This is a genomic window from Microbulbifer sp. THAF38 (assembly GCF_009363535.1).
GTDB lineage: Bacteria > Pseudomonadota > Gammaproteobacteria > Pseudomonadales > Cellvibrionaceae > Microbulbifer.
Window position 1 is genome coordinate 2,239,106 of record NZ_CP045369.1, and the last position, 57,671, is coordinate 2,296,776.

The following is a 57,671-nucleotide window of genomic DNA, read 5'->3' on the forward strand; positions in this document are numbered from 1 at the left end:
TATAAAAAGAGAGCAGAAATGGGTTTGGTTGTGGAATAGAATTTTTCAGTTAAAACTTACACTATGGGTTCATTTGATCTATCTCATCCTGTAATTTCTCTAGCTCTTCCAAAATACTTAGAAATTTTTCACCAAATTTTGTAACTTTGTATTCCACCCTGGGCGGAATCTCGTTATAGCTCACACGCTCCAAGATACCAAATTCAACATTTTTACGAAGGCATTCATTAAGCACTTTTGCGCTCAACCCCTCTACACTACTCACCATCTCTCCCGGACGATTTATTTCCAGCGCAAGCAAACCGTAGACTGTTAGCGACCATTTACAGCCATAGATGGTCTCCACCATCCGGGCACTTTGTTTAGGTGGTGCCTTTCTTAGGACTTTCTTCCCGCTTGGTTCCATAAATACTTACCAAAAAGTAACTAACATACCGAATTGTACCTACTTTTCATCGGGGCTTTGCTTTGCCTAGACTACTTACACAACATCTACAATACCTGATCGAGGAAGAGTTGTGAACGAGACTACAGTTGAAGTAAAAGACAAAAAGACTAGCGAACTGGCACTTATTGTGGGAGGGTCAAGTGGAATTGGTCTGGCTACTGCGGAGCAGCTGATAAAGCAAGGAATAACGCCCATAATCGTTGGTAGTAAGGAAGCAAAGCTAAAAAAGGCAGAGGATTATCTATCTGTTTATGGTGAAGTGAAAACTCTTCAAGCAGATCTCTACCAAGAAAAAGATGTCAGTGCCCTCACAGAGCTTATCGAGAAAGATGAGGCCCATTATCGATACTTGGTAAATGCTGCGGGTTATTTCAATCCCAAGCCATTTCTAGAGCATGAAAAGGATGACTATGACAGATATCTAGAAATTAATCGTTCGTTATTTTTTATTACCCAAGCCGTTGCGCAGAATATGATAAAGCATGGCTCTGGTAGTGTAGTGAATATTGGTTCTATGTGGGCTCAGCAAGCTATTAAGGCCACTCCATCATCCGCCTACTCAATGGCAAAGGCCGGACTCCATGCACTAACTCAGCATTTGGCCATGGAGCTAGCCGAGCACAATATAAGAGTTAATGCAGTCTCTCCAGCTGTCGTTAAAACGCCAATTTATGAGAATTTCATTGACCCTAGTGAAATAGATGAAGCACTATCTGGATTTGATTCTTTTCATCCAATTGGAAGAATTGGTACACCAGGTGATGTTGCTAATGTAGTGAATTTTCTTCTAGGTGAATGCTCTAGCTGGGTTACTGGTGCAATTTGGGATGTAGATGGTGGTGTAATTGCTGGAAGAAATTAATAGATATCTATTAGCTTGTTAAGCATAAACAAATAAAGCTTAACTATATCCAAGTGGGGATTGTGGCTGAGCCAACTAATTGGCTTGGTCACTTTCTAAATGGAGCGGATAAAACAATAATGCCAGCTCCCATAAAGGCCATTGCGATGGGTACGGTTATCACGATTCTTGCAAGTGGGTCGAGCCATTACTTACTGTGTATTCATATCAATAATTAGTCAAACAGTAGTCACCCATCTAAAATCATCAATTTGTACCCATTGAAAGTTTTACATATGAATATGTGAAACTTTCGGCAATATCATCAATCAATACTTTTCACAAACTTGATCGTTTTTTGGGTTAATTTTGGATTGGGTACAGCAATAGCATGCTCATATGTCTGACTGATTTCTAAACAGGTACTAATCGCCATGGATCGACGTGATTTTTCAAAACTTTTTTTGGGGTTTGCCGCTGCTTATGCCCTACCCCAGCCAGTCGTTGCGTTAGGCGCTTTATCAAATAATACAGGGAATGATGAAGATGCGCTCCAACGCTTTGTGCGTCACCGTATTCTTAAACAGCAAAGGGCATATGCAGCGGTCACAGGCACCCTGAAGTCCTCTGAGCGTCGCATCATTACCGTTCGGGCCCCTGAAGCCAAGGATGACTACCAGCTAGATGGTGATACTATTTTTGAAGTTGCGTCACTGACTAAGATTTTTACAGCCCTGCTATTGGCCGTTGAAGTCGTACACAAGAGGGTACGACTCGACGACCCGCTTCAAGATTACGTACCGAGCGGAGTAAAGGCTCCCACTTTTGAGGGGCGACAAATCACCCTCGCCGACTTGGCTACACATGGCGCTTCATTGCCACTTAGACCCAACAACCTTGCAGCATCGGCACCCGATGCGCCGAATAAATATGCAGGTTACTCCCTTGAGCAGCTGTATGGCGGCTTACCCAATTACCATCTGCAAGCCTGTCCAGGTTCTCAATTCAATTATTCAAACTTGGCTTTTGGGCTCTTAGGTCAAGGAATCGCTTTGAAGGAAGGCCGCTCTTTTGCAGAGATACTGCGAGAGCGTGTGACAGGGCCTCTGGGATTAAGGGATACCTCTTTAGAGGATGATCCAAGAAAGTCAGCACGACGCGCTCAAGGCCATGACTTCTACCTCAGCCCGATTGGCCCAACTAGCGATGGTGTGCTCGCACCGGCTGGCGGCTTGCGCTCGACCGCTAATGACCTCCTCACGCTACTCGATCTGTTTATCAGCGGTCGCGGCCCAAAGGATTTGGTGGCTGCCTCACGCTTGATGTTGTCGATCGATAGACCGGGAGGCAGTGATATCACTCGAATGGCTCTGGGTTGGCGCAAGACGACTACCCATGGAGAAACCTACTATTGGTCTAACGGCAGCAGCGATGGATCACGTACATTTATGGGCTTTAACCCAGCACGGAAAGCCGGAGTTGTCGCTCTGGCAGATGCTGCCAGTGGCGAAGGGTTGGATGATATAGGCCATCACTTCTTGAATCCCCAGCAATCGGTATCTACTAAGGTCATTCCCACCCCAGATTTCATCACTTTACCAGAGAAAGTGCTTTTAAGGGGTATCGGTCGTTACGAGCAGGCAAAGGACGATATCATCGAGATCAGTCGTGGCTATACGGGCCTCATTGTTTCAGCGGGATACGGAGAGTTCGTCATTCGGCCACAATCGCCTACAACGTATGCATCTAAGATGGTACCAGGGCTGACTATCGAATTTGAAGGAGCTGATATGGGCCCTGCCCTTACGCTGACTCTTCGACAAGATGACAAAACCTATATCTACAAGCGTATACCTTAACTTGGGGGGCCAGAGAAGAGCTTAAGCTCTTCTCCCCACTCTTTTTATATAAAAGGCGGCCCTTACCCTCCCAACACACAGTAAAAATGCACGGATTTATACTTCGTGATTGAGCTGGCATTAATAAGGACAGCTAACATAGCGGCCGGCGATTACCAATTACCAACATACTCTAAAATAAGAAAAAGACAGCTCAAGTGGCCCATAAGATTACGGGACGTATCACCCCCTTCGTCCTCATTAGTGTATGAGGAGTCTCAGGAAGAAGTCCTGAAAGCAACACTAGAAAAGTTATATTCAAAATAAATTGAGAATTAATTTTGCTTCAGGGTCATTTCTAAAAACCTAATGTACTGTCATAAGAATCAATATTACAATGCTGATCTTCTTTCCCTCAGCGTTGGTCCTACAACAATAATCTCTATCGCTGGAACATTAGGAAATCACAGGAAGGTAATTATGACAAAAATAATCAGTCGCAGCATCAATCAGGGTGTTGGATTTTCCGTGTTGGTAGAGGACACAGCACCGGTACTCTTTCAAACGAAAGTGAAAAAATCACTTGAAAGTTGGCTGGATGAAGCACAAACCATTCTGTCCCGGGCGGAGGCAATGTGTACCACCGCCCTTGTGTCCCCCAAAAAGGTTTCTGGCAAATTTAATAATTTACTTTCTTACTACTTCGGACTTCCTGCGAATTGTCCAAGCGACAGATACCGAAGTTGTCTAAACGCGATACTCAAGCGGTTAACTAAGACTCAGAGGGGACTGAGCAGTGGGGTGGAGTGTGCGGACGTGAGCATGATGCCTACCCTTGCAAAAATTCAAACTTCTGCCATGTCAGCAGTGGGTCTGGGGAACCCCACAAAAAAAATGGCGGGTTTTGTGTGGGTGGACATCTTTGAAAGTGTGCCCAGGTATCTTTCAAATAACTATAAGCTGACGACGGTAGGTGGAGGGTACCTCAATGGGGGGAGCTTTAAGACAGATTACAAGCATCCCATCTGCTTGAACTTCGAAGAAATTTGGAAAAGAGGTGAAAATTTCTGCATTGTTACTTTGATACACGAGGGAACACACAAATACGCGCAAACAGTGGATCTGGACCCCGGGTACTTCAAGGATGGAGGCATTGTAGATAAGTTAGATCAGGCAATTAGTGAGGGTGGTATGTATATGAAAATTTATATGGAAGGACAAGGTCTCACCCATGATCAAGCTTTTGAGCGCGTTGTAGAACAGGCATTAAACCAGTTACGTGGGCAAGATTCAGCGGCATCACATATGGCAAAGCTTGCTGAGGTAAAAGCGGTAGATAATGCAGATTCACTGGCATGGTTCGCCCATGATGTGGCACAACTCCCCTCTGAAGTAGAAGTTGGGAAGGTTGTGGGAGGCATTTTGGGTAATCGAAAAATACACCCAAGCCTGCTTAACCATTAAATAAAATCCGGGGTAGTTCATTTAATTGGGAATCATTGAATATTTCCCTATTGCTACAATAGATATTTAACTTCGGATTTAATGAACTGCCCGCATAATTCCAACAAGTCTGCTGGTGCTAAAAATTCTATCAATGAATTACCATCTGTAATTGACAAGACTAATTGTGGTGAGGGTTTAAAGCAGGTTGCGTAAAATTTAACCAGGAGTTTATGGGATTCCATATTTCTCTGCTAGGCGATCAATATCCGCTTGAGACCTGGAACTAGTGGGGCATTTGGCTCTAAACCAGGGGTTCAGATCGCTATTACTGCCAGCCGGTAAATCTTTCAGGTCAAAGCATTTATCATCGAGTTGAACAAAAGTGCCTGTCGCTGTTGTATAGAGGGCATCTTTTGTTTGAAGCTGGCGAACTTTGTTGTTCTCTCGATCCAAAGCTCTCTTTAACCTCGGATCAAAAACCACCGCTTTGTTTTTTGCTCCAGATTCAGCGGGAACCGTTAAAGTAGTGGCTTTTTGAGGCGATAAGTTTTCGGGCTGAGTAGTAACTGCTGTGCTGCTTTGTTCATTGATTGTTTCTCTATTTGGGGCATCACGTTTTTGCCGGATTCCGGGAGAGCTAGGTTTTTCAGCTGCTGTAGCAGCAGGCAATACTTCAGCCTGCCCTTTTACTTTCGGTTTCGTAATGTTTGCTGATTTTTCGAGCTTGTCGGCACTGGCCGGGCTATCGGAGTTGTTAATTGGCGAGCTGGCAGTCGGATCTTTATATTGTAAGACAAGCTTAATTGTCGATTGATTGTTCACCTGCTTACCTGATGGCAGAACAACTGGAATAATCAATAAAGCCATGTGTAGGCCAAGCGCGATCGCCAGGGAAATCCAAAGGCGCCACGAAATTGATGTTTCGCTATCTTTATGAACTAAGGGTGGAGGCTGGAGGTCCATCTGATGTAAATATCACTTCCGTATAATGCCCCGACAAGATTCCGAAAAGAGAAGACCTATTGGCTTGCGAGGTTGCAGGTTTGACTGGGTGTCAGCCAAAAAGTTCTTTGAAATGAAGCCCCCGGTTTCTATGGGGCGAAGTCTAATCTATGCATTAAATATGAACGAGCTAGACTTTCCTCTAAATAGAGCAACTTGCCGAACCCATAAGGTGTCTTTCAATGCGTATTCCCCCCATTGCTCCCGGTGACCTCAGCCAAGAACAAAAGCCACTGTACGAAGACATGTGTACTGAGATGAAAAGCTACTTCTCAGGGTTTATTAAGAGTCGCAAAGATGGGGCTTTGCTAGGGCCTTGGGCGCCGGCAATTCGCTATCCAAAATTTGGCAAGCCCTGGTGGGATTATGTGAAGGCGATAGCGGATAACCCTTCGCTGCCAAAGACTGTTCGGGAAGTTGCGATTTTGGCTACGGGAGCGCATTTTAAAGCGGGCTATGAACTCTATGCGCATTCGGCTATTGGTGAAAAGCTGCATTTGGAAGCGGATAAAATAGCGACGATCGCCGCAGGTGAGCGTCCTTCTGATTTAAGCCGAGAAGAAGGCATTGCCTACAGCGTTGCAGTTTCTTTGGCGGCTGGTGGCCGCCTACCCAGGGCTACCTGGAAAATGGCTGTTGAGGTTTTTGGTGAGGATTCCGCCGCGGAATTGATTTTCCTGGTCGCCGGGTACCATCAGGTCTCAGCCATTTTAAATGGCTTTGATGTTTGTATTCCGAGCGAAGATGATCAAGAGCCGGATACGCCCTCAACATAAGATGCCCTGCCCGGCTAATACCGCTGTTACTACAAAGGTTACACCTCTATTAGCCGGGAGCCGGTGATGTAGTCTTGAACATCAGAGATACCTTGTGCTCCTGGCCATCATCCTTAAGAGGGATTTTCCCCGAGGAGATGTGTTCACCGTCCAGAGTCAGTGACTCTATTTCTCTCGGACAGCCACCGCAATTGCTTACGGCGATCTCATAGCGGCTGCTGCCAAAGCGCAGTGACAGGTGATAGTTGTGCCAGGTTTGCGGTAGACAGGGCTCGATCACCAAGTGATCGCCATCAAGAACTTTTGCCCCAAGCAATGCCTCCAATGCACTGCGATACAACCAGCCGGAGGCGCCGGAATACCAAGTCCAACCGCCGCGTCCAACGTGGGGCGGCACGCCGTAAACGTCGCCGGCTAATACATAAGGTTCGGTGCGGTAGCGCTGCACGCCTTCGGCAGTATTCGTGTGGGTGACGGGGTTTAATAGATTGAAGTAATGCCAGGCCCTCTCACTTTGATTCAGCCCGGCGGCGGCCCAAACTGCCCATGTGGCGGCGTGAGTGTACTGGCCACCGTTTTCGCGGATACCTGGCGGATAGCCTTTGATATAGCCGGGGTCCTTCTTGGTTTTATTAAAAGGTGGCTTGAGCAAAAGTATCTGCCGAGCGAGCTCGTTTACCAGATGCCGGTTAGCTGACTCCATTGCCTTGTGGGCGCGTTCAGTGGGTTCTTCTTGGGAGAGCACCGACCAGGTCTGCGCGATCAGATCAATTTTGCACTCATCACTCTCTTTAGAGCCAATCGGAGTGCCGTCATCGTAGTAAGCGCGCCGATACCAGGCACCGTCCCAACCACTGTCTTCCACTTGCTGACGAAAGTTTTCTCCCAGCAGGCGGTAGTGTTCTGCCAGGGCCGAGTCGCCAATGTAGTCACACAGTGGGGCCATATCCCGGCAAACCCGCAGCAAAAACCAGCCCATCCACACACTTTCACCGCGACCAGTAGTACTGATTCGGCTGAAGCCATCGTTCCAGTCGCCATTGCCAATTACCGGCAATCCATGGGGCCCTACGGCACCGGCACGCTCGATGGCTCGGCAGCAGTGCTCGTAAAGGGACCCGGATTCGTCACTGCTTTCAAATTCGGCATAGCGCTCGTGTTCATCCTTCCCCAGTGGTGCCCCTGCAAGGTAGCTGACGGGTTCATTCAGGATTTCATAGTCGCCGGTGGTACGAATGTACTGAGCCGTGACAAACGGTAGCCATAGCAAGTCGTCGGAGCAGCGGGTGCGCACACCGCGTAAAGGATTTTCGTGCCACCAGTGCAATACATCTCCGTCCTGGAACTGACGGGAGGCCGTGCGCAATATATGTTGGCGGGTCCAATCGGGATGGGTCCACAGCAAGGCCTGTACATCTTGCAGCTGGTCCCGAAAACCAAAGGCGCCACTGGATTGATAGAAACCGCTGCGTCCCCAGAGGCGGCAGGCCAGCGTCTGGTAGGGCAGCCAGCGATTTACCATCAGTTCGGTGGCTTTGTCGGGCACTTGCACCTGCACCGAGCCCAGATAATCCTCCCAGAACTGTTCGAACTCAGCCTGGGAGTTTGCGGCTCTTTGTGGGTCCCGAAATTCTCCAGCCAAGTCCAGGGCCTGAGCCCGATCTATCCCCTCCCCCATCACGAAATAAATATGCTGGGTTTCACCAATAGCCAGATCGATATGCACCTGATAGGCGGCGCAGGGGTCACCACCAGACTGAACTCTGCCAGAGAGGCCGATACGAAACAGTGCCTCTGGTGCTTGCGGGCCCCCGGCGCTGCCTAAAAATTCGTGGCGGTCTGTGGTTAAACCGTGGGGTGGCAGGCTGGCAGTCAGGAAGGCGACACCGGGCTTGGCATCTGGAACAAAAGCGTTGCGGGCCAACAGCGTATGGCTCTCCGGAACGAACTCATTGATCAAGTGTGTCCAGTTGCTGCGGGTCAGCCCCAGTACCCATTCCACATAGTAGGTAGCCGTTAACCGACGTGGCCTGTTCCAGCCATTTTTCAATGTCAGGCGGCCAATCTTCACCGGTGCTGATCGGTCGACAGTTATACGCCAGGACTGTTCTAGGCCGTGACTGTTGTGGCGGTACTCTGTATAGCCCGCCCCGTGATGTATCTGGTAGCTGGCCTCGGCGGGCCGCGGGGCCGGAGTCGGACACCAGACCTCGGCGCTCTCCTCGTCGCGAAGGTAGAGCATTTCGCCACTGGGGTCGCGTACGGGGTCATTGTTCCAGGCCGTCAGCCGGTGCTCGCCGCTATTGCCGCTCCAGGTGCAACAGGAACCGCCCTCAGAAACCAGGCAACCAAAGTCGGGATTGGCGATGACATTTACCCAGGGTGCCGGGGGGCGCTCTCCCGGTTCTTCCAGCTTGCCGGACTTCAGATGCAGGATGTACTCGCGGCCATCTGCAGAGAAGCCGCCGAGGCCGTTATCGAATAAAAGGTTGTCGGGGCGCTGTAATTCTGCAGTTGGCAATTCGGTATAGCCTGCAGGCTGCACCGGCACGAACGGCGGCAGCGGCTGCATTTGAGCCTGCAACGTTGTGGCGCTGTTCTCTAACTGTGTGGCCACAGAGCCCGCGGAGGAATCGAGCAGTACTCGCGCCGCGGCCAGCAGGCCAATACGGTCAGACTCCGGCAGTTCCTGGCCAGGTACTATCACCACCGAGCCATTCAGTTTGCGCAGGGTGCGGCCGCGGATATCAGCAATCATTTCCTGAAGTCTGTCGCGGGTCTGCTGGGAATAGCCGGCGGAATCTTCATCGACGATAACCAGGTCTATGGCCAGACCGCGACCACTCCATAGGGTGTGCGCCTGCAAAATAGGCTCGGCGAAGTCGATCCCCTGCTCACTGCGCACCTGCACCAGGAGTATCGGATTGTCCCCGGATATGCCGCGGCTCCACAAGCAGCGTTGAATATGGTGACTGCGGGCCAACACTCTGGAGGGTGCGCGTAGACCTCCCGAAGGCGCCAATACCGCGGTTAGCAAATCCACCATCCAATAGACATCAGCTGCGGGGATACGAAGGTTATGCAATTCCTGCTCCGACTGCATTCGCGCTAAATCGTATACCCAACGTGCCTTGGGACGAGAGCGATAGGAGCGGAGCACCGAGAGCAATTCTCGACGGGACTTGCTCGCCCCGGTCAGATAGATAACTTCAACTTCAGATTGGGGCGGAATGGATATTTCCTGGGCCGAGGCGATTACCGGGTCCAGCACGGGCCCCGTGGTGCCGGTAAAACCTGCCAAACCTTTTTGCAAAGCCAGGGGCCGGGCTGGTGATCCGCCGCGCCCGAGGAATAGCATCCGGTCGGTTTCCCAGGCCAGCTGGTGGTTTATCCCGGAGGATACCAATACACAGTGTGCCATGTAGATCGGCTTTTCATCACTGCTGCGGGGCCGCCGACGATAGAGCATCACCTGCTCTTCAGGCAGGTACTGGCTTTCCACGAATAGCTTGGCAAACGCGGGATGGCGTTGGTAATCGCGCTCGGGTGCCAGCACTACCTCCGTATAATCCGCCAACAGTAAATGGCGGCTGCGATTGCTCTCATTTTTGATTACCAGCCGGCGTGCTTCCAGGTCATGCTGGGAGCTGAGCGCTACGTGTAGACGACAGAAGAGTTCCGCTTCACGGCGCTGGAACTCTGCACCTTGCGGGGAGAAGTTCGCCATACAGTGGCCGGCGTCCCCACCGCAGGGAGCCAGGCCGACCGAGAAGAGTTCGCCGCTATCCAGGTCGCGGATATAGTTCCAATGGCCACCCTGGTGCCGGGTCGGGTCCGGCTGCCAGCGTGTCAGGGCAATATTGTGCCAGTAGCTGCCACCGGCGCCATCAGCGCCGAGTAACAGAGTGTGGTGGCCGTTGGACAACACGTTGTACTGCGGATAGGGGCGCCCGGGCAGTGCCGACCAGCTCTGTAGGGCCCCTTCGGCGTGGAAGCTGCGCTGTAGCCCCGGTTGCTGCCAGGGCCTTAAGGCTGGTCGCGCGGTGGGCAGGCGCTCATGCAGCAGCGGGGTTAAGCCGGCAATCCGCACGTCGCTATGAAAGCGCTGCTGCATGATGTCTTCATGCAGGTAATTATTGATGGAGAGCAGAATCATGCCCTGGTGGTGGCTCATATAAGAGCGCACGGTGCGCGCACGGCGCGGTATCGGTTTGGCGGTGCGGCCATAGTCGATGGCTTCATAGAGACCAAACTGACCATAGCCCCCCTCCGCGCGCAGCTGACGCACGTTCTCCATGACCGCACCGGCATCGAATGGCAATGCCATCATGGAGGCATAAGGCGCGATCACCAAACGTTCACCCAGGTCGCGGCGAAAACCGATACCGGGGACTCCAAACGCCCGGTATTGATAGTGCAACTGGCTATCCAGCTCGTAGTAACCGGATTCGGCAATGCCCCAGGGCAATTCATAGCGGCCGGTAAATTTGCGGTGCACTTCAATGGCGTTGCGACAGGCGCGCCCTATTAAGCTGTGCTCCGGAGTTTCCATAAACAGCCGGGGCATTAGGTATTCGAATAGCGTCGCGCTCCAGGACATCAGCACCACTCGGCGATGTAAATGCCGGAATGGCCGTTCAAGGTGGCGCCAATGGCGTGCCGGCACATCGCCTTTGGCTATAGCGAGAAAACCGGTCAGGCGGGATTCCGAAGCCAGAAGGTCGTAATGGTTGGCGTCCAAGGCGGCATCGGTGACGTTGTAACCGATATGAAATAGGTGCTGGTCGCGATCGTAGAGGAAGGCGAAATCCATTTCCTCCACCCAATTGCGTGCCCTTGTGGCCAAGCTGGTAATATCGCGGCAATAACTGGCCGCGTTTTCCCTGGCTCTTTCCAGAGCGTTATACAGTTTTTCACACCAAGCAGTGACTTCATCGCGCGGTTGCGGTGATTCGGAAGAGGTGTGTTTTTGCAGCTGCTGCAGTTGATCTTTTGCCGCCTCACAGAAAGACGGCATGGACGACAGTGAAACTGGGTTATTCAAAGCGGCCGCTAGAGCGTGGAAACCTTCTTTGATTGGGTCCCTACCTTCCCGGCAAACCTTGGGTGGCGCTTGCATCAGTCGCAACCAGGGTTCCAAGGCCTCCTGGTAGCGCCGTGCGGCTACCGCGTGGCGGTGCAGTTCATCGAGCCACTGCCGCAGCCGTCCTAGGTCCTCGGCACTGAAGTTCTTTTCGTCTCCTTCGATAAGAGTCAGCATCCGCTCCTGCAGCCAGGGCACGTCCCGCTCGTAGATATCATCAATGGTTTGCCACCAGCGATTATGTTCCGCCCCAGCTTGCAGGCGTTGGCGAAACTGCGCTATCTGTGCGTTGATCTCGCGGATTTCGTTATGGGTGGAATCCGAGTCGACAGGTTGTAGGGTTTCCGCCATGGCATCGAGGGTATCAGTGATTCCCAGTACCAGTTGTCGGCCGCTTAGCGGTTCCGTTTTTAGAGCCTCTAAACCGGAGGCCAGTGTCAGCAAGCTGCCAGCCAGGTTGCCGCTGTCCACGGTAGAGACATAACGGGGGTTGAGGGGGTGCAGTTCGCGGGTTTCATACCAGTTAAGAAAGTGCCCGCGATAGCGCTCCAGCCCGCGCATCCTGTCGAAGCTGTTGTTAAGACGCGCTAAAAGCAGACTGAGATCAACATAGCCAAAGTCGTAGGCGCTGAGAATCGAGAGCAGTCCCAGCCCGATATTGGTAGGAGAGGTGCGCCGGGCCAAGACGGCCAGCGGCTCTTCCTGATAATTATCGGGTGGCAGCCAATGGTCATCCGGGCCCATAAAATGTTCGAAGAACAACCAAGTTCTCCGGCTTAACAAGCGCAGCTCTCGCTTATCTTCTTCGGATAGAACTGAGGGCTCCAATAGCCGTGGCAGATTGATATGGTGTACCAGCTGCGGCGCCAACAGCCAGGCCAATAAAAACGGCGCGGCGGGCAGCAGGCTGGCGGGAGCCCAAAAAATCAGGCCTGCCGTTACCAACAATGCAATCGCGGGGGAAACCCACATTTCCCGCCAGCTGCCTGTAGTAGTAAGGGCGTTTCTGACGGAGCGATTGACATGTGCCGCCGAGGTCCACTGCAGTAAATGGCGGCGGGAAACGCGCAGCCGGTAGAGAGTGCGCACTATCGCATCCAGCGCATTGACTGCCTGTACCGGGAGTAGAGCCAGAGACAAAAGCCAGTGCAAAAAGCGTTGCTGCAGAACTGCTGGGCCTCCCCGCAGATGGAGGTGAGCACGACTGGGGTCGGCTATGCTCCGCCAAATCATCGATAGCAATTCCTGCCATACCGAGGCGGATGACAGTACTAGAAGTAGCAAGGTCCAGGCCCAGGATTGGCCCGGCAGCCAGCCGCTCCAGGCCAGCAAAAATAAAGCCAAAAGAGAGGGAGATTCCAAACTGCGACGCAAGTTATCGGCGATCTGCCAGCGCTGGATGGGCGGTAGAGGGTTGCTGACTTTCTCACCATTTTCGATCGGCACACGCTTGCCCAACCAGGAAAGCAATTGCCAGTCACCACGAATCCAACGGTGTGAGCGACGCAACATGGCGAAAATATTGGGTGGGTATTGCTCGTAGAATACGGCATCCGATAAAAGCCCTACTCCACCGATGGCGCCTTCTAGAAGATCGTGGCTGAGAATGGCGTTTTCCGGTAGGTGGCCCACCAGGGTTTGGGAGAAAACCTCCGGATCATAAATACCCTTGCCTGTGAATATTGCCTCACCGAACAGATCCTGGTAGGCATCGGATACCGCGTGAGTGTAGAGATCTACGGTGCGATCGCCGGAGAAAATCTGGCTGAAGATAGTCCCATCGGAACTGGCAGGGTCGGTTTCCACACGGGGCTGCAAAAATCCGTAACCAGCCACCACCCGCTGTAGGTCGTCGTTGACTACCGCGCGATTGAGCGGGTGTGCCATGGCGCCGACGAGGCGTCGCGCGGTATCTGGTGGCATCTGGCTGTCGGCATCTAGCGTGATGACATAGCGGATGCCCTGGAGCTGTTCGCGATCGCCAAAGCAGCTGGTGAAGCTGTGATCCTCACGGCCCGAAAGCAGGTGGTTGAACTCGATCAGTTTGCCGCGTTTACGCTCCCAGCCCATCCAGCAATTCTCTAGCGAATTCCAACGGCGCTCGCGGTGTAACAAAAGAAAAGGCGACCTGTCCTCATTGGCCCTGTGGCGTTCATTTAAGGATTCGATGGAGGCCCTGGCGATCTCCAGAAGTTCATTGTCCCCCTTGGCACTTTGCTCATCCGCGTCAGCAAAATCGCTAAGAACGGCGTAAACCAGATTCTCGTCACCATTGTTGAGGAAATTGATTTCCAGGCATTCGAGAATCCTCTGCATATCCTCCGCATCGGCAAACAGTACCGGCATCACCACCACGGTGCGGCATTCTTTCGAAATACCTTTATCGAAATCCATCTTGGCCAGCAGACGCGGCGGCAGGCAGTGAGTTATTAAGCCGTTGACCAAAGCCAAGGCCATGCCGAACAGCGGTATCGCGGCAACCACCAGTACCAGTAAGGTCAAAATAATTGAAGCGCCGCCCCAGAGCAGAAATATGGCTAAGGCGAGCAGTAGCGGAATAGAGAAAAGCGCCAGCCCAGAGAAGAAAACCTTGGAGGCTTTATGCAGCAACCGCCAATGAATTCGCTGCAGAAAGCCCGGGCGATAGTCCAGCCCCGCTTCCAGTTGTGGTCGCCCCTCGTCTATCAGGTAATACCCCACATGCTGAGTCCGACTGCCGGGCTCCTGTTCACTGCTCAGCTTTATCAGCTTTTGAGCTACATGCTGTTCGCTTGCGCCACTGCCCCGAGCCAGCTTTTCAATCACATCCCGGTATCTGTCGCGGGTTTCAAAATCCATTCGGCGGTAGGCGTCTGCAGGGTCGGTGTGCAGAATGCGTTCTACACGGCTGAGGGATTCAACAAAATCCCGCCAATTACAACTGCGCAATTCTCGCAGGCTAATAATGCCACTGGCGATGCCGACACTGAGTTCTTCCTCGGTGCCGGTATTTCCACCCAGGGCCTCCTCCGCGAGTTGCGCCAAGTGCTCTAACAGGCAAAGGCGCAACAGCGCGGGCAGTGCCCAAAGTTCGCCCGTGGTGAGTACGGCATCCTCCTGGTAGTGGTCTACCAGTAAGTGAATAGATTGGACATCCACTGGTTGGGAGAAATCGGTGATCAGGGCATTGGCAAGGAGATGTAAACGCAGGTCGATACTGCCATCTTCCGCAGTGACTTGCGGTAACTGCTTCAAGTAGTTTCTGGGGAGAGACTCGCAGACCAATTGCAGGGCTTCCTGAACTACATGGCGGTTATCCAGAAGCCATTCTTCACTGCGCGTGCTTTTTTCGCCAGATTCCACCCGCGCGGCGAGGTGCCGATAGATTTTCTCGAAGTGCTTTTCCAGCTTGCCCAAATGCGACCTAAGACGGTAGCCGCCACCTGCCCCGACAGGGTTTGAATGCCGCTTAGCCAGCGTGGCTATGTCTTCAAGACGCTGCTGTTCATTGTCCCGGTTATTGTTCCGGCCCGAATTGTTGCCACCTGCCGGTAGAGTAGCCGCCACCTGGGGAGCTACTTGTCCTGGTTTTGAGCGTGAAAAGAACTTGTACTTGTGGCTGGCGCCCTGCTTTTTCCAAAACCGCAATTTCATCGATGGGCTTCATTTCTAACCGGTAGAGTGGAATGGCGAATTTGACAGGCGTCAGTGCCAGCGCGCAGGGCCTGTAATTGGGATTCCTGCAGGTCTTGAAAGATTAATACCGGCAGATTGCTGTGGGACATTACCGTGTGGCATACGGTACCGGTTACGTGATGCTCGCCAGTCTGCCAGTCGTGTGCGCTCATGGCGATCAGATCGACATCCTCTTCAGCGGCTGTGGCATAAATACATTCGGCGACATTTTGCGCAACTAACAACATGGGTCGCACTTTAATGCCGTTTTCCAATTGGCGGGCCATCTCTTCCAGGTAGACCTCGCCAGCGCGGCGATTACATTCGACAAACTTCTCTCGAGTGGCATGCTCCTCTCGGGTGATGGGCATTTTGCGTGGCATCTCTGGCACCGCAATCACTTGCAGCAAGATCATTTCCATCTCTTGCCCGCGCATCATTGAAGCCGCCTGACAGGCCACCCACTCTGAATGCGAGGAGCCATCCATGGATACCAGAATGCGGCGGTAGGCCATATTATCCTGGGCTGGCGGTTTTAAGCCTGGCCGAACGATGATGAATGAACGCCCGGAGCCACTGAAAATCTTTTGGGCGGTACTACCGAAGTCGAAACGACTGACGCCTCCTTTGCCGTAGGCAGTGAATACGATTAAATCGATATCCACCTCTTCGCAGTATTCGACAATTTGTTCCGCCGGACGCCCCTCCACCACAGATTGGGCCACATTGATCCCCTGTTCAGAGATACGTTCAGCGAGGCGATTGAGGTAGCTTCGCAATTCCACCCTACGCAACCTCCAGTCCACCGGGTCGATGCCTTGCTCGTCAGAGTTTTGCACATGCAGTAGATGAATTTTTGCGCCGCTGTTTTGTGCAAGCATCACCGCGTGGGCGATGGCCTCCTCGGCGATGGAGGAGCCATCAAGGGGCAGTAGGATGTGTTTAAACGGCATATCATTACTCCCAGCCGGAGCCCGGCGATGGATATTCAGTCAGCGTTAAAGAGTTTTACGACAGAAAATTTTTGCTTATTCGGTTTGAGGCTGCTCCCGGTTTTAACCTTGCAAGAAACAGTCCCAACACCAAGCTTTTAGCAATGTTAGGGAAACTCCGAAATGCCCATTAGCGTGGTTAAGGTCAAGAGTATTTCAAAGTCTCATCCATGGTGTTGTCTTTGCTGCCAACATGAAAAACTGTGCTCCATATCACTGAAAACGCCAGCTTTAATAGATTCGTAACGGCTTTGCTTAGGTATTTAGATAAAAAGGAAGCTTGTAAAGAGTGCGTTCTAAGCCCTTTAACGTTGAATAATAGGGGCTCAATAGAAAGTAAGTCGGTGGAGAGTGGCTGGGACCAGGATAAGGGTTTTCAAAAGCAGTTACGCTTTCTTCCCAATTATAAAGTCAGGTGTTTGTCTTGAGAGTCGTATACGCAACTGTTTTTCAATTTCGACAATGGTAAATAGCGCCACGCCTATAGCAACAATCAATACTCCATCGGCGAATGTCACAGCTTCGGTTGCGAAGATTTTCTGCAGTGTGGGAATATAGGTAATTGCGAACTGCCCCGCGCTAACGACAAGTACCGCCAGCCATACAACCTTTGTGCCGCGTACGGCCTTCCAAGTGAGAGAGGTGCCATACATATTGCGGATAAAGAACAGGTGGAAAATTTCCATCACCACCAATGTATTCATGGCCATGGTGCGTGCAAGCTCCAGGGAGTAGTTTTGCTCAATGGCGTAGGTATATATCCCGAATACGCCACATAGAAATAACGTACTTACCAATGCGATATGCCATACCAGCACGCTGGTGAGCAATGGCTGTCCACGCAAGCGGGGGGGACGGCGCATGGTATTTTCTTCGGTGGGCTCAAAAGCGAGCGCTATTCCGAGCGTAACGGCGGTAATCAGGTTTACCCAAAGTATCTGAATCGGTGTTATCGGCAGCACCATGCCAAAGAGCAGTGCCACAATAATGGTTGAGGCCTCCCCTGCGTTGGTGGGTAGTGTCCAGCTGATCACTTTCTTTATATTGTCATAAACCGTACGCCCCTCACGTACGGCGGCACCAATAGAGGCGAAATTGTCATCCGCTAGAACCAGTTCGGAAGCCTCTTTGGCGGCCTCAGTTCCACCTTTTCCCATGGCAATGCCGACATCGGCGCGTTTCAATGCGGGGGCATCGTTAACGCCATCGCCAGTCATTGCCACAGTCATATCGTGGGCCTGAAGTGCGGTTACCAGTCGCAATTTATGCTCTGGCCTGGTGCGGGCGAAGATATCCACCTTCAGGACTTCTGCCGCCAATGCCGCGTCATCCAGGTTGTCGATGTCCACTCCCGTTAAGGCTTTGTCCGGCCCCTGTAAACCTATCTGCTGACCGATGGCTTTTGCGGTCGCGATATGATCGCCGGTGATCATTTTCACCCGAATACCCGCGCCCCTGCACTCCGCAACGGAGGTTATAGCCTCCTGACGGGGTGGATCGATTAATCCCACCAAGCCGAGAAGGGTTAAAGTGCCCTTCACGTCTGAGTGCTCCAGTACCGTGTGCTCTGGCTTTACTTCTTTTGAGGCGAGCGCCAAGACACGCTGCCCCAATGCCGCCACCTCGTCGGCCTGTTGTCGCCAGTAAGTTTCTACCAATGGTTCGCAGCCTCCATCCTCGCTGCGATAGGTTTTGCACATTGCCAAAACCTGCTCCGGCGCACCTTTAACGGCGATCAGTGCATGATTCTCATGGTTGTGGTTCAGGCTGGCCATGAACTTATGCTGGGCATCAAAGGGGATAATATCGGTACGGGTCCACTGCTTGCGTACCTCCCCGTCATTCATTCCCGCTTTTGCGGCAAACGCCAGCAAGGCCCCCTCCATGGGGTCGCCCTCCACGAGCCAGTTGTCATCCTCTTTTCTTAGCTCGGCGTCATTACAAAGAACCGCAACACGGGCCAATTCCTCCAGGGGGTGCGGGGCCGGCATCGTTACCGGCTCGCCGCAGAGCATGACTTCACCCCGCGGTTCATAGCCCTCGCCCTTTACTTCAAAGTGCTGTGTGCCTTTAACTACAGTGGCGACGCACATCTCGTTTCGTGTGAGTGTCCCGGTTTTATCGGTACAGATTACCGATACTGATCCCAGGGTTTCGATAGCCGGCAGGCGCCGGACAATGGCGTTGCGCCGTGCCATCGCCTGGACCCCAACCGCTAATGTGATGGTTAGAACTGCCGGTAAGCCCTCAGGGATAGCCGCTACCGAAAGCCCAACAATGGCCATAAACAGCTCGGTAAAGTTGTGCTGCAATACAAACAGCCCAAAGGCGAAGATGAGCGCGGCCACGGTCAGAATAAAAAGTGCCAGCCATTTGGCGAAAATGCCCATCTGTTCAACCAGCGGAGTGGTTAAAGTTTCAACACTGGCGAGCATGCCACTGATATGGCCGATCTCTGTCTCTGCTGCGGTGGCCACTACTACCCCCACTCCCTGCCCACTGGTAACACTGGTACCGCTATAGGCTAAGCAACTGCGGTCCCCCAAGGGGGTATCAGTGTTAACCGGGGCGGTGTGTTTTTCTACTGCGAGCGATTCCCCAGTGAGGATGGCCTCTTGTATCTGCAGGCTGTGCGTTTTTAATAACCGCAGATCGGCAGGCACTTTGTCACCGGCCTCAATGAGCACAATATCTCCGGGTACCAGCTTCTCTCCCTCTACAGTGAGCCGCTGGTTGTTGCGGAGGACCGCGGCACGTGGTGCCAGCATATGGCGGATAGCATCCATGGCCTTTTCCGCCTTACCCTCCTGCGCAAAGCCGATAATCGCATTGACGATAACCACCGCCAGGATGACTCCGGTGTCTATCCAGTGCTGCAGTAGGCCTGTGATAAGCGCCGCACCCAGCAAGACGTAGATCAGGATATTGTTAAAGTGGGAGAAGAAGCGTCGCAGTAATCCTTTGCGAGGCGGTGCCGGCAGGCAGTTGGGTCCGTAAGTTTGCAGTCTTAGCGCCGCTTCATCCTCACTGATTCCCGCCATACCACTCTCCAGCTCGGAGAGCACCGTCTCTGGGGGCATTGAGTGCCAGTTTTTCTCAGACCGCGTCTGAAGCACGCTTCACCTTTGCCGGGTTATCTTTTTCTATTTTCGACTGAGCTTAGCAATAAATATTAATTATTCGAAAGGTTCTAGATACTGAAAACAATCAGGGATGAAAAGGCTTAGAGGTATCAAGTAGGCACAACTAAGCCCTTATTCACAAGAAGTAGCCATCATTAATAATATGAGATGTAAATTATATTATACCTTGTCAGCTTTCTCAGAAAGTGAAGTTGGATCCATCCACATTGCCTCCCAAATATGGCCATCGGGATCTGCTAATGCCCTGCCATACATAAAACCATGATCTTGTGGAGGGTTGGTATCGGCGGTGCCGCCATTGGCAGCCGCTGCATTGTTTATCACATCAACTGCCTCACGGCTGTCCATAGATAAAGCCAGCATAACCTCGCTGCTGCTTGAAGGGGGGATCGGGCGAGATGTGAAGTGACGCCACTTCTCATGGGTAAGCAACATGGCACTTATATTTTCACTCCAAACCATGCAGGCTGCGGTCTCATCGGTAAAATGTGGGTTGTTCTCAAATCCTAGGGATTTGTAAAACTCCATTGAGGCCTTAAGGTCATTAACGGGCAGGTTCACAAAAATCATACGTTTCATAATTATGGATTCTCTGTTAAAAGTAGTTAATTGTGATGCTATCTATTAGTTGCTCAGATACTTATAGATAGCTTAAAGAGTTTTCAGTATCAACATACTACTGTTCTTGTGGTCCTTTGCCAGACATAATTTTTGATCGAAATTTAGCTATATATGCAGCTCGAGTTTCGGATTTTTTTGCTGAATTGAGTTTGATAATATAACTCTTCTGTCGCCCAGGTGTTAAATTATAAAAAGCTTGCGCAAGCTCTGCATCAGTGCTTAGTGCTTCCGCTAATTCAACAGGTAAACATTGTTTCTCTCTTTTCTTTGAGGGTCTTATACCTTCGGCGGCATATCTTATTGACTCTAAGAGATAAGATTGAATGATATATGCTTTATCATCTACTTGTTTGGCGTTTGTAAAACGCATCATATCTGGACTTTGTGTGTTCTCACCTTGACGCTCTAAAATGCCGTATGGATCCTTCATTAAACTAGCGTTAAAAAAAATAAGTCGGAAATCGTTTCGTACTGCGCCAATCATAACAATGTTACGATTAGCGTGCATGTAACATGGGTGTGCCCATTTAACCACTTCAACAAGTTCATTTTCTAGGCAAATTCTCCGAAGTTTATGGATACCATCTCTCCAAATAAATGAGGAACAGCTTGAAGTATTAAATCGATCACAACGTCCGCACCCTTTATTAAAGAAATCTTCTATAACGGTAATCATCATGATATCGTTTACTCCTCACAAGTGTTTCTACAGAGAAAAACATAGGGAAAATTAAGCAAACCTAAGATTATAAGAATAAATTAAACCTATACCTTGAGGCTGTTTTAGTTGAGTTGAGAATAAATGAATTATAATCAATCAATAAAAACAACCGAGCAGTATCGGTAGAAATAGCAAGTTATGAATTTCATGGACATCCAGATCTAAATGAATTTGCCAATAACCCTGCTGATTTTTATATCTCATTCTCGTTTCTGGCTATTAACAATAGGAGCTATTTAAATACTACTCCATTTGCCTCTAACATATTTAAAGTTAATCGACGTCGATTCCGAATATCTTCCGGTGCACCTATATCGAGATTAAAGGCAAAAACGATATCTCCGCCCATTGAACCCTCTTGTTCAATCCAGCCAACATACCAGCCAATACGATCAACTTTCTCTAAACGAGAGATAACGGTATCGGAATTGGTTATATCTCCCGTATCTGGATCAATCGGTAAGACAAGTCCACTTTTTGCATGGATTTCACTTGTATTATTCTCAACTTGAGTCCGCATCATTTCCGCTACTATTATCTGGTTCTCATCTCTTGCTGGTAGTGAACGCCGCTTTAACATACTCAAAAACTCGACTTGGCCCAGTGCGCTAACTCTCAGAGAACCATCCAGCCAAAAATGTGTGAGTTCCCGAGAAAGGCCGATATCAGTATTACCATAACCAAGTTTTTTTACCCAGCGGGACATATTTTCATAGCCAATCTTTTTAGCTGTTTCCTGGTAATACCAAACGGTAGAGTTGGCCATCCCTGTGGCGAGTGTAGTATCCCTGTTCCAGGCTGGTACTGCTCTCTCTCTTCCATCCCACTTCATGTATTGGTTTTGCCCTTGGATAATTTCTAGCTCTAATGCAATCAATGCGTGCGCTACTTTAAAAGTTGATGCAGGCAGGAAAGGTTTATGAGCGCGTTCAGCATTGCATACCCTGAGACGACCGGTATCAATATTGAACATTACAAAAGTAGCACCCGTAGTTTTTTGATTAAGAATCTCGCACCCCTTAGCTTCCTCTATGGGTAGGCCAGTGATATCTGAGGATAATCCTATTGACTTGCCACTCTTAGAACAACTTGTCGATATGGAAATGCTGATGATTATGAAAAGATAAGCTTTACATTTTAGGTGTCGATTAATCATTTGTAAGCCAAAGCACTTAAGGTTTTATCTATTGAAATTGCAATATTAATTCAATTACTGAATTGGGGTGAAAGTCCTTATTGTTTTATTAGGTGGTTTAGAGTGGCTTCACTAGTCTGCACATTTAACAGTTTAAACATCCATATCACCCAGGATCGTTATGAGAAGCTCATTAATTAAATGCTGGTTTGAGAAAAATGAACCATCATTCGATGAAAAGGTAATAACTAAATCTCTACTGGGAAAGAGGCCGACATATGAATACCAATATGTATTGGAGCCATTGTGCCAAATATGAGTTTCGTCGCCAAAAGTAGATTGAACCCAACCAAAACTGTATGAATTTAAAGCTGGAGTATGGATTAGCTGGTAAGTTTCTTTATTGAGTAGTGACCCATTCCCCTTTATTCCCTGCAGGTGCTCAAAGGCATATTGGCTTAGATCTTGTAGTGACATATGCACTGACCCAGCCGGCCCCATTATTGGGCTGTTATCCGCCTCATTGCCGATACCAACGGAATATTTACCTTCAGGTAATTCAATATGCCCTCTAGGTTGAGATATAACATTAACTCTATTCCTCTCTCCTGGAGGGCCAAATCCAGCGGACTCAGTCCCCAGCGGTTTAAATACTTCCTGTTCGATAAGCTCTTCCCAAGACTGGCCAGTGACTGTCTCCGCAATAACGCCAGCGACAGTGTACCCAACATTTGAGTAGGAAAAAGATTCACCGGGATTTGAATTCAATGGCAAATTGAGTATTTCCACAACCCAGTTATATCGATGTTGTATCCTTTGTTTACCTTTTTTGGGGTGTTCAGCTTGGATATCTGCAGAAAAGTTGGTTGGCGCACCTGAGGTATGCGTCAATAATTGCCTCAAGGTCACTTTTTGCCACTGCTTATCAATAGCTTTGTCTTTAGCAAATATATCCCCAATTGTAGATTCCCAATTCAAAACTCCTTTTTCTACTAAGCGAGCAATCATCGTGGCAGTCATGGATTTGGTTATTGAGCCTAAATGCCACTTGTCATTTTTAGATAAGGATACGCCACTATTGACTTCTCTTTCCCCACTCGTATATTGGGCGATAACTTGCCCACCCTGAAGAATGACAGATCCAACCCCGACCAACTTATGCTCTTTTTTCATTCCCTCTAGTACATCGCGCAATTTTTCTTGGATATCTGTTGATGCCGATAGAATAGGAGCGTAAGTCAGAAGAGTTAACAAGAATACTTTTAGTGCTTTATGAAGATGGCTATTCATTTAAAATATTGACCAATGATAACTGCTTAACTCACAGTTGGTTTTCATATTGATAGGGGGATGCTAAAGGATGCTCCTCCCTCGGGAATCTTTTTGGAAATCCTTTTGATATTAAAATTGGCATTGCTGTCTAAACTTTACTGGAAAATAGGGGCACTCTTTTCTCCATCTTTTTCACCAAGTAGTAGATGCCTTTCCAGATATGAGACATCTCTTTTCAAATCCTTTTTAAATGGCGTACCACATACTTATCTATATACAGCGCCAGTTTTAGAATCTATACGTCAATGAATAACTACTTTAATATGCAGTTTTCCAATTGTGTTGAATAAACGTGCACTCAAGGTCTGGTGACTTGTATGATTAATGATCAAGAGGTGTTTTCGAGCCCACTATTCCTTCTTGCTGCTGACCGATTACGGGCGCATACGCTGCCTTCTACTTGTCTCTTATGTGGCCTCGATGGCCCCATTGTTCTGAAGTATGGAGCAAAGCAAGTTGTGGGTGATATTCTTCTGGTGCGCCCTCAGGTTCTTCATGAGGTGATTATTGAGGGGAGAGCTCGGATTTTAAATCTAAATGGGCTGCAATTTCCCTATGATAGTGACTTGGCAATTCAACTTACTAACACAAATTATGAAATTGCCATAGATGCCCTCTGGGGCGAAGAGAGTTCGGTACTTGAGTTACGCGCAAAGCTTGGATATCGACAAGTAAAATGCCCTACAGATATCGCTCAAATTATTACCCATCTCTCAGATGAGCCTATGTTTCGTATGTCACAACAAGAGTTGGCGATACGCCTTAATCGTGAACGAACTCAGGCACTAAAGTATTTTAAGGCGTCAACAGGTATGACATTTCGTGGACTGAAACTGTGGTTGGCGATTCAAAGTGCAGCTCATCAGTTATTAACTGGTGATCTGGTTCGTAATGCTGCGTTGGATAATGGTTTTGCCGATACGGCGCATTTCACACGCAGCTTTCGTACAGCATTAGGGATTACCCCATCTGAGGCTATAGCTGGTTACCACCTGGCTATGAGCCTATCCAGCAGATAACTGACTCCATCATAATTCTCCCCTTGGCTTCTAAAGCATCATTCCTAAGCCCAGTTGTTTAAACTGAAGTGACTTAACTGATGCCTTTTTCTGAATGTCAATGGAGGCTATTTGTGTGTCTGTTTAAAGAGTGCGTCCCATTCTTGATCAAAGTTCTCGGGTATTGGCTTCGGGGTTTTCTTGAAGAGTAAAACGCCCACAAGTGCTTCATGCGTGGATGAGTTATTGGTTACCTCTTCTACAAACCCTTGCATAATTCCATTACTATCAATTGAAAGCCTGCTCACCGTTTCATCTGACACGTCGAGTGTGACCATAAGAGTGCTATTATCTGTCTTCGAATACACAAATATACCAATATCCTTACTATAAATTATTCCATCTTTTGATTCTTCGACGCCTCCTATTTGATGTTTTATATCAGGCTTTTTAAGCACATCAATGAATCGTCCGCCGCCACCTGATTCGTTCACGGTTAAGACTTTAAAGGTTCGACAGTAATCGCCTTCCCCTATATCTACGGCCTCTTTTTTATGTTCATAAAAAATAAAAGACCCTTCCTCAACGGTACACCAGATGCCATCCAAGCTTTTTTTTGTGTCTGGACTTGCATAAGGTTTCTCCATATACGCGAATATGACGGCAAAGATGCCCAACAAGAAAACACTTAAGTTAGCCTTCTTCGAATCCATGGTGACCCCTTATTCTTTTGTGGTTTTAACAAGCGTATGTATGAAAGGCCAAATGCCCCAATGATAGCTGACACATATCAACCGGATTGGCTAAGTCAGTCCCTGGTGAACAATGAATCAGGTTAGGATGTTTTATTAGAGTGCGCCAGGGTTGAGGGGTGAATTGGGAGTAAGATATTTCCCCTTTTTCGAGAGTGGAAATTTAAAACTAAGCACTACATATATGTATTTCTGGTTTTTCATTTTTTGTAGTTATTTAATATTAGGCCTGCATGCTTAGCTTAAAACTTCCTATTCGGTTCACTTCGCCAGCTTGTTATATATCCAAGCAATAACAACTCCGGCAATATAACCATCAACAAATCCCCACACTGCGCCGATGAGGGCACCAATAAAGGTTGGTGCATAGCCAATATAAAGTGACGAAAGTGTAACGACGAGCTCCAATCCCCAGCCAAACATGGCCGTGATACCGCAGAAAAAGACATAGATTGCCCAAAGCACACCAATTGCAACACCTAAGGCGTTTGGAGCACATCGGTTCATAGGGGCCTCCCCTACACTAACAAAATAAATACCATTAATTATGATGATAGCAAAGGGGTGACATACTTGAGTCAGGCTGAGACCGTTGTGATCTTCATGCCTATTAACAGATTCTCGGCAACTGCTCTCCGGGTAAGCGTTGCAACAGGCGATCACAACCCAGGCTATTTTTCAGGGTGACCTGGCAACTGGGATTGTCTGAGACCTGCCCAATGATTGCACAGGATGCCCCAACTGGGTCTTCACCTAGGATGGCGATGGCCTGATCAGCGTACTCTTCGGGAATAACTGCGACAAAGCGCCCCTCGTTGGCAACGTAAAGCGGGTCTAAGCCCAGCATTTCACAGGCTCCCTGTACGGATTCGCAGACTGGGATCTGCTCTTCATACAATTCAAATGCCCTGCCACTGGTTTCGGCCAGCTCCACCAGTGCGGTGGTGAGGCCGCCGCGAGTAAGATCACGCAAGCAGTGAATCTCCACACCACCCTGCAGCAGTGCCTTAACCGCATTATTGAGTGGGGCGCAGTCACTACTGAGCGCGCTTTCAAACTCCAGCCCTTCGCGACTTGCCATAACGGCAATGCCGTGCCGACCTATATCCCCGGACAACAGAATCCTGTCGCCGGGGCGGATATAGCTTGGGTCTAATGGGTGATCACTCAGCAGAGTACCCACTCCACTGGTGTTGATATAGATACCATCGCCCTTGCCTCTCTCCACCACCTTGGTGTCTCCGGTAACCAGCTTTGTCCCGGTTTCCTCCGCTGCTGCAGCCATGGATTCCAGCACTCTTTTTAATGTACTGAGTGGTAGTCCCTCTTCCAGAATTAAGCTGCAACTTAAGAACTTTGGCTCAGCACCGCCCATGGCCAGATCGTTGACGGTTCCATATACAGCCAATTTGCCGATATCCCCTCCAGGGAAAAACAATGGGGTAATTACGAATGAATCGGTGGTGAACACCAGGCGATCAGAATGCCAAGGCAAGGTAGCGCTGTCATGGGCCTGGTCGATCCAGGTATTTTTAAACAGCGGTTGGATAAAATCGTTTAGAAGCTGCTGGGTCATCTCACCGCCACTGCCATGCCCAAGCCGGATACTGTCCTTATTTGTCGCTGGGAGTGGACACTGAATATTCACGGGCTTTTACCTGTTGGCTGTAGCGGTGATAGGCTGAGCAGGCGCCCTCTGAAGAAACCATGGGGGCACCCAGGGGGCGGTCTGGGCGGCAGTCTGTGCCGAAATGGGGGCAATCGGCGGGCTTTTTATGACCGAGCATAATGGCGCCGCTTATACAGTGATGTTGTTCCTGGGTTTTGATCTCGGGCAGTTTGAATTTTGGCACGGCATCGAATTCCAAAAAATCTTTACGAAGCCCCAAGCCACTCGCCGGTATTTCTCCCAGGCCGCGCCATTGCTGGGCAGAAACCTTAAACACACTGTCCAGTAATGTTTGTGCTTGCCGGTTACCGACTCGTTCCACCGCCCTCAGGTATTGGTTTTCAACCCGATAACTACCCTGCTCCAATTGGCGCAGACACATCAGCAAACCTTCGAGAATATCCAGGGGTTCAAAACCGGTGACGACGATGGGCACCCGGTACTTTTCTGCAAGCGGCAGGTAATTCTCGTAGCCTGTTATGGAGCACACATGACCGGCAGCAAGAAACCCCTGCACGCGCGAGTCCCCGGCAGAACAAATAGAGGCAATGGCGGGTGTCACCAAGAATTGGGAGACTAACAGAGAGAAATTTTGTAGAGATTTGTTTTTGGCCTGAGTGGCAGCCATGGCATTGGCGGTTGCGGTGGTTTCAAATCCTACGGCAAAAAAGACAATTTGTTTTGCGGGGTTGTCCTCGGCAATCTTCACCGCCTGCAAGGGGGAGTAGACGATGCGAATATCGCCTCCATCGGCCTTCACATCGAGCAGGCTGCACTCTGATCCCGGTACGCGCAACATATCGCCAAAGGAGCAGAAAATGACTTCCGGTAAGGCCGCGATGGTGATGGCCCGATCAACTGTCTCCAAGGGCGTAACGCAAACCGGGCAGCCGGGCCCATGCACCAGCTCTATTTCCTGAGGCAGTAACTGGTCGAGGCGATTCTTAACAATGGCGTGGGTTTGACCGCCGCACACCTCCATAATCGTCCAGGGCTGTGTGGTTACTTTGCGAATTTCTGCGGCGATTTTCTGGATGCTTTCACTCTGACGGTATTCATTGACGAATTTCACTGCATCACTCCTGGCCGCTGGGCCCATCCAAGGCTTCCAGGTCGCGAAAAACCTGTGCGGCTTCTTCTTCCCTTATTTGACTGATGGCGATGCCCACATGCACGATCACATAATCACCAACACCGGCATCGGGAACCAGAGACAAATTGATTTGCCGCGCTATGCCGCCAAATCGTACTTTGCCCAGGCGCTCGAGAGGAGAATCACCTGTAATCTCTTCAATAAGGCCGGGAACACCTAAGCACATGCGCTTTTAACCTCCCACTGGCTGACCAGCCGCGGCCATACAGTGGGCATAATGGAGTTGCCCCAGGGCGATGCCGCCATCGTTTGGGGGGATCTGGCTGTGACAGTGCACGGTAAATCCCTGTTGGCGTAGGAGCAGTGCGGTGCTCTCTGCTAGCCGTCGGTTTTGGAAAACGCCACCGGAGAGAAAAACCTTTGCCTCACCCACTTCGCGAACCACCGCCAGAATCATATGGGCCAGAGTAGTGTGGAAAGCCGCAGCCCGTTGCGGCAGTGACTTGCCTTCATCATGTATCAATGCACCGATGCAGGGTGCCCAGTCCAGTTCCCATTTGTTTCGACGTCGATAGAGATCGAATGGGTAGCTGTCGCCGCTCTGAATTCCGCGGGCGCTATATTCCAGTGCTAGTGCGGCCTGTCCCTCGAAACTAGACTGGCTACAGAGACCCAGTAGTGCAGCCACTGCATCAAATAGGCGACCGGCGCTGCTACACAGAGGGCTGTTGACCTCCCCTTCCAGCATGGTAACCAGGTTGCGGCGTTCGCTGCGGGTGAAGCAGCGCTTTAGTAGCTGGTGTTGTAGCGCTACGTATCCGGATATTTCATACAGCAGTCCCGCCGCAGCCCGCCTCGGTTCGCGCACGGCTTTTTCACCGCCCGGCAGCGGGAATGTGCGCAGGCTGGCGACATGTTCCACTTTTGTGTTGCCATCCCAGAGGAGGAATTCCCCTCCTCGAACTACGCCACTACTGTCAAAGCCGGTGCCGTCCCAGCAAACACCAAGCGCGGCGCCGCTGTGGCCATGTTCAGCCATACAGGAAAATAGATGGGCCACATGGTGTTGCACTTCCAGACGTGGAGCCCGCTGCTTGAGTGCCCACCGATGGGAGCTGTAGCCCGGGTGCTGATCGTGTATCAGGGTTTGTGGGCGGTGTTGCTGTAAGCGTGTGAGGTCCGCGATGGTCCGATCAAAGTGCTCAATTGCCGTGGCGCTGCCCAGGTCACCAATATGTTGGCTCTGATAAATCCAACCGTTGTGTGACAAAGCGACGGAATTTTTTAAATCGGCGCCAAGCGCCAGGTAGGGTTCCGCCACGGCCTGTTGTGACAACTTTGCCTGGGTGATCGGCAGGGGCGCGTAGCCACGCGCTCGGCGCAACATTAGTGGGCGATTCTCTATCACGCGCAACACCGAGTCATCCAATGGCCTGACGATACGACGGTTGTGCAATAGAAACCGGTCGGCAATTTTACCGAGGCGCTGCAACGCCTCTGTGTTTTCAATACAGATTGGTTCCTCGGCAAGATTGCCACTGGTGGCCACTAACGGAGCGGCATACTCTTCTGCAAGCAGTAGGTGTAGCGGCGAGGCCGGCAGCATCACCCCCAGGTCTGGTGAGCCCAGTGCCACTAACTCATGCACCCTGTCACTCGCTTCCGGTTTGGCTTCCAGCAGCACTATGGGCCGTGCTGGTGATGTGAGCAGCTTGGCTTCCAGTTCGGAGATCCGGCAATCCCGACGCGCTGCTGACAAGGAGCTGTAGAGCAGTGCAAAAGGTTTGTGCGGGCGCTGCTTGCGTTTACGCAGTAGCTCCAAGGCATGTCGGTTACCGGCATCAACCAACAGCTGAAATCCCCCCACTCCCTTTAGCGCTACTACTTGCCCTTTTGCCAAACTTGCGAGCGTCTCGTTCAGGGCTGCCTGGCGGGTGTAAAGGATTTTGCCTTTGGCATCACAGAGCTGCAGTTGCGGGCCGCAGTCTGGACAGGCATTGGGTTCGGCGTGAAAACGCCGGTTAGCAGGATTGGCATACTCGGCCTGACACTTCGGGCATTGAGTAAACTGCTGCATGGCCGTGTTTGCGCGATCATAAGGTAGCTTTTCGATAATGCTGAAGCGCGGGCCGCAGTGGGTACAGTTGATAAAGGGGTACTTGTGCCGTCGGTTGCGTGAATCCTGCAGTTCGGCCTGGCAGAAGTTACAGGGGGCCAGGTCCGGTAGCACCATGGTAGTTTGTTCTGAGGCAACCGTACTTTCGCGTATCTGAAATCCACTGCCGCCTTCAGTTGGAACCACTTCGGTGTCAATATTGAGAATCAGGCTATGGGGTGGTTTTTCCAAAGGCAAACGCTGTAAAAACTTTTCAACTCCTGCCGTTTCTCCCTCAACCTCTAGTTGCAGTCCACCACTATGATTGGCGACCCAGCCCGTGAGTTGGCAGTCCAGTGCCAGGCGGTAAATATATGGGCGGAACCCCACTCCCTGGACCAGCCCCTTGATGGCGACTCGACGACGTTCACTGTCCATCACTGACCTCGAATTGCAGATTTTCCAGGATGATGTCCTGTGCCTCGGCATGGTGAATATCTGTGTGCTCTTCGATGTCCAGTTGCAGGCCTTCCAGAGGGGTTCCAAAAGTTGCCTGTTCGAAGTGTTCACGCAGGTGAGCCGCGGATATGTGGGCAAGGGCACCCAAACGCAGCTTGGCGCCCACGACCCTGGCGCCTTCGTTATCGGCGAGTTGTTGGATTTTCTCGATCAGGTTGCTGATCAGGGATTGTTCGTGCATGGCTGACCTCCGTTGTCAGCTTTCACCGGTATCGGCTTGTAGAAACGCAAGTAGTTCCTGTTCGGCGCGCTCGGCGCCGGACTTCACTTCGGCAGTGAGATGATCACCGCAGGTAATGTTCTGTGCACAGATCGCAAAAATTTCCAATCGACGAGGCAGTGAGTCCAGTGCTTTACCCAAGTCGATGGCCTCTCTCAGATTAAAGCCGTGGCTGGAAGTCGTGCAGACGCTGGGTGCGATCACATCAGCCAGGCCATTGACACGAATTAAATCGCCCGATGGTTGTTCATCTGAGAAAACCGCATCCAGGAGGCAGACCTGTCGATCCTTCCACCGTCCCACAAGGGTTACCATATCGTTGCCGCTCTCCAGAAAATCTGCATTTTCTTTTAACTGGCTGCGCAGCCTGTCGAGTAGATAGGGCCCCACTCCATCATCACCCCGGAAGCGGTTGCCAAGGCTGACCAGCAGCCAACGCTCAGGAGTTTCTTTTTGCTTCATGTTGCAAATGTAGCTGCAGGAAATGGGTTGAGCAGGAAATACAGGGGTCGTAATTACGAATGGCGCGCTCACATAAACCCTGTAATTGTTGTTCGGGCAAATGCATAAATTTGGGCAGCATCAGGCGCAGATCATCCTCGATCGTTTTTTGATTTTGTGAGGTGGGAGCGACGATCTTGGCAAACGTAATTTTACCTTCGCGATTAATAGCATAACGGTGGTAGAGCAGCCCTCGCGGCGCCTCGGTAGCGGCACAGCCACTGGCTTCCTTTGGTTCGGCTACCAGGTAGGGTTCATCGGGCGCTTGAAATCCATCAATCAGCCGCAGCGCCTCCTCCAGGGCATAGAGCACTTCCAGACAACGCACAACAATGCTCTTGAAGGGATTGTTACAGGGCGCTTTGAACCCCAGCTCCTCGGCAAGGCCTCGCACCCCTTCGGAGAGCTGGGGATAGTTCAGGTTGTAACGCGCCATCGGGCCCACAAGATAAGCGCCCCGCTCTATCAACACGCTGTGCAGCGCCGTGCTGTGAGGCACCTGCTGTTCGCGAAAATGTTTTTCGTAGTCCTGTACCGAAATATCCAGCCCTCGATTGGAAACAATGCGGCCCTCATTCATAGGGTATTCCCTGGGGCTGGAGAGGGCGACGCACTCATAGGACTGCTCACAATGGGGAAATGGCAGCCCTGCCGCCCAGCGGACCATTAGCTCGGCCAGAATACGGGCTTCTATCAACTGTGGATGCAGTGCTTGGAAGACTTCCCGGTTTGGCACCCGATAAAAGCCCCCCACGCGTACATTAATGGGGTGGACTTCTCTGCCTCCAAGCAGGCGCACCAGGGCATTACCTGTTTTCTTAATCTCCAGGGCACGTTGCACGACTTGCGGGTGATCTTTGGCCATAGCCACGGCATTGGGATAACCGAGAAAGTCCGGTGCGTGCAACATGCTGATATGCAGCATATGACTTTCGATCCATTCACCGCAGTAAAGCAAGCGGCGCAGGTTCCTCAGGGGCTCGGTGGGCATAAGGCCCAGTGCATTCTCCATGGCGTGCAGCGCGCTCATCTGGTAAGCCACCGGACAAATGCCGCAAATACGGGCGGTAATATCCGGTGCCTCTGTGTAGTCGCGGCCCCGAAGAAAGGCCTCAAAGAACCGGGGAGGCTCGAAAATCTTCAACTGTACTTCGTGCACACCATGATCGTCGTAGCGAATATAGAGTGCGCCCTCGCCCTCTACCCGTGCCAGATAGTCGACTTTAATAGTCTTGCTTTTACCGGCCATTGGCTTCCCTATCCATCAGGATTTACCCTTCTGTCCCCGCTCTTTTTCCTCACTAACTGCTTTAAAGTGTGGCGCTAAACCATTGTAATTGCGCATGTTTTCGATAACGGTTGACCTGTCAGCTCCCAGCTTTTCCTCCCACCAATGACACAGGGACTCTCCATTGGGGTTCTCCTTGGGGCCATAGCAGGCATAGCAACCGCGGTTGTAACTCGGGCAAAGTGCGCCGCAGCCGGCGTGGGTCACCGGCCCCATACAGGGGGTGCCATGGGCCACCCACACGCAGATGTTGTTTTTAAGTTTGCATTCGATGCACACAGAGTGGGCGGAGACCTGGGGGGCACGGCGATTCAGGAAAGCGCTGATGACCTCCAATAGTTGCAGCTTGTTGATTGGGCAGCCCTGCAATTCAAAATCCACCGGCACATGGGCGGAAATTGGCGTGGAATCTTTTAGTGTTTTTATATAGATGGGCTCTGCATAAACCGCTGAAGTGAACTCGACGACATCGGCAAAATTGCGCAGTGCCTGGATACCGCCGGCAGTCGCGCAGGCGCCGATACACACTAAGAAGTTTGACTGGCGTCGCACCTCCTGGATTCTCAACAGATCGGCGGGGGTAGTGATGGACCCCTCCACTAGGGAAATATCGTAGGGCCCCTCTTCCACTTTACTGGAGGCCTCCATGAAATAGGCGATCTCCACTTCCTGCCCCAACAGTAACAGCTCATCTTCGCAATCCAGCAAACTGAGCTGGCAACCATCGCAGGAGGTGAATTTCCATACCGCCAGCTTGGGTTTATGGGGCTGCCGAGCTATAAGCTGCGAATCTGCAGCCATGGGCGTATATCCTCATAGCAAAAGACCGGGCCATCCTTACAGATAAAGTTTGGACCCCACTGGCAGTGTCCGCAGAGGCCGATGGCACATTTCATATTGCGTTCCATCGATAGATAGATTGAGTTTGGGGGTACGCCTTTGCTCAACAGGACCTGGATACAGAAGCGCATCATTATTTCCGGGCCGCACAGGAAGGCCACCGAATTGGCGCCATCTATCTGTGCCGCTTTTAGAGGATCGGTAATCACACCGATATGCCCAGGCCAGGTGCCATCGCCATGGTCCACAGAAATTTCAAGATCGAGCTTTTGCCCCCACTGTGACAACTCCTCGCGGTAAAGAAGCTCACTTGGGCGCCTGGCACCGTAAAAGAGGCGTACCCTGGTTGCCGCAAGGCGCTCCAGTAGTCCGGCATAGATAACTGGGCGAAGCGGTGCCAGACCAAGGCCACCGGCAAGAATCAGAACCTCTTTACCGACCGTGGCATGTAGCGGCCAGCCGATTCCGAAAGGCCCCCGAACCCCCAGGGAGTCCCCCGCCCTTAAACGCTCTAAAGCGCGAGTGACATTCCCCTGTGCGCGTATGGTGTGAATGAGTTTGCCGTCGCCACTTCCCAGTCCGCTAAATGAAATGGCCGATTCCCCTACACCAAAGGCGTACAGCATATTGAACTGGCCGGGCGCAAAACGCATCGGCAGCTTATCCGGCTCAGGGTTACCGACCTCCAGCTTCAAGGTGAAAGTCCCCGGATACTCCACGCTCCGCTCGCTTACCCGGTAAACGGTGGGAATCATGCTGGGTGGCCCTGATGATCTGGCCCATAAATATCCAGCAACTGGATGCGCGCGGACTGTAGCCGTTCGGTGGCAATCCGCGCAAAGCGTTTCATTAACTCAAAACCTAGTTTGGGTTCCTGTTCGCATTTGTTGCGCAAGCACTCCCCGCCCAGGCGCAGACTGCGGACATCTTCCAGAGCGCGGGCATCAAAGGCCGAAATATAAGGCGGGAACAGCCAGGACCAACCGAAAATATCACCGCCATGCAACGTGAGCAGACACAGAGGGCCGCGATTGGGAACAAAGGTTTCCACTGCTACCCGGCCACTGCGAATCAGGAAAAAGTGGTTTGCCGGGCTGTTTTCACGCGCCAGATAGTCACCTTTGTGGTAGACACAATTTTCTCCGCATGAGGCCAGGAACTGCAGATCACTCTCCGCCAAACCTCGAAAGAAGGGGTGCTCATGGAGCAGATCGGCAATGGTTTTCATGGCTTCTCCTGGCTGCGCGTCTGTGTTTGATCCAGGGCTCGAATAGCGCGTACCTCTTCGGTGAGGTCGATACCCACCGGGCACCAGGTGATGCAACGACCACAGCCTACGCAACCAGAGCTGTCAAATTGGTCGTGCCAGCTGGCCAGCTTATGAGTCATCCACTGCCGGTAACGGGAGCGGGTATCGGCGCGCACTGAGCCACCGGTAATATGGCTGAGGTCTGCGGTAAAGCAGGAATCCCAACGCTCCCAGCGCTCGGCATGTTCTCCGCTGAGGTCGGTGGTGTCCTCAACCGTGGAGCAAAAGCACGTCGGGCAGGCCATGGTGCAATTGGCACAGGACAGGCAGCGATCCGCGACCTTTTCCCAGTTGGCACTATCGAGGTTTCTATAAAGCAGCTCTTTCAGATCCGAGCTATCGAAGTGGCGCGGTCCGCGCCGCATCTCCTCTGCTAGCCCCTCCACCCTTCCTTTTGCCAGCTTTCGTTCCTCCTCACTTGCTGGGCGTAAAGGGAGTTTCTCCATAATTGTTGTACCGGCTTCAGAGCCACTTCTGATCACGAAGTAATGCTCTTCTCCCTCAATCAACTCTGTCATGGTCAGGTCGCTGGGCAAAGTGACCTCGGGGCCGGTATTCATAGAGGTACAAAAGCAAGTATCTGCCGCCGAGGTGCAGTTCACCGCAACAGTGAACAACTGCGCCCGCCTCTGGCGGTAGCTCTCATTGTGGTAATCCCCCTGAGATAAGATCCGATCTTGGATGGCGATTGCATGCAGCTCACAGCTGCGCACTCCCAGGAACGCCTGTTTTGGAGCTGTCTCCTGAACCTCAATAATTTCTATAGCTTGATTTTGCCTGGCTGCCTTCCAAACAGGCCGGCGAGGCAATTGCAGATATTTCTTCCAGGAATGTGGTCCCACGGCATAGCCAAAATAGGCTTTGTCCCCCCGGCGCTTAACCCGGTACTGCCCTGCCTGCTGGTCATCGGTCCATCCCTGCGGGAGGCTTGAGACCGAGTGAATCTCACCGTAGGTTATGGCCCTGTCGTTTAGAGTGGGCCCATATAGTAGGTAGCCCTGATTGCGGATTGCTTGAATGAGGCACTCCAGGTCGGGCGCTTGCAGCCGATAATCCATAGTGCTTATTGCTCATATCTATATATGAAGATTGGGTGCCAATGTCAGTACTGATAATGAGTGTAGTGTTAAAGCCGCGATCACTCGAAGGCATCATGTATTGATGGAAGTGTTTTCTATAACGGGCTATCAGGGGTTGGAAAAGATGGCAATATACCTATTCTCTTTTAAAGAGCAGGCGTGTGTGGGCGTTTTTAGGCGTTACTTTCTTTAGGGCAGATAATTTTCAGAAAACCCGAAACCGACAGGGCTTATCGGATGAGACCAATCACTAGGTTAGTCACATGGTGGTTTCTGTGACACATTTTAATTTCCGTAGTGGTGTTACTTAAAATAACCTATTCAATCTTAAGGTTCATATAAGCGATAACTGTCAAGCTGGCTGAGAATGCGCTTGTTTCAGCTGTCACTCATTGCGGGTCATTTGATATAGTGAGCGGGTGACTGTTCTTTTATCTGTGTAGTGGGTTACAAACTGGAGATCCAGGTTGAGTCAACGTAATGAAGATGTACCTGACATGGCTACCCCTCAGTTGGCCAAAGGGTGGCTACGCTGGCTCTGGGGAGCTGTAGCCTGTCTCTTTATTCTTGTTGGAATCATTGGCGCCATCTTACCGGGATTACCTTCTGCGGTATTCATTGTTGTGGGTGCCTGGGCGGCCTCAAAAAGTTCTGAACGGATGCACCAGTGGATTGAAGACCATCGTTTGTTTGGGCACCTGTTAAGAACCTGGCGCAGTGGTTATATCAGCAGAAGAACCAAGCTGTTGGCTACCCTGACTATGGCTCTCTCTATGGCACTGGCTATTCATCATATCGCCAATCTGTATTTACTGTTTTTCGCTATTGGTGGCATGGGCTGCGGGTTGTTTTGGATTTGGAGTCGGCCTGAACCAGCAGAGCAATAATCCGATACTGCCCTGTAGCATAATAATCTTGCAGTATTCTTTGCCTTTAAATTATTAAACGGCTTAAGGGAAAGTACTCCCATAAAATGAATAACTGACAGCACTAAAGATAAAAATTTTATGTGAACACACCTTGTGTCACCAAAGGTCAAACCGCAGCTTTGCGTTTGGCATCACAGAAATTTACCACCTAGTGGGTATTGCCCTGTTTTATCCTCTAATTTTCCGCATTCAAGTGGTATGAATTCGACTAAAAAATGTGGTTTTCAGGTTGATTTCGCAATGTCATAAAAATGACGGATGAATTAGTTGACTTTGCCTGGGATCATAATATCCTCTGCGCCCTCTCGTTGATTGCGGCGCCCCTTAGCTGGCCTCTTTTATCGGGAGAGCTTCGAGAATCTTGGGCTGGCAAGATAATCTCTAGTGAACGATTTACAAGCGGCAAAGTAATAATAATAGGGATGTTTCATGCATGAACTCTACCGGGCCCCAGATAGTGCTCTTGGTAATGGATCTTTAATCTATAAGCCAAGTGTGCTCTGGAAGGTATTGTTTTTCCTTCTGGTTCCGATAGAACTGACATCTCAGTATGAAGCCTTTGCTTATAATGAGTACAATCAGCCGATCTGGTGGTTAATCGCCAGCTTGATCATTTATACCACTTATTTTGTAGGCTTCTTTGGGTTGGCTTTTGCCAAAAAAATAGGCAACGCAAGATTCTGGGCGTTTTTTCTGCCTGTAATCATTGCAACCGACATTTATAAGCTGGGGACTGTAATCATCACAATGAATATGGCGGTATTAAAAAATCAAATGGCCGTATTGATGATTACACCACTTGCCTTATTCCTTTGGTTTATTATCTTTAGGTATCGTAAAGTTTTTCGATATATAAAATAATAGCCGCTCCACTTCTACCCTTTTATGCTTATAAAAACATAGCCCTGAAAACCTTGGTGGAATTTACTTTAACCTAGCCAGCCTTTGTGACGACCAATTGTTGTGAGCACAATGCGAAACAATTGCTTAAAGATTTTTTTATTTGGCATACATACTATCCCCATTAAAAATTTTGGCGTTGTTCATCTCGTAACTATCACGCATCTAATATTTAAGGGGTTGATATCGGCTTTTATGGCCCCGATACTCCGCCTGTGCGCCAAGGGGTGCACAGTTAGCAGGGATCTTAGGGTAAAGCCCATAATATACATCTCGTATTTTTTTGATTTGTTATTACTTTTACTTTCCCCTCTTCCCAGGTTTTCGTTTTAAAAATAGGCGGTACCCACTTGCAGTCATTAATTTTTTAATGATATTTCTGAAGAAAAGGATTAATCATGTCAAATATTGGTCATGTTGAAGGTTGGGATACGGATAAGCCATTTATTTCTGATAGTCTTGAGGCAACCAGTTTTCACTGGGCTGCATGGACTGGTATCGAGGACTCCACTGAAGGAAGTTATATTCAGGGGCTTATAGAGCTCAAAAACACCGGAAAATTTCCTATCCTCGACGCCAAGGTATTCTTGGATCTCGATGACAATGGTATGACCTGGGATGCCTACCTGTGTAATTCAGCTGGTACTCCAATAGAAGATGGCTTTGTAAGCTACGGCCACCCCATCGCCCCAGGCGAAACCGTTAAAATAAAATACTGGTGGGGTCTGAAGCATGTTGCCGGCCCTACTAAGTGCGACTTTACTGTTACCGTAAATATGTTCCCAGAATATAGAGTACAGGTTCCCAAGTCGAACGCGCATCAAAGCAAAACCTCAATTCAAGCTTCTTGAGTTTTACAGCGCTAAATGATGCCATTTTTGGCTGAATAGGAGGGGCGAATTGCCCCTTCTATTTACAAGCTTATTATCCTGCCACTCACAAGCCAATGGATAAAATCATTGAGTACTGCCTAGATTCTCACAATAACCGACACACTTGGCGATAGCGAAGGAGGCCAGCTGGTTGTAGGCTAGTAAGCTTCCACACAAACAAGCCAGGAACCTCATGGGAACCCGTACCAACCAGCTGACCTTGAAAGAACGATACCAGATTGAGGTCCTTAATGGGCAGAACTATTCAGCCCGAGCCATTGGACTACGCCTCAATAGATCCAATAAGACTATCTCTCGTGAGCTTGGTCGTTACAGCCCTTACTGTGCCGAGAGTGCCCACCGTCAGGCACTGCAACGACGGCACGGAGCTATTAAACATACCAAGCTCGACTTTGCCATGCAGGTACAAATCGACCACCAGCTGAAAAATGCAAGTCCTGAACAAATCGCTGGGCGAATGCAGCTTGAGAGGTGTGCGAAAACGGTTAGTTGTTCAACAATTTACCGCTGGGTCAGTCGACTTAACTGGAGGTCACGTCTGCCAAGGAAAGCCAAACCTTATCAGAAACGGGCAGGTTCCGAGGCAGGCGTAAAGCTTATTCCAGAGCGCATAGATATTGATCAAAGACCTGCGATTGTCGATGAAAACACTGAGATCGGTCACTGGGAAGGCGATACAGTTTATGGTCAAGATGGCTATCTGGTGACACTGGTTGAACGAGTTTCCAAATTATTGCTCACTCGCAGAGTCCCAAATAAGAGCAAGAAAACAGTGAGCCGGGCGATCAAGCAGATGTTGAAGCCATATCAGGCCATCTGTAAAACCATCACCTTCGATAATGGAGGAGAATTTGCAGGTCATCAATCGATTGCGCAGAAGCTAGGATGCAGAATATATTTTGCGAAACCTTACCACTCTTGGGAACGCGGGCTGAACGAAAACACTAATGGCCTTTTGAGGCGCTTCTTCCCAAAAGGAGTGGAAATTGGCAAGATACCAAAAAGCCGTATTGATGACGCAGTGTTTCGAATCAATACTCGACCTAGGAAAGTACTAAATTACTTGAGCCCGCTGGAATTTTTGGCGGGTAAACGTGTGTCACTTATGTTGGCAATCTAGGCTGAACTCAGCGATTAAAATTTATTCTTTATTGGCTCTCACTTCCTCTCAAAAAATTTCTTTCTTGAATAGCTTATCCAATGGTCCCTTGAATTTATCAGCGAGGACGCTTCTTCGAATCATTCACAGCTTACTGCCGCTGTACTTTTTCTATGTCCATAAAGTCAGCCTTTGGCTTTGTCTCCAGAAGCTATATGCTGTATAACCATACAGCTTTTATGCCGTTACTACCCACCACGATCCATCGTTGACACATTGTTGCCCTTACCATGGCCACCTCTATTGAGCTAGCACCTGATTACTATTTGACCAATTTTCGCACACTGGTTGATTTTGTTGTTTCTCGCTATACGCAGCTTCTCTCCACCAGCGAACTGAGTTTTTACAGGTTATTTTGTGAGCTTGATGCTGATAGCCAGCGTCTTTATGTAAGGCTACTCTCTCGCAAGGGGGTCCCATCATCAGCTGGAGCTCTGTTCAGGGAAGGAAAGCTGTCTTACCAGGAAATCAACAAGCTCCCCGAGGCTGTAGATTCTCTTTGTTCCGCAGGGCTTTTAATCAGGAATCCTCCCCTGCAAGATCCAGCGCTTTTACCGCTGTTTACCAAAGCAGAGTTATTCGCAGCGGGCCCGGTTGGTTTGAGCAAGTCCCTCAAGCGGATGGAGCTGGAAGAGGCCCTGTTAGCTTCCTCCACAGAATGGCGAGAACAGCTAATGGCCGAAGAGGGCCTGCTAGCACTTCAGGGGGCTGAATACTTCCAAACCTTCAAACTATGCTTTTTTGGCAACCTGAATCAGGACCTGACCGATTATGTGCTGAGGGATCTTGGGTTGTACCGGTATGAGTCCTACACACTAGACAGGCACCAACTGCCCTTCCAAAGCCGTGAGCAAATCAAACAGTACTTGCTCTACTACGATTGCCTGGAGCAGGCCGAGGAGGTACTGGCTAGTGGTGCCAGTGAAATTCTCGACCTTGCCAGTCAATTGCCCATTGGCCTTCCGGGGGATTTGACGCTGACGAGGCGAGTGGATCGCCTACGCCTAAAACTGGCCCGCCAACTGGAAAGACTGGATCAGCTAGAGGCCGCCGATAGCCTCTATCGAGACTGCGGGCAACCTCCGGCCCGTGTACGCCGGGCAAGAATTGCGGTTAAACGTGGCAATCCCGAGCTGGCACTTTGCCTTTGCCGGGAGATCCTCGACTCCCCACTCAACGAAGCCGAACGATGTTTTGCCGAGCGCTTTGGATATCGTACCGCCAAACGGATGGACTCTACCCAGAATTGGGCGAATCCACAGCCTTGCCAGCCACAGCTAGAAGTATTTGCCCTGCCCCAATCTCCAAAAAGAGTAGAGATTCAGACAGCTTTGGAGCTGGCTTGCCGGGAGGAAGGTGTCTGCCACTATGTGGAGAACAGTTTATTTAACGGGGTACTCGGCCTCTATATCTGGGACATTCTGTTTGCTCCCATTCCCGGTGCTTTCTATAATCCCTTCCAAATAGCACCTAGTGACTTCCGTACCCCGCATTTTTACATGTCGCGCCACGCTCAGTTTGAACAACGCTTAACAGAGCTAAGTCCAAGTGCATTAAAACGGCGAGTTATGGAAACCTATCGGGAGAAGCTGGGCATTGCTAATCCGCTCGTCGCCTGGGAGGCGCTCTCTCTGGAACTGCTGGAGCTAGCCCTGGATCGTATCCCGGTTGAGCACTGGCGTTCACTGTTTCAACGTTTACTTGGCGATATCACCCATCATCGCAATGGCCTGCCAGATCTGATTTTGTTTCCAGATAAAGGTGGCTATGAGCTTGTAGAGGTCAAAGGCCCCGGAGATCGCCTGCAACAAAACCAGCAGCGCTGGCTGACTTTCTTCGCGGCCCAAAATATTCCCCACCGGGTGATACATGTGGAGTGGTTGTAGTCTTGAGAACAGTCGTGGGGGAGGCGCTCAAAAAGCCAGATCTGATAAAAGAGCCTACAGAGGATCATACCCCGTCCGAATGCGCCCCTGCCCTACAGATTTCTGTGGGTGAATTAGTGGCTTTCTCCTGCCGCAGTGGGGATTTAATTCATACCGGTGGGCCAGGTCCAACTGCCCAAGAGGGTATCCGGGCCCACCAAAAGCTGCAAAAGCGGCGCCCTAAAGGGTCGGAAGCCGAATACCGTTTGCAAGTGCAGCTGGAGTGCGCTGACCAGGCTGTTGTCTTGGAAGGAAGGGTGGATATCTTTCACCCACAAGCTGACTTGCACCAGCCCCCCCAGCTGGATGAAATCAAAACCACCTATTGCCACCCAGATGCGCTGCCAGAGGCCACTCGCCAGCTACATTGGGCCCAGCTTAAAATCTATGGTTTCTGTTACTTGCAACAACTTCGGCAAAAGGGAGATTCCGTTGCAGAAGTCTCGCTGCAAATGCTCTGGTATAACCTCAAGGAGAAAAAGTCCTACCCAGAGCAACGCCTTTTCACCTGGAGGGCGCTGGAGAGCTTTGCCAAGGATGCCCTCACCTTATATATCCAATGGCATAGTGACTGGAAAGCACATCGGCAACGGTTGATCCAGGCTGCGAAAAATTTATCGTTTCCCTTCCCCGAATACCGACCCGGTCAACGCCAGCTGGCGGTAACCGCTTATCGCTGTCTCAGGGATGCCGGCCAATTGGTGGTTGAGGCACCCACCGGTATTGGCAAAACGATTAGCACCCTATTCCCCGCTATCAAAGCCCTTGGTGAGGGAAAGGTGGATCAGCTGCTCTACCTCACCGCGAAAAACTCTGGTAGGCAGGTGGTGCGGGAGACCATTAAAAAGCTACATCAGGGTGGGCTAAAGCTCTCTCTGCTGGAATTGCGCGCCCGCGATAAGACCTGTGCCTGCAAACTGGGATTGTGCAATCGCGATGAAGAGGGTATCTGCCCTCGCACCAAAGGCTTCTATGAGCGCTTACCCCAAGCGCGCCAACAACTGTTGGGGCAACCTTTAATCACCCCTGAAGAAATCGCGAAAGTTGGCGATCAGTGGCATCTCTGCCCATTTGAGCTGTCCCTGCAAATGCTGCCCTGGGCCGATCTGGTGGTCTGTGACTTCAATTATGTCTTTGACCCCTTAGTGCGTATTTCCACACTGCAAGATTCACGTTACAAGCGCGCACTATTGGTAGATGAAGCACACAACTTGAGCGAGCGCGCACGGGAAATGCACAGCGCCAGTTTGAGCCGCAAAGATAGTCGCCGCGCCGCCTTGGCTTGTAAGAGCAGTTACCCACAGCTGTATCGGCGTATCCAAGCCCTGGTGCGCGCACTTTCTCAATGGAGCAAAAGGTTTCAAGAGCAAAACCTCTATAAGGAAATGCGCTCAAGCCAAAGTGTACAAGCCTGGTGTAGCCCGCTGGATAGCGAAAAGCATCGTCCTGCGGCTGTGTCTCGCGCTATCCAAAAGGTGCTAGATGCACTGAGTGAGCTATCGGAGCAGGCAAAATCTCCCCCTGAGGAAATCGGGGACTGGTTAAAAAATCTTTATCGATACGCCTGCATAGAACAAATCCTTTCAGATCAACACCAAGCCCTCACTCGGGTAATCGATCGGGATGCCCCCTGGGAGGAGCATCAGCTAAAGCTGATATGCCTGAATGCCGCAGACTTCCTGCGGGAGTCATTTTCCCAGTTTCATGGGAGTATTCTGTTCTCAGCCACACTGCGCCCCATAGATTTCGTCTCTGCACAACTTGGGGTTGAGCCCGAGACCCCATACTTGGTACTTCCTTCGCCTTTCGAACCCTCCCGCCAGGGCGTATTTCTTTGTTCTTACTTAGATACCCGCTACCAGGCACGTCAGAGTGCGCTACCAGAATTAGTGGACCTGATTGCCTGCGTTTACCGTAGCCATCCCGGCAACTATTTGGTGTTTTTCCCTTCTTATCAGTTCCTGCAAATAGTTGCAGAGCGATTCAAAATGGATCACCCGAAGATACAACTGCTACAACAAACACCCGGAGCCAGTGATTGCGAAAGAGAAGCCTTTTTAGCCTCGTTTAGTGAAGGTGCACAAAGCCTGGGTTTTGCCATTATGGGGGGAGTCTTTGCTGAGGGCGTTGATTTTGTCGGGGAGAAATTGATTGGCACTATTATCGTAGGTACCGGCCTTCCCCAGGTAAATGAAGAGCAAGAGCTACTACGACAATCAGCAAAGCACCCGCAGGCCCCCTCGGCGATTGATGGGTTTGATGTTGCCTACCGCTATCCCGGCATGACCCGGGTATTGCAGACAGCGGGAAGAGTGATTCGCACTGAATCTGATCGGGGCGTGATTGTTTTAGCTGACTATCGTTTTGGGGATAGGTTTTATCAAAACCTATATCCCGAACATTGGCAAATCCAAACAAGTAAGAACGGCGAACAACTTTCACAGCAGTTGGGTTATTTTTGGAACCGGCAACGCTTGTACGATTGCATCGCAGAATAAATGTTGCGTTTGTATTTAAACTAATACCAATTAGACGTTATTTTAAGCAAAGTAAACAGTTGGGTGGTTGTGTTGCATTGACGACTAAGAGTTACAAAATTTATGGGCTGACCCCAGATTGATGTCCAGCCAGTCACCTTCTTTAGAGGGTGGAAGCCTCTACCTGTTTTATAAAATGAGAGCAACAAAATATAGCAATAGTAGTATCTCAAATCATCCCCTATCCCGCATAATTACTTGCTTTCTTGGAGGCACATCCAACATAATTGGGAAGTAAACTTTTTCATTTCGTTGAGCAGGATAAATGCAAATAAAAAAGTGCTTGTAATCATCGAGAAATAAACGACTGGGGGACCTTTCGCTACACTCCAGCCACCTCTAAAGCGGATGTTAAGTTTCCTAGAGTGAAAGAACGATGTTTGGAATTTTGAAGTACATAGGATTGGTAATAATCGTAGGTCTTGGGTTTTGCCAAACTTTTGTCTATCAAAGGGTAAAGAAAAAATGGGCTTCCTTACCCTTAGTTGACGCAACAATTACTAGATCTAAATTGAAAAATTTCGCGAACACGGAAGGACGGAGAATCTATGAAGCGCAAATTGAGTTTGGGTATGAGTACAAAGGAGAGAAATTCTACTCTGACACCCCATTACTTCGTTCGCCTCAATTGTTTAAAGACAACAATATAGAACATGACCTTTTGAACAAGTATAAGGAGGGCGACAGCGTTAAAGTGCGCTTACTACCAGACTCTCCTAAAAATGCATACATCGAAGTTGAGCGCTTTAGTACGTTATCTGCGATTGCAATCCCTGTCTTGTTTATCCTTTATGGTGTTGCGGTGTTTGGCTATGGCTGGATGATCTCTACCGCAGTGGCAAGCTAATTACCGCTGCAGTTACTCCGAAATGTAACAGGCCGCAGTAATCGCTCCCGTTCGCCGCATGGGCAGCCCCCAAAAGGCCAATCAGCATTCTTTCAGTTGCAGCTTTTTGTGAATCAATTATGGACCTAAAGAGAAGCTTCATAGGATTTTTTCTTGCGCCATCAGCTTCGATCTTGGTTTGGCTTGCCCTATTCATACCTGAAGTTGCAAAGGGCGAAATGCAAGCCCATGAGGCGATCTTGTTATTTTTTATAGTAAGTATAGGCTTTCTTACAATTTCCTACACTTTTACCTTGGCGGTAGGAATCCCAACACATATTGTTTTGAATCGACTGTCAATGCAGCATTGGTTACCCTACTGCCTAATTGGCTTAATAAGCCCTGCTTTGTTTCAATATTTTATGCATGCAAAGCATAATACACCGACACAATTGAAAGATGTTGGCTATGGAGTATATTGTTGTGGTCAAGTCTAACCGGACACCTCTTTAAGCACATTTTTCAAATTCGATAGGGGTTATATACTCCAGTGATGAATGTATCCTGCGTGAGTTGTAATAAGCAATATAGGCCCTCACATCGGCTATCGCATCTTCCCTTGCCGGATAGATATTTCCCGTCAGCCATTCTCGTTTTAGGCTGCTAAAAAAGCGTTCAGTCGGTGCATTGTCCCAACAATTTCCCTTGCGGCTCATTGAGCACACCATACCATGCTGTTTCAACAGCGCTTGGTAGGTATGGCTGGCATACTGACTGCCTCGATCAGAGTGGTGTAGAAGACCCTTTGGCGGTGTACGCAAATTAACAGCCATCATCAATGCACGACTTACCAGGGCCGTTTCCATCTGGCGATCTAGATGCCAACCAACAATCCTGCGTGAATAGAGATCAATCACTACCGCCAAGTACAGCCAGCCCTGTGCAGTCCAGATGTACGTGATATCAGTAGTCCAAACTTGATTTATAACACTCGGTGAGAACTCCCTATTCAAAAGGTTTTCCGCGGTAGGTAGTTGGTGTTTGCTGTCTGTCGTCAGTGTAAATCGCTTCTTGCGTTTTACTCTCAAACCTAGCTTTTTCATTAGCTTGCGGACACGATAGCGACCAATTTTAAAGCCTTCTTTACGTAACAGTTTCATTAACCGACGGCTTCCGAGACTCTGTCGAGATTCAGAAAATAAGGCCTTCAAACGATGGCATAGATTCCATGTCTGGCTATCTATTGAGCTATTACTACGCTGATACCACCCGTAATAGCTACTCTTATTTACCTGCATCACTCGGCAGAGTGTCCTAACTGGAAAGCTGCCTTGCTGTTCTTTAATAAAGATGTACTTTACTTCATTTCTTTCGCAAAGAAGGCGCTGGCCTTTTTTAGGATTTCTTTCTCCATCCGCAACTGCTTGTTTTCGCGTCGTAACCGGTCCAATTCTGCGCGCTCGCCGACATCCAGCCTTTCTCCGCTCTCTTCCTGCTTCAGCTCTTTTATCCAGCGTCGCAGATTGTTGGCAGTGGTTCCTACAGCCTCTGCGGCCTTAGAGATAGAATACCCCTGCTCAGAGACCAGGGCTACGGCGTCTTTCTTGAACTCCGGCTTGAATTGCCGGCGTGTACCTTTCGTTGTCATACATCACCTCGCTTGGTGTTTTTACCATCTTAGCGAAGTGTCCGGAAGTATTAGACCACTACATATATGTCATGTGGCTTCTTGGTTTCGCTTACCTTTTGGTTTGTATCCGTTAAGCCACATTATAAGTTTAGGGAAGTAGGTAGCTAAAGAGGCCTAGTGATATAGTTCATGATGAGAAAGTGTCCAAAATGCAAAGAGATAGCGATAAAGGTAAAGATACTGTCATTCTCAAGTAGAATGCATTGCGACCATTGTTTTTTTCAGTATGAATACACATCCTTATCTAAGTGGGTATCATCATTCGGGTGGGTATTTATCCCCTGCCTTGCCATCTATATGGGGTTGGCATTTGAAAGTTTGCTTATGTTTGGTTCCTTATTACTAGTTGCTCCGTTTCTAGTTGAATATATTTTTGCAAACTATTGCCCGCTAAAACCAGTCGGCATTAGCGCCCTAAGGGAGAAGATTCGTGGGAAAAAATTATAAAAATCTACGACACAATCGCTCTTTCACCCATCCATTATTAATAAGCAATAATTAAATTCGAGTAAGAAAGCATGAGAATATTATTAGCGTTCTTTTTGGTATCACTAACAGGATGTGCAAGCACAAATGAATTTGATGGTCCCAACAATCATCACATCAGAATTGACGATGGATTGTTTTACATCAGGGAGGTTGCGGCTGGCAGAGTCTTTGAAAGCTCTGACAAGGTAAAGGTAGACTGGGAGTACAAGGCTTCCGAGCTCTGTGGCGGCAAGTTTGAGACAATGATATATCAAGATGGCGAGCATCATTACATGGTTACGGACATAGAAACACTCTTCCTGCCACTTATAACCATGACAGGTGCACCAAGAGTTGAGGGTGTGGTGAGATGCGAGAATTCGCCTTTTACTACAACTCAAGCAACGAAGGTACTTGTTCGAGAAATGTATCTGCTTACAGAAAAACCTCAGTAAATCAAAATAGCCTCTTGCCGGGTCCTCTCATTGCATGCTCCGGCCATTATTGAGGCGTTTTGCACCGGTATAGCAAATGTATCAACCATCAAAAGCGGAGAAAATTGCCAGAGGATTAATGCTGGGGCTTGCTCCTATCACTTTTCTAATTTTTATCTATGTGGGTTTCTTCGCACTAGTGACTAGAGGAACAACTTACACAGGAGTTATCGGTGGGCTTTTCTTTGCCAGCCATGAAGAAACTTTTTTTTGCATACTTACAATTGTATACATTGTATCCGCCGTTTTTGGATATTTTAAAGGCTGGGAAGGTTACTCCAAAGTGTTTTCATTGTTAGGTAAGTGGCTAGATTGTACGGGCGGAATAGTAGTAGATCCTGGAGCCAAAGTTCTCACCCCGAGGGATCGTGTGAGGAAAATGCACAACAATCACAAGTAGTGAGGTTTCGGGCCTCTGCGGAATGTTAAGTATCAATGATAGACATAGTGTTAGTAATCATCTGGACGAGTATATGCACTCACTGGGCATATCTACACCTTCTCTTTTATCGAGAGTTTAAAAGCCGAGAACCAACAACTTTCAAAGCAAACTGCAGCTTCAAGGTGTTCCCCCAGGCACCAAAATCGCGAATGTCCATCTGTGCAAACTCAAGAAGCCTTGGTGGAAATTTTGGGAGTGATCTTTGCTCGTACTACACGAATACACACAAATGCCTGTCTACACTTTTCCCAAAGGCATTTCGCAATAAACATACGCTAGTACTTGAGACACTCTAGAAACCCTTAACCTTGAGCACCTTTGACAGGCGAAAGGTAGAGGGCTAATTTACTGACATCATGGAAGATATACACGCACTCATTCCCGTCATTACTTTACTGCTCCTCGGTGTATTGGCGATCATTTTGATGCGCCCTCTCAGGTTGAGCCCGATTGTCGGCTATCTCATTGCGGGCCTGGCTGTGGGGCCCCATGCCCTGGATCTGATCCCGGAGAGCAATACCACCCACCTGCTAGCGGAACTTGGTGTTGTTTTCCTGCTGTTTGATATAGGCCTCCATTTTTCCCTATCGAATATCTGGGATGCCCGACGGGATATTTTCATTCTGGGTCCTCTGCAGATTCTACTTTGCGGAGCCGCTTTTGCCGGTATTGCGTTAGCTCTGGGGGTTTCCCCGGCCTATGCCGGGGTCATTGGAGGCGCGCTTGCACTTTCATCGACGGCCGTCGTGGTGCAAAGCCTTACAGAGAGGGGGCAACAAGACTGCCCCGTTGGCCGCACCGGAACAGCGGTGCTGATTTTTCAGGATATCTGTGCAATTTTCCTGCTGGTAATGGCGAGTTCACTGGAGGGTGGCAGCTCACCCTCATCTCACAATGCCCTGACAGCAGAAATCCTTTCCGCCATTGCAAAATCTGTGGTCGCATTTGTTGCCGCCGCCCTGCTAGGACGCTATGCCATCCGACCACTATTCGGGCTGTTATCCAAAACCAGGAATGAAGAGGTGTTCACGGCCATGGCGCTTCTGGTCGTCCTCGCCACAGCGGCCGGCACAGGAGCGGTGGGATTGTCCCTGACATTGGGGGCGTTTCTGGGAGGCATGATGATCAGTGAGACCCCCTATCGCCATGTGATCCAAACCGAAGCGAAGCCCTTTCGTAATTTACTGCTGGCATTTTTCTTTATAACCGTGGGCATGTCCCTGGACTGGCGCATCCTGTTAGATCAGTGGGCAAAAATTATCCTCTTTATCTTAATTCTGATGGCGGTCAAAGTCTTTCTAGTGGCCCTGGCGGCACGGGCCTGTGGCTGGTCCCTGCCCGGCTCGTTGCAATTGGGGTCTCTGTTGGCACAAGGCAGTGAATTTGTCTTCGTTATTATTGCTATGCCTCTCGCCCGTGAATCACTGGGGGAGCAGGCCGTTGGGATTGTCATCACCGGGGTGGCCGCCAGTTTAGCGCTCACCCCAACACTGTCGAATCTAGGAAATCGATTAGGAAAGTATCTGTGGAGGCGCTCATCCTCTAAGACACCCAGCCATGAATCCAAGCCAGTCACATCAACAGCACCCGTGGTGATTTTTGGTATGGACGAGGTTGGACGTCTGGTTGCCGATGCCCTAGAAGCTCAAAAAATAGACTACGATGCCATCGAGATGGACTATGACCGGTTTCTCAAAGCTAGTGCCGATGGTTATCCGGTGGCTTTTGGGGACCTGGCCGATATCCGCATGATGGAAACCTTCCAGTATGCCGAGCGTGCAGCCATTGTTATCACCATTGTTCGCTATGAGTTATCCAAAGCACTAAAACCTGTTGTTTCCGCACGCTACCCCAATTTAAAGCGCTTTGTTTCTGTCGATGGTGATAGCGACCTAGAACGCTTCAAATCTCTCGGTATGTATCCAGTGGTCAATAGGAGCATTCCCCGAGGGCTGGACCTGGCTGCGGCAGTGCTACATTCACAGGGCGTAGATGATAAGAAAATCAAAACCTGGATCGAGCGCCGTCAACAACGTGACCTGGATAGCCATGATATTGCCAGTAACACCAAAGGGCGATCACAGGCTCGCTGAATGCTCATCCGGTATTGCAGCCCTGCTTAGCCCAAACGAGCCAGGGCTTCATCAATTGGAGTGTCTCCCGCTATAAATTCAAATACCGCACCGATCGTTTTTGGTTCAGACAGGGACGCGGCGATAACCTCTGCAACATCAGCTCGGCTAATCTCCGCGTCAGTGTCCTCAAATGAGTCATCTATACGAATAGCTCCTGTTTCTGCCGTATCCTTAAGGGCACCCGGTCGCAAAATCGTGTAGTCCAGACCGCTCTTTTGCATATGAACATCGGCTGCGAGCTTAGCTTTTAGATATGGTTGCAAATTTTCCGGGCCCTGCTCAGGGCGCCCGGCAAAAATAGAACTCAGCAAGATAAATCGCGGAACATCAGCATTTTTCGCTGTATCACAAAGGTGGATAGCCCCATCCCTATCCACCGATTCGAGGGCTTTCCCTTTTGAGCCTGCAACAAAAACCACTGCGTCTCGTTGCTCAACGGCTTTAGCTAGAGACTCCTTATCGGTGAGATCCGCAAGAACGGCTTCTGCGCCGGCTTTGCGCAGGGCGTCCTGTTGAGACTCCTTGCGTACCATGCCGGCTACTTCGTAGCCCCGTTCGATTAATTTATCGACGAGTATTTGGCCGATAGCACCATTAGCGCCGGCAACAAGTATTTTCATCGGAGTCTCCAGACAAACGTTTTAACGGTCTCGATTGAGTAGCTATTAAGATTGCAGCAGTCCTCACAATCTCACGAGAGGTAGCTGGGCAAGGCAACGCTCTCAATTAAAGTGTCGTATCAATTTCTGGTTCACAAATTCCTTGATGCCCAACTCACCCAACTCGCGGCCATAACCGGATTTCTTGACTCCGCCCATTGGCATGCTCGCATAGCTTGAGGCCACATGATTCACAAAGGCCGTACCACACTCCAGCTCTTCGGCTACACGCTGCCCTCGCTTATGATCCTTGGTATAGACCGATCCCCCCAAGCCAAAGCGGCTATCATTGGCCATCTCGATAGCCGCTTTCTCATCCTTTACCACCCAAACACAGGCAATTGGGCCAAATAGTTCTTCCTCTGCCGCGGGTGAGCCCGCGGGTATATCCGTTAATATCCCGGGCTCAATAAAGGCTCCGTTGCGTTTCCCCCCCACTAGCAAATGCGCTCCGGCCGCAACCGATTTACTGACCTGCTCCTCCAGGTGTTCCGCCGCTTTTTCGGTACATAAAGGCCCATAGTCGGTAGTGTCTTTAAGAGGATCACCGGGTTTTAACTCTTTAAACAACTTGGTGACCCGCCCCAGGAATTCATCGGCAATCGGTTCGGTTAAGATGATTCTCTTGGCGGCCAGGCAAATCTGGCCACAGTTGCCAAGCTTGCCCTCCACAAATCGCTCTACGGTCAAATCCATATCCGCATCTTCGAGTACAATAAATGGATCGACACCCCCCAGTTCCATCACAGTTTTCTTGACATTGCGACCAGCTTGTTCCGCCACCTTTGCGCCTGCGTCATTACTACCGGTAAAAGAAATCCCTTTTACCCGGTCATCATCGATAATCGGTGCAGCACCGGCAGAAGTGATTGGCAGATTAGTGTAGACCCCCTTGGGGACACCAGCATCGAATAATAATTGCTCAAATGCTTCGGCACACTGGGGGACATTAGAGGCGTGTTTGGTGAGCACTACATTGCCGGCAATTAAGTTTGCAGCGGTAAAGCGGGAAGGTTGATAGAAGGGAAAGTTCCACGGCTGGATACCATAAACAACCCCCAGAGGCTGGAATACCAAAGTTCCCTCCCCTTCCCGGGTAGATAGCTGCTGTGGTGCTAAAATATTTTCCCCTTCGTCTGCATAGTAATCAAAAATCTCCGCACAAAGCGCTAATTCACCCAGGCCATCACTCATTTTCTTGCCCATCTCTTGAGCCATTAACCGAGCCAATGTATCGCTGCGCTGCTCGAACAACTCACTCGCGCGTTTGAGTATTGAGGCCCGCTCACTAAAACTGCGGGCACTCCACTCTGCGAAAGCGTTATCAGCTCGGCCTATTGCCTTATCGAGCTCTTCCCGACTCATCTCATGGAAAGTTTTTAGTGTTTCGCCATTCAATGGGTTGATTGAGATCAGAGGACGCTTGGACTTGGCCATAAAATGACTCCCGGCGAATTACTGGATTTGACAGGCTGGACAAAACAGCTACTTACGCAAAGTTTGAAAGTAAGTGAAGCACCTGATGGGTCTCTGTGAGCTGCTAAAAACTGCAAGCGCTCAACAGCCATTCGAAGAAGCCCCTAGCTATCGAAAATAGCCAGGAGGTGCTTTTAGGTGCCTGGCCAAAGTGTAGTCGTTTATTCGCGGGGCCTGCCCAAAATCGCTCTTGTGAGTAAAGCCGGGCTTGTAATAGTATCCTCCTCGATTTTTATCCAGCATCCCTCACACAAGAACACCTGCTAAGCCCCAAGCCAACTATGGTAGCCAATCGCCAATTTTATCGACGTGGTCCCGATTTACGTGGTAGTGACCAGTTATCCTTTGTTGATGTTAGAAAGCGTTTTGGCTTTAGGTCCATAGCGGTTGGGCGTTGGGTGACAACAGAAGAGCGCGATCGGGCTGCGGGTTTGTTTTTTGACGCCCTTTGCGACTTGATGGTCATCCTGCAGGGACCTGAAGTGCTTATCTCCCTGCGTGGATCCCTTTCCTTCCAATACGGCATTGGCGGGCGCCCGGGAATCTCTGCTTTCTATGATCCCTCCGCAAAATCATTCTCCCTGGCTAAGAATGCCGGCCCAGGTGCTATTGCCCATGAATGGTTCCATGCACTGGATCATTATCTCGCGCAAAAGGCCTTCAGCGATACATCAGGCAATATATATGCTTCAGAAGCCTGGCTGCACAATGCCACACCGGTACCGCATCCACTAAATGATCGCCTTTTTGCTTGCTTTAAAACCATTATGCTCGATGAGGAAGGTAGTAACCCCAGTGACTTGGTAAGGGCTTCTGTAATATCCGACAAAACCAATAAATATCTTTATTACAGCAAGCCAGTTGAACTGTGTGCTCGCGCTTTTGAGGCGTTTGTGCAGGACGCCAGTATTAGCAACAACTTCCTGGTCGCGGGCACTAAAGCCAGTGAAGAAGCCCAGCGGGGGCTCTACCCTGCAGGGAGACAAAGGCAAAGGATAAATCAGGCTTTTACCGAGTATTTTACTTACTTGGGCAGGGCTTTGTGGGCAGATATAGGAAGATGAGGCAGATGCAAGAGGAGGCTTGGGGCGCCTGCAAATCGACACCCCACACAAGTTTTCTAAGATCTGTTGCTATTCAGACATCAACTTTTCGCGCTGATAAACCAAAATAGAACAAATGCGAAGCGCTCCCAGCACAAATATAAATGCGGAAAATGCGTAGAGCATCTCGGCTTTGATTTCATGCTTAAATAGTGCAATCAATATTTCTCGAAGCACAAAGACGATTGCCGCATCAACAATAAATGTAAGCCTGAGCTTATGGGTGTGAAAATACTCTATAAGCGATCTGGACAACTCTATTAATACATATAAGGTCAAAACATCCGTTATGATGTCTATGTAATGACCAGTAATGCCTTCAAAATTAAAAAGTTTCCATGTCGTTAAAAATAGTTGAAGTGTCCCCGCTGCTATCCCAACAATGATAAAGACAAGAATGATCCCAAAAACTACGTCTACTGATTTATCAAAATAAATCTTGATTTTCTCACTAATCATCGAGTCTTTCACTTTTGAGTTTTGCTCGGAACTTAGCATAAGTAACCCTTGAAAGGCTTAGAGCCAAAAAGATATCAATTTTAAATGCGTTTTTTATCTGCCCTATTCCTATAAAGCTTCTGTGTTGTATAACTTTCGAGCAGAATAGCTTTAAGCAGAACCGCTGCAGCGGGTGCTCTAGGGCGGGGCAATAATCGCACAAACTTTAAGTTCAAACTACAGCTTCACCATCCCCCTGCCATAAGAACTGCTGGAACGGTGATCTTCAGTTAGCTAATGAATTTTTAGTCGCACAGAAGTTGGTGAGGGGGAATACAAACGGGCTTCACCGGTGGCCGAAGATTTATAAAGCGCTTCTACAACTTTCGCCTTCGTATAAATGGATTGATGCTTGCGCTGCTCGCCAACTCAAGCAACTCAAGCAACTACAGCACAAAACCCAGAAGCCCAAAGCCAGAAGTGCAAAACCCAGAAACTAGTAAGTTTCTGGGTCTCAGGGGGATTCACAGCCTGAAAGAAAGTTTCCGCTTTTCACCAAAGTTCGCTGTAATGTGCGAATCGCCCTAGAAGCCCTGAGAAACTCATCTCCCAAAGAAAAGGGTTTTCTGAGTGAACTACTTCGCTTTCTTGTCGGTTAGATCGGCACTTTCAGGGTAGGCGCCGGACTTTTCAATAGCGGCTCCCTGCCTATCCAAAACCCCGATATCCAATACCGGAGAGGCATCAATATGTTGGGCATCCATCATTTGGGCTACACGCTGCAGTGAGGCAATGATCATACTTTGCTCCCAATCTTTGAGGTCACCGAACTGACGAGCAAACTGATCCTGGAGCGGAATGGGTGCATCTCGCAATGTTTCAGCGGCTTGTTCCGTCAGGTAGGCATGCACTTTGCGCTTGTCCGACTGAGAGCGCTGCCGAAAGACAAGTCCCCTTTTCTCCAGGCGATCCAGAATATTGGTTACCGTCGCCTGGCTGAGGCTCACCTCGTTGGCCAGTTCGCCAATGGTTACCTCGCCCTTATTGCGTATGGCCTGTAGTAATAAAACTTGTGGCGCGGTCAGTCCTGTTGTTTTGGCGAGATGCTTGGAGTGCAGGTCTGTCGCTCTTATCACACGCCGCAGGGCCACTAACACTTGTTCAATGCTGTTCAAAGCTACCTCTCAATCCCAGAGTCAGTCAGAGTGAATATGATGATTATATAGATGACACACTTCATAGCTAAGCGCTTTGAGCTCAGCTCCTGGAAAAGTCGGATTCAGGAAGTCAATTCTGAAGAGTTAAATCTTTATTGAGCTGTTTTTTGCTCAATAAGTGATCATGCCAAAAGCTAAAAATTGAGCAACTTTTCCCCCTGACTAGCCATTCAGTCAAAGAGCAAAGTCCTATTTTTGAGTAAACCCTCCTAGGCATGCCGGTGCATTTAGGCCAAGTACTGCCTCTTAGTCTGTGCTCATAGTACTGGACTTTGCATTTCATTCGTGTACGATATTTAGCGTTCAAAACATTTTTTACAGAAAGGTTTATCGAAAAAGCTCAAATAAGCGCCTTAAATAGCATATTTGTATGATTTTCAACCTTTCTAATGTTTAGACGTGTAATTTTGTTTGGCCGAATGGGAAGATTTTTTGTCTAGATTAGAAAATATTTCACTAAGACCCCCGCTTCTCGAGGATGGCATGGCGGTGTACCGCCTGATTGAGAGCTGCCCTCCACTGGATACCAATTCCAGCTACTGCAACCTCCTTCAGTGCAGCCACTTTTCAAGCACCTCCGTCATTGCGGAAGTAGAAAACGACCCCCTAGGCTTTATCTCCGGCCATATTATCCCCGAGCGCAAAGACACTCTTTTCATCTGGCAGGTTGCCGTTTCTGAGCGCGCACGCGGTGCGGGTCTGGCTTCACGCATGCTGCAAGACATCCTCAGTCGCCCTATCTGCCAGTCGGTCAAATATCTCGAAACGACAATCACCAAGAACAATCACGCTTCCTGGGCCCTCTTCAAAAGGGCTGCTCAGAAGCTATCTGCCGACCTTCACTCCTCAGAGTGGATGAACAGCCAAGTCCACTTTGATGGACAGCATGACTCGGAACACCTTGTTCGTATCGGGCCTTTCACTCACAAAACCAACATTCAGTAAGAGTAAAAAATGAAAATTTTTGATGAGATTGAATCTGAAGTGCAAAGCTATGCCCGCTCCTTCCCGCGGGTTTTCAGTCGCGCTAAAGGCGAATTAATGTGGGACGAGGAGGGGAACCAGTATCTCGACTTCCTCGCCGGCGCCGGTACCCTGAATTACGGGCACAACAACCCGATCTTCAAAGAAGTGCTGCTGGATTACATTCAGGCGGACGGTATCACCCACGGCTTGGATATGCATACCAAGGCGAAAGGAGAATTCCTGCAGGCGCTGAATGAGAAGATCCTAAAGCCCCGCAATATGGAGTATGTGGTTCAGTTTACTGGCCCCACTGGTACCAATGCGGTGGAAGCGGCGATGAAAATTGCCCGCAATGTCACCGGCCAGCAGAATATCGTGACCTTTACCAACGGCTTTCATGGCGTGAGCCTGGGCTCTCTGGCCGCCACGGGTAACTCACACCATAGAGATGCCGCTGGCGTGAGCCTGAATGGCACCCATCGAATGCCATTCGATGGCTACCTCGGGGAAAACATTGATACCACCGAGTACCTCGACAAGGTGCTTTCCGACTCCAGTAGCGGTATCAATTCACCGGCCGCGGTGATTGTTGAAACCGTACAGGGTGAAGGCGGCATTAACGTCGCAAGTGCCGAGTGGCTGCGCAATCTCCAAAGCGTATGTAGAAAGCACGGTCTGCTGTTTATTGTTGATGATATCCAGGCTGGCTGTGGTCGCACAGGCGATTACTTTAGCTTTGAAGAAGCCGGCATTGAGCCGGATATCATCACACTGTCCAAATCCCTCGGTGGGTACGGCCTACCCTTCGCCGTTGTGCTAATGAAGCCTGAACTGGATCAGTGGAAACCCGGCGAGCACAACGGTACTTTCCGCGGAAACAATCTGGCCTTCGTTACGGCGAAGTCCGCCATTGAACATTACTGGTCAGACGATAAGTTTTCCCAGGATATTAAGCGCAAAGGTAAATACATTGCCGAGCGCCTCGATAATATTGTCAGCAAGTATGGCGAGGGTCACTTCACCAGAAAAGGGCGCGGCATGTTCCAGGGAATTGATTGTGTAAGCGGTGAAATCGCCGGAAAAATCACACATTCCGCTTTCAAACAGGGGTTAATTATTGAAACAAGTGGCGCGGATGACCATATTGTTAAATTGTTATGCCCGCTGATTATCAGCGATCAAAATCTGGAAAAAGGCATCGACATCATTGAATCGGCTATCAAGGAAGTTTGTGCGGCCGAAGCGGATATGCCGGAAGAAAAGGTCTATTTCAAGGCCTGCTAGACTTTAATTATTCAGGCAAACTCCGCGCCATAGCTTACGACTAAAGCAAATGGATAACGCGGACTGCCTGCACAAGACAAAGGTAGACTACCAATGATCGTTAGAAATTTACCCGAAGCCAAAGACTCCAATCGAAGAATCGTCTCCCCGGATGGCAACTGGGAAAGCACCCGCCTGCTATTGAAAGACGATAACATGGGCTTTTCTTTTCATATCACAACCATTTATGGCGGCGCAGATTTCCAAATGCACTACCAAAACCACCTGGAGGCCGTTTATTGTATTTCTGGCCGCGGAGAGGTGGAAACCTTGGATGATGGAAAGAAACACCCTATTGAAGCAGGCACTATTTACATCCTTGATAAGCATGACAAGCATGTTTTACGGGCCTTCGAAGAAATGACTATGGCCTGTGTGTTTAATCCCCCGCTTCACGGCAAGGAAGTGCACAATGCTGAGGGCGCCTATGAACTTGGTGCCGACTCCATTGATGTATAAATAGGTACCTATGAAGGTGGGAGGGATGCATAGCCTTACAGGCTACCACTGTCATGAGCAGCACTTGCCAAGCCACTCGCAAGAATCTAGCTCAGCTGGCCAACGGGTTGCCCAGAGAGGCCGCTTGATTAGCAATGCACACCCCTCCCCTGCTCCTATTTATTTAAATTCGGCATTCAAAGCAGCTAGAAGGGAGGCCGTTTTGTAATCTTCCTCTGGAAAGATAATCCCCTTGAA

General features: G+C 49.7%; 47 protein-coding genes. 20 read left to right on the forward strand and 27 right to left on the reverse strand.

The window, feature by feature from the left end; translation table 11 throughout:
• Positions 1-61: 61 nt before the first annotated feature.
• Positions 62-406 (reverse strand): helix-turn-helix domain-containing protein, encoded by a 345-nt coding sequence (locus tag FIU95_RS09515; protein ID WP_152453553.1) that lies wholly within the window; start codon positions 404-406, stop codon positions 62-64.
• 112 nt (positions 407-518) lie between these two features.
• On the opposite strand from FIU95_RS09515, the gene FIU95_RS09520 reads away from it, so the two are divergent.
• The 3 genes from FIU95_RS09520 (at position 519) to FIU95_RS09530 (ending at position 4,591) form a co-directional block, all read left to right on the forward strand.
• Positions 519-1,310, forward strand: coding sequence for an SDR family NAD(P)-dependent oxidoreductase (locus FIU95_RS09520; protein ID WP_172975365.1), 792 nt, complete (start codon positions 519-521; stop codon positions 1,308-1,310).
• Between the two features lie 413 nt (positions 1,311-1,723).
• On the forward strand, positions 1,724-3,148 hold the full coding sequence (locus FIU95_RS09525; protein WP_152453554.1) for a serine hydrolase: 1,425 nt from the start codon (positions 1,724-1,726) through the stop codon (positions 3,146-3,148).
• 459 nt (positions 3,149-3,607) lie between these two features.
• The gene (locus tag FIU95_RS09530) at positions 3,608-4,591 is read left to right on the forward strand and encodes a hypothetical protein (protein WP_152453555.1); all 984 of its coding nucleotides are present in this window, start codon (positions 3,608-3,610) and stop codon (positions 4,589-4,591) included.
• Between the two features lie 210 nt (positions 4,592-4,801).
• On the opposite strand, the gene FIU95_RS09535 is transcribed toward FIU95_RS09530, so the two are convergent.
• Positions 4,802-5,440, reverse strand: coding sequence for a hypothetical protein (locus FIU95_RS09535; RefSeq protein ID WP_152453556.1), 639 nt, complete (start codon positions 5,438-5,440; stop codon positions 4,802-4,804).
• A 317-nt stretch (positions 5,441-5,757) separates the two neighbouring features.
• Between FIU95_RS09535 and FIU95_RS09540 the strand changes: the two genes are divergently transcribed.
• Positions 5,758-6,351, forward strand: a complete 594-nt coding sequence (locus FIU95_RS09540; RefSeq protein ID WP_152453557.1) for a carboxymuconolactone decarboxylase family protein — start codon at positions 5,758-5,760, stop codon at positions 6,349-6,351.
• 49 nt (positions 6,352-6,400) lie between these two features.
• On the opposite strand, the gene FIU95_RS09545 is transcribed toward FIU95_RS09540, so the two are convergent.
• From FIU95_RS09545 to FIU95_RS09575, 7 genes are all read right to left on the reverse strand, one after another.
• Positions 6,401-15,067 carry a GH36-type glycosyl hydrolase domain-containing protein gene (locus FIU95_RS09545; protein WP_152453558.1) on the reverse strand — a complete coding sequence of 2,889 codons (8,667 nt, stop codon included), beginning with the start codon at positions 15,065-15,067 and terminating at the stop codon, positions 6,401-6,403.
• Positions 15,064-16,041, reverse strand: coding sequence for a universal stress protein (locus FIU95_RS09550; protein WP_152453559.1), 978 nt, complete (start codon positions 16,039-16,041; stop codon positions 15,064-15,066). Before FIU95_RS09550 ends, FIU95_RS09545 begins: the two co-directional genes overlap by 4 nt.
• A gap of 425 nt (positions 16,042-16,466) precedes the next feature.
• Positions 16,467-19,196, reverse strand: coding sequence for a cation-transporting P-type ATPase (locus tag FIU95_RS09555; protein WP_253869023.1), 2,730 nt, complete (start codon positions 19,194-19,196; stop codon positions 16,467-16,469).
• A 186-nt stretch (positions 19,197-19,382) separates the two neighbouring features.
• Entirely contained in the window at positions 19,383-19,802 is a 420-nt protein-coding gene (locus FIU95_RS09560) for a VOC family protein (RefSeq protein WP_152453560.1), read from the reverse strand.
• Positions 19,803-19,899: 97 nt separating this feature from the next.
• On the reverse strand, positions 19,900-20,523 hold the full coding sequence (locus FIU95_RS09565; RefSeq protein ID WP_253869026.1) for a YdeI family protein: 624 nt from the start codon (positions 20,521-20,523) through the stop codon (positions 19,900-19,902).
• A gap of 274 nt (positions 20,524-20,797) precedes the next feature.
• Entirely contained in the window at positions 20,798-21,538 is a 741-nt protein-coding gene (locus FIU95_RS09570; protein ID WP_172975366.1) for a class D beta-lactamase, read from the reverse strand.
• A 315-nt stretch (positions 21,539-21,853) separates the two neighbouring features.
• The gene (locus FIU95_RS09575; protein ID WP_152453562.1) at positions 21,854-22,990 is read right to left on the reverse strand and encodes a serine hydrolase; all 1,137 of its coding nucleotides are present in this window, start codon (positions 22,988-22,990) and stop codon (positions 21,854-21,856) included.
• 359 nt (positions 22,991-23,349) lie between these two features.
• Between FIU95_RS09575 and FIU95_RS09580 the strand changes: the two genes are divergently transcribed.
• Positions 23,350-24,051, forward strand: coding sequence for a helix-turn-helix domain-containing protein (locus FIU95_RS09580; protein ID WP_152453563.1), 702 nt, complete (start codon positions 23,350-23,352; stop codon positions 24,049-24,051).
• Between the two features lie 107 nt (positions 24,052-24,158).
• Here the strand turns inward: FIU95_RS09580 and FIU95_RS09585 are convergent, their stop codons facing one another.
• The 13 genes from FIU95_RS09585 to FIU95_RS09645 all read right to left on the reverse strand — a co-directional run bounded on the left by FIU95_RS09585 (position 24,159) and on the right by FIU95_RS09645 (position 35,374).
• Positions 24,159-24,743, reverse strand: a complete 585-nt coding sequence (locus FIU95_RS09585; RefSeq protein ID WP_152453564.1) for a hypothetical protein — start codon at positions 24,741-24,743, stop codon at positions 24,159-24,161.
• A gap of 300 nt (positions 24,744-25,043) precedes the next feature.
• Entirely contained in the window at positions 25,044-25,289 is a 246-nt protein-coding gene (locus FIU95_RS09590; RefSeq protein WP_152453565.1) for a bacteriophage holin, read from the reverse strand.
• 103 nt (positions 25,290-25,392) lie between these two features.
• The gene (gene hypE / locus FIU95_RS09595; protein WP_253869029.1) at positions 25,393-26,430 is read right to left on the reverse strand and encodes a hydrogenase expression/formation protein HypE; all 1,038 of its coding nucleotides are present in this window, start codon (positions 26,428-26,430) and stop codon (positions 25,393-25,395) included.
• A complete protein-coding gene (gene hypD, locus FIU95_RS09600) occupies positions 26,396-27,523 on the reverse strand; it encodes a hydrogenase formation protein HypD (RefSeq protein WP_152453566.1) in 1,128 nt (375 codons plus the stop codon). The genes hypE and hypD overlap by 35 nt, the downstream gene beginning before the upstream one ends.
• A gap of 4 nt (positions 27,524-27,527) precedes the next feature.
• Positions 27,528-27,770, reverse strand: a complete 243-nt coding sequence (locus tag FIU95_RS09605) for a HypC/HybG/HupF family hydrogenase formation chaperone (protein WP_152453567.1) — start codon at positions 27,768-27,770, stop codon at positions 27,528-27,530.
• A gap of 6 nt (positions 27,771-27,776) precedes the next feature.
• On the reverse strand, positions 27,777-30,077 hold the full coding sequence (gene hypF, locus FIU95_RS09610; RefSeq protein WP_152453568.1) for a carbamoyltransferase HypF: 2,301 nt from the start codon (positions 30,075-30,077) through the stop codon (positions 27,777-27,779).
• On the reverse strand, positions 30,067-30,339 hold the full coding sequence (locus tag FIU95_RS09615) for a hydrogenase/urease maturation nickel metallochaperone HypA (RefSeq protein ID WP_152453569.1): 273 nt from the start codon (positions 30,337-30,339) through the stop codon (positions 30,067-30,069). Before FIU95_RS09615 ends, hypF begins: the two co-directional genes overlap by 11 nt.
• Before the next feature lie 15 nt (positions 30,340-30,354).
• Positions 30,355-30,840 carry a hydrogenase maturation protease gene (locus FIU95_RS09620; protein ID WP_152453570.1) on the reverse strand — a complete coding sequence of 162 codons (486 nt, stop codon included), beginning with the start codon at positions 30,838-30,840 and terminating at the stop codon, positions 30,355-30,357.
• A complete protein-coding gene (locus FIU95_RS09625; protein ID WP_152453571.1) occupies positions 30,818-32,128 on the reverse strand; it encodes a Ni/Fe hydrogenase subunit alpha in 1,311 nt (436 codons plus the stop codon). Before FIU95_RS09625 ends, FIU95_RS09620 begins: the two co-directional genes overlap by 23 nt.
• A gap of 15 nt (positions 32,129-32,143) precedes the next feature.
• Positions 32,144-32,968: an oxidoreductase gene (locus FIU95_RS09630; RefSeq protein ID WP_216646331.1), complete on the reverse strand. Its 825-nt coding sequence runs from the start codon at positions 32,966-32,968 to the stop codon at positions 32,144-32,146.
• On the reverse strand, positions 32,944-33,762 hold the full coding sequence (locus FIU95_RS09635) for an FAD/NAD(P)-binding protein (protein ID WP_253869032.1): 819 nt from the start codon (positions 33,760-33,762) through the stop codon (positions 32,944-32,946). The genes FIU95_RS09630 and FIU95_RS09635 overlap by 25 nt, the downstream gene beginning before the upstream one ends.
• Positions 33,759-34,235 carry a cyclic nucleotide-binding domain-containing protein gene (locus FIU95_RS09640; protein WP_152453572.1) on the reverse strand — a complete coding sequence of 159 codons (477 nt, stop codon included), beginning with the start codon at positions 34,233-34,235 and terminating at the stop codon, positions 33,759-33,761. Before FIU95_RS09640 ends, FIU95_RS09635 begins: the two co-directional genes overlap by 4 nt.
• A complete protein-coding gene (locus FIU95_RS09645; RefSeq protein WP_152453573.1) occupies positions 34,232-35,374 on the reverse strand; it encodes a 4Fe-4S dicluster domain-containing protein in 1,143 nt (380 codons plus the stop codon). Before FIU95_RS09645 ends, FIU95_RS09640 begins: the two co-directional genes overlap by 4 nt.
• A gap of 488 nt (positions 35,375-35,862) precedes the next feature.
• On the opposite strand from FIU95_RS09645, the gene FIU95_RS09650 reads away from it, so the two are divergent.
• The 8 genes from FIU95_RS09650 to FIU95_RS09685 all read left to right on the forward strand — a co-directional run bounded on the left by FIU95_RS09650 (position 35,863) and on the right by FIU95_RS09685 (position 45,061).
• Positions 35,863-36,282: a YbaN family protein gene (locus FIU95_RS09650; protein ID WP_152453574.1), complete on the forward strand. Its 420-nt coding sequence runs from the start codon at positions 35,863-35,865 to the stop codon at positions 36,280-36,282.
• Between the two features lie 471 nt (positions 36,283-36,753).
• Complete coding sequence (locus tag FIU95_RS09655) at positions 36,754-37,185, forward strand: hypothetical protein (RefSeq protein ID WP_152453575.1); 432 nt, start codon at positions 36,754-36,756, stop codon at positions 37,183-37,185.
• A 437-nt stretch (positions 37,186-37,622) separates the two neighbouring features.
• Positions 37,623-38,075, forward strand: coding sequence for a hypothetical protein (locus tag FIU95_RS09660; RefSeq protein ID WP_152453576.1), 453 nt, complete (start codon positions 37,623-37,625; stop codon positions 38,073-38,075).
• A gap of 214 nt (positions 38,076-38,289) precedes the next feature.
• The gene (locus FIU95_RS09665; protein WP_152450975.1) at positions 38,290-39,237 is read left to right on the forward strand and encodes an IS30 family transposase; all 948 of its coding nucleotides are present in this window, start codon (positions 38,290-38,292) and stop codon (positions 39,235-39,237) included.
• Positions 39,238-39,506: 269 nt separating this feature from the next.
• Positions 39,507-41,162, forward strand: a complete 1,656-nt coding sequence (locus FIU95_RS09670; RefSeq protein ID WP_152453577.1) for a VRR-NUC domain-containing protein — start codon at positions 39,507-39,509, stop codon at positions 41,160-41,162.
• Between the two features lie 2 nt (positions 41,163-41,164).
• Positions 41,165-43,699, forward strand: a complete 2,535-nt coding sequence (locus tag FIU95_RS09675; protein WP_253869035.1) for an ATP-dependent DNA helicase — start codon at positions 41,165-41,167, stop codon at positions 43,697-43,699.
• Between the two features lie 415 nt (positions 43,700-44,114).
• A complete protein-coding gene (locus FIU95_RS09680; RefSeq protein WP_152453578.1) occupies positions 44,115-44,585 on the forward strand; it encodes a DUF3592 domain-containing protein in 471 nt (156 codons plus the stop codon).
• 119 nt (positions 44,586-44,704) lie between these two features.
• Positions 44,705-45,061: a hypothetical protein gene (locus tag FIU95_RS09685; RefSeq protein WP_152453579.1), complete on the forward strand. Its 357-nt coding sequence runs from the start codon at positions 44,705-44,707 to the stop codon at positions 45,059-45,061.
• 12 nt (positions 45,062-45,073) lie between these two features.
• Here FIU95_RS09685 and FIU95_RS09690 read toward each other — a convergent pair.
• Positions 45,074-46,212, reverse strand: a protein-coding gene (locus tag FIU95_RS09690) for an IS3 family transposase (protein ID WP_152453580.1) whose coding sequence is annotated in 2 segments (ribosomal slippage) — positions 45,074-45,963 and positions 45,963-46,212 — 1,140 coding nt in all. Because the reading frame shifts where the segments join, the coding sequence is not laid out codon by codon here.
• Between the two features lie 560 nt (positions 46,213-46,772).
• Here FIU95_RS09690 and FIU95_RS09695 point away from each other — a divergent pair.
• The 3 genes from FIU95_RS09695 to FIU95_RS09705 all read left to right on the forward strand — a co-directional run bounded on the left by FIU95_RS09695 (position 46,773) and on the right by FIU95_RS09705 (position 49,751).
• Positions 46,773-47,177 (forward strand): hypothetical protein, encoded by a 405-nt coding sequence (locus FIU95_RS09695; RefSeq protein WP_152453581.1) that lies wholly within the window; start codon positions 46,773-46,775, stop codon positions 47,175-47,177.
• Positions 47,178-47,253: 76 nt separating this feature from the next.
• Complete coding sequence (locus FIU95_RS09700) at positions 47,254-47,616, forward strand: hypothetical protein (protein WP_152453582.1); 363 nt, start codon at positions 47,254-47,256, stop codon at positions 47,614-47,616.
• A gap of 398 nt (positions 47,617-48,014) precedes the next feature.
• Positions 48,015-49,751 carry a cation:proton antiporter gene (locus FIU95_RS09705; protein ID WP_152453583.1) on the forward strand — a complete coding sequence of 579 codons (1,737 nt, stop codon included), beginning with the start codon at positions 48,015-48,017 and terminating at the stop codon, positions 49,749-49,751.
• 26 nt (positions 49,752-49,777) lie between these two features.
• Here FIU95_RS09705 and FIU95_RS09710 read toward each other — a convergent pair whose 3' ends face one another.
• Positions 49,778-50,413: an SDR family oxidoreductase gene (locus FIU95_RS09710; protein ID WP_152453584.1), complete on the reverse strand. Its 636-nt coding sequence runs from the start codon at positions 50,411-50,413 to the stop codon at positions 49,778-49,780.
• A gap of 102 nt (positions 50,414-50,515) precedes the next feature.
• Positions 50,516-51,889, reverse strand: coding sequence for an NAD-dependent succinate-semialdehyde dehydrogenase (locus tag FIU95_RS09715; RefSeq protein WP_152453585.1), 1,374 nt, complete (start codon positions 51,887-51,889; stop codon positions 50,516-50,518).
• 320 nt (positions 51,890-52,209) lie between these two features.
• Between FIU95_RS09715 and FIU95_RS09720 the strand changes: the two genes are divergently transcribed.
• Positions 52,210-52,992: a CLCA_X family protein gene (locus tag FIU95_RS09720; protein ID WP_152453586.1), complete on the forward strand. Its 783-nt coding sequence runs from the start codon at positions 52,210-52,212 to the stop codon at positions 52,990-52,992.
• Between the two features lie 69 nt (positions 52,993-53,061).
• Here FIU95_RS09720 and FIU95_RS09725 read toward each other — a convergent pair whose 3' ends face one another.
• Together FIU95_RS09725 and FIU95_RS09730 are read right to left on the reverse strand one after the other, a co-directional pair.
• Positions 53,062-53,529, reverse strand: coding sequence for a phosphate-starvation-inducible PsiE family protein (locus FIU95_RS09725; protein WP_216646332.1), 468 nt, complete (start codon positions 53,527-53,529; stop codon positions 53,062-53,064).
• A 575-nt stretch (positions 53,530-54,104) separates the two neighbouring features.
• Complete coding sequence (locus FIU95_RS09730) at positions 54,105-54,644, reverse strand: MarR family winged helix-turn-helix transcriptional regulator (protein WP_152453587.1); 540 nt, start codon at positions 54,642-54,644, stop codon at positions 54,105-54,107.
• A gap of 474 nt (positions 54,645-55,118) precedes the next feature.
• Here FIU95_RS09730 and ectA point away from each other — a divergent pair, with 474 nt between their 5' ends.
• From ectA to FIU95_RS09745, 3 genes are all read left to right on the forward strand, one after another.
• Positions 55,119-55,631, forward strand: a complete 513-nt coding sequence (gene ectA / locus FIU95_RS09735) for a diaminobutyrate acetyltransferase (protein WP_152453588.1) — start codon at positions 55,119-55,121, stop codon at positions 55,629-55,631.
• 9 nt (positions 55,632-55,640) lie between these two features.
• Positions 55,641-56,936 carry a diaminobutyrate--2-oxoglutarate transaminase gene (gene ectB / locus FIU95_RS09740; RefSeq protein WP_152453589.1) on the forward strand — a complete coding sequence of 432 codons (1,296 nt, stop codon included), beginning with the start codon at positions 55,641-55,643 and terminating at the stop codon, positions 56,934-56,936.
• A 93-nt stretch (positions 56,937-57,029) separates the two neighbouring features.
• Positions 57,030-57,434 (forward strand): ectoine synthase, encoded by a 405-nt coding sequence (locus FIU95_RS09745; RefSeq protein WP_152453590.1) that lies wholly within the window; start codon positions 57,030-57,032, stop codon positions 57,432-57,434.
• Positions 57,435-57,671: the final 237 nt, after the last annotated feature.

Coding starts and splice junctions, on each gene's coding strand:
- FIU95_RS09720 (WP_152453586.1), top strand. CDS start 52,210: ATGGTAGCCAATCGCCAATTTTATCGACGTGGTCCCGATTTACGTGGT.
- FIU95_RS09615 (WP_152453569.1), bottom strand. CDS start 30,339: ATGCACGAACAATCCCTGATCAGCAACCTGATCGAGAAAATCCAACAA.
- FIU95_RS09620 (WP_152453570.1), bottom strand. CDS start 30,840: ATGAAGCAAAAAGAAACTCCTGAGCGTTGGCTGCTGGTCAGCCTTGGC.
- FIU95_RS09715 (WP_152453585.1), bottom strand. CDS start 51,889: ATGGCCAAGTCCAAGCGTCCTCTGATCTCAATCAACCCATTGAATGGC.
- FIU95_RS09570 (WP_172975366.1), bottom strand. CDS start 21,538: ATGTTCAATATTGATACCGGTCGTCTCAGGGTATGCAATGCTGAACGC.
- FIU95_RS09705 (WP_152453583.1), top strand. CDS start 48,015: ATGGAAGATATACACGCACTCATTCCCGTCATTACTTTACTGCTCCTC.
- hypF (WP_152453568.1), bottom strand. CDS start 30,077: ATGGACAGTGAACGTCGTCGAGTCGCCATCAAGGGGCTGGTCCAGGGA.
- FIU95_RS09660 (WP_152453576.1), top strand. CDS start 37,623: ATGTCAAATATTGGTCATGTTGAAGGTTGGGATACGGATAAGCCATTT.
- FIU95_RS09745 (WP_152453590.1), top strand. CDS start 57,030: ATGATCGTTAGAAATTTACCCGAAGCCAAAGACTCCAATCGAAGAATC.
- FIU95_RS09665 (WP_152450975.1), top strand. CDS start 38,290: ATGGGAACCCGTACCAACCAGCTGACCTTGAAAGAACGATACCAGATT.
- FIU95_RS09625 (WP_152453571.1), bottom strand. CDS start 32,128: ATGGCCGGTAAAAGCAAGACTATTAAAGTCGACTATCTGGCACGGGTA.
- FIU95_RS09725 (WP_216646332.1), bottom strand. CDS start 53,529: ATGCTAAGTTCCGAGCAAAACTCAAAAGTGAAAGACTCGATGATTAGT.
- FIU95_RS09575 (WP_152453562.1), bottom strand. CDS start 22,990: ATGAATAGCCATCTTCATAAAGCACTAAAAGTATTCTTGTTAACTCTT.
- FIU95_RS09535 (WP_152453556.1), bottom strand. CDS start 5,440: ATGGCTTTATTGATTATTCCAGTTGTTCTGCCATCAGGTAAGCAGGTG.
- FIU95_RS09635 (WP_253869032.1), bottom strand. CDS start 33,762: ATGATTCCCACCGTTTACCGGGTAAGCGAGCGGAGCGTGGAGTATCCG.
- ectB (WP_152453589.1), top strand. CDS start 55,641: ATGAAAATTTTTGATGAGATTGAATCTGAAGTGCAAAGCTATGCCCGC.
- FIU95_RS09560 (WP_152453560.1), bottom strand. CDS start 19,802: ATGAAACGTATGATTTTTGTGAACCTGCCCGTTAATGACCTTAAGGCC.
- FIU95_RS09545 (WP_152453558.1), bottom strand. CDS start 15,067: ATGAAATTGCGGTTTTGGAAAAAGCAGGGCGCCAGCCACAAGTACAAG.
- FIU95_RS09670 (WP_152453577.1), top strand. CDS start 39,507: ATGGCCACCTCTATTGAGCTAGCACCTGATTACTATTTGACCAATTTT.
- FIU95_RS09565 (WP_253869026.1), bottom strand. CDS start 20,523: ATGATGATTACCGTTATAGAAGATTTCTTTAATAAAGGGTGCGGACGT.
- FIU95_RS09645 (WP_152453573.1), bottom strand. CDS start 35,374: ATGGATTATCGGCTGCAAGCGCCCGACCTGGAGTGCCTCATTCAAGCA.
- FIU95_RS09530 (WP_152453555.1), top strand. CDS start 3,608: ATGACAAAAATAATCAGTCGCAGCATCAATCAGGGTGTTGGATTTTCC.
- FIU95_RS09680 (WP_152453578.1), top strand. CDS start 44,115: ATGTTTGGAATTTTGAAGTACATAGGATTGGTAATAATCGTAGGTCTT.
- FIU95_RS09580 (WP_152453563.1), top strand. CDS start 23,350: ATGATTAATGATCAAGAGGTGTTTTCGAGCCCACTATTCCTTCTTGCT.
- FIU95_RS09590 (WP_152453565.1), bottom strand. CDS start 25,289: ATGAACCGATGTGCTCCAAACGCCTTAGGTGTTGCAATTGGTGTGCTT.
- FIU95_RS09605 (WP_152453567.1), bottom strand. CDS start 27,770: ATGTGCTTAGGTGTTCCCGGCCTTATTGAAGAGATTACAGGTGATTCT.
- FIU95_RS09695 (WP_152453581.1), top strand. CDS start 46,773: ATGAGAATATTATTAGCGTTCTTTTTGGTATCACTAACAGGATGTGCA.
- FIU95_RS09550 (WP_152453559.1), bottom strand. CDS start 16,041: ATGCCGTTTAAACACATCCTACTGCCCCTTGATGGCTCCTCCATCGCC.
- FIU95_RS09515 (WP_152453553.1), bottom strand. CDS start 406: ATGGAACCAAGCGGGAAGAAAGTCCTAAGAAAGGCACCACCTAAACAA.
- FIU95_RS09655 (WP_152453575.1), top strand. CDS start 36,754: ATGCATGAACTCTACCGGGCCCCAGATAGTGCTCTTGGTAATGGATCT.
- FIU95_RS09540 (WP_152453557.1), top strand. CDS start 5,758: ATGCGTATTCCCCCCATTGCTCCCGGTGACCTCAGCCAAGAACAAAAG.
- FIU95_RS09585 (WP_152453564.1), bottom strand. CDS start 24,743: ATGGATTCGAAGAAGGCTAACTTAAGTGTTTTCTTGTTGGGCATCTTT.
- FIU95_RS09630 (WP_216646331.1), bottom strand. CDS start 32,968: ATGGCTGCAGATTCGCAGCTTATAGCTCGGCAGCCCCATAAACCCAAG.
- FIU95_RS09700 (WP_152453582.1), top strand. CDS start 47,254: ATGTATCAACCATCAAAAGCGGAGAAAATTGCCAGAGGATTAATGCTG.
- FIU95_RS09525 (WP_152453554.1), top strand. CDS start 1,724: ATGGATCGACGTGATTTTTCAAAACTTTTTTTGGGGTTTGCCGCTGCT.
- FIU95_RS09710 (WP_152453584.1), bottom strand. CDS start 50,413: ATGAAAATACTTGTTGCCGGCGCTAATGGTGCTATCGGCCAAATACTC.
- FIU95_RS09640 (WP_152453572.1), bottom strand. CDS start 34,235: ATGAAAACCATTGCCGATCTGCTCCATGAGCACCCCTTCTTTCGAGGT.
- FIU95_RS09685 (WP_152453579.1), top strand. CDS start 44,705: ATGGACCTAAAGAGAAGCTTCATAGGATTTTTTCTTGCGCCATCAGCT.